This is a genomic window from Micropruina sonneratiae (assembly GCF_025972045.1).
GTDB classification, from domain to species: Bacteria; Actinomycetota; Actinomycetes; order Propionibacteriales; family Propionibacteriaceae; genus Micropruina; species Micropruina sonneratiae.
In genome coordinates, this window is the sequence record NZ_JAPDHX010000008.1 from 1 (window position 1) to 50,400 (window position 50,400).

General features: G+C 71.1%; 57 protein-coding genes and 2 tRNA genes. 21 read left to right on the forward strand and 38 right to left on the reverse strand.

Annotation, left to right across the window (positions count from 1 at the left end; genetic code table 11):
* The 7 genes from OIE40_RS15915 to OIE40_RS15945 form a co-directional block, all read right to left on the reverse strand.
* Positions 1–297: transposase (locus OIE40_RS15915; RefSeq protein ID WP_264703873.1), on the reverse strand; the 297-nt coding region annotated here is incomplete at its 3' end.
* Positions 298–481: 184 nt separating this feature from the next.
* Positions 482–554 (reverse strand) — tRNA-Ala (locus OIE40_RS15920).
* An 86-nt stretch (positions 555–640) separates the two neighbouring features.
* Complete coding sequence (locus OIE40_RS15925) at positions 641–1,222, reverse strand: CNNM metal transporter family protein (RefSeq protein WP_264703874.1); 582 nt, start codon at positions 1,220–1,222, stop codon at positions 641–643.
* Positions 1,219–1,668: a CNNM domain-containing protein gene (locus OIE40_RS15930; RefSeq protein ID WP_264703973.1), complete on the reverse strand. Its 450-nt coding sequence runs from the start codon at positions 1,666–1,668 to the stop codon at positions 1,219–1,221. Before OIE40_RS15930 ends, OIE40_RS15925 begins: the two co-directional genes overlap by 4 nt.
* Positions 1,550–3,043, reverse strand: coding sequence for a hemolysin family protein (locus OIE40_RS15935; protein WP_264703876.1), 1,494 nt, complete (start codon positions 3,041–3,043; stop codon positions 1,550–1,552). The genes OIE40_RS15930 and OIE40_RS15935 overlap by 119 nt, the downstream gene beginning before the upstream one ends.
* 127 nt (positions 3,044–3,170) lie before the next feature.
* Positions 3,171–3,296 carry a helix-turn-helix domain-containing protein gene (locus OIE40_RS15940; protein ID WP_264703878.1) on the reverse strand — a complete coding sequence of 42 codons (126 nt, stop codon included), beginning with the start codon at positions 3,294–3,296 and terminating at the stop codon, positions 3,171–3,173.
* Positions 3,297–3,314: 18 nt separating this feature from the next.
* Positions 3,315–4,328 carry an NAD(P)/FAD-dependent oxidoreductase gene (locus OIE40_RS15945; RefSeq protein ID WP_264703880.1) on the reverse strand — a complete coding sequence of 338 codons (1,014 nt, stop codon included), beginning with the start codon at positions 4,326–4,328 and terminating at the stop codon, positions 3,315–3,317.
* Positions 4,329–4,389: 61 nt separating this feature from the next.
* On the opposite strand from OIE40_RS15945, the gene OIE40_RS15950 reads away from it, so the two are divergent.
* Positions 4,390–4,953 (forward strand): helix-turn-helix domain-containing protein, encoded by a 564-nt coding sequence (locus tag OIE40_RS15950; RefSeq protein WP_264703882.1) that lies wholly within the window; start codon positions 4,390–4,392, stop codon positions 4,951–4,953.
* 16 nt (positions 4,954–4,969) lie between these two features.
* Here the strand turns inward: OIE40_RS15950 and OIE40_RS15955 are convergent, their stop codons facing one another.
* Both OIE40_RS15955 and OIE40_RS15960 read right to left on the reverse strand, forming a co-directional pair.
* On the reverse strand, positions 4,970–5,158 hold the full coding sequence (locus OIE40_RS15955) for a hypothetical protein (protein WP_264703884.1): 189 nt from the start codon (positions 5,156–5,158) through the stop codon (positions 4,970–4,972).
* Between the two features lie 123 nt (positions 5,159–5,281).
* Positions 5,282–6,016 carry a hypothetical protein gene (locus tag OIE40_RS15960; protein ID WP_264703886.1) on the reverse strand — a complete coding sequence of 245 codons (735 nt, stop codon included), beginning with the start codon at positions 6,014–6,016 and terminating at the stop codon, positions 5,282–5,284.
* Between the two features lie 105 nt (positions 6,017–6,121).
* On the opposite strand from OIE40_RS15960, the gene OIE40_RS15965 reads away from it, so the two are divergent.
* Positions 6,122–6,964 (forward strand): alpha/beta fold hydrolase, encoded by an 843-nt coding sequence (locus tag OIE40_RS15965; RefSeq protein ID WP_264703888.1) that lies wholly within the window; start codon positions 6,122–6,124, stop codon positions 6,962–6,964.
* A gap of 67 nt (positions 6,965–7,031) precedes the next feature.
* On the opposite strand, the gene OIE40_RS15970 is transcribed toward OIE40_RS15965, so the two are convergent.
* From OIE40_RS15970 to OIE40_RS15980, 3 genes are all read right to left on the reverse strand, one after another.
* Positions 7,032–7,487: a GNAT family N-acetyltransferase gene (locus OIE40_RS15970; protein WP_264703890.1), complete on the reverse strand. Its 456-nt coding sequence runs from the start codon at positions 7,485–7,487 to the stop codon at positions 7,032–7,034.
* Positions 7,488–7,548: 61 nt separating this feature from the next.
* The gene (locus OIE40_RS15975) at positions 7,549–8,193 is read right to left on the reverse strand and encodes an SDR family oxidoreductase (RefSeq protein ID WP_264703892.1); all 645 of its coding nucleotides are present in this window, start codon (positions 8,191–8,193) and stop codon (positions 7,549–7,551) included.
* A gap of 109 nt (positions 8,194–8,302) precedes the next feature.
* Positions 8,303–10,396: a heavy metal translocating P-type ATPase gene (locus tag OIE40_RS15980; protein WP_264703895.1), complete on the reverse strand. Its 2,094-nt coding sequence runs from the start codon at positions 10,394–10,396 to the stop codon at positions 8,303–8,305.
* Between the two features lie 183 nt (positions 10,397–10,579).
* Between OIE40_RS15980 and OIE40_RS15985 the strand changes: the two genes are divergently transcribed.
* Positions 10,580–11,221, forward strand: a complete 642-nt coding sequence (locus OIE40_RS15985) for an NADPH-dependent F420 reductase (protein ID WP_264703897.1) — start codon at positions 10,580–10,582, stop codon at positions 11,219–11,221.
* Positions 11,222–11,306: 85 nt separating this feature from the next.
* Here OIE40_RS15985 and OIE40_RS15990 read toward each other — a convergent pair whose 3' ends face one another.
* Genes OIE40_RS15990 through OIE40_RS16005 form a run of 4 tightly spaced genes read right to left on the reverse strand, consistent with a single transcriptional unit; the run spans position 11,307 to position 14,042 of the window.
* Positions 11,307–11,981 (reverse strand): HNH endonuclease family protein, encoded by a 675-nt coding sequence (locus tag OIE40_RS15990; RefSeq protein ID WP_264703898.1) that lies wholly within the window; start codon positions 11,979–11,981, stop codon positions 11,307–11,309.
* 38 nt (positions 11,982–12,019) lie between these two features.
* Entirely contained in the window at positions 12,020–12,190 is a 171-nt protein-coding gene (locus tag OIE40_RS15995) for a hypothetical protein (RefSeq protein WP_264703900.1), read from the reverse strand.
* A 24-nt stretch (positions 12,191–12,214) separates the two neighbouring features.
* A complete protein-coding gene (locus tag OIE40_RS16000) occupies positions 12,215–13,051 on the reverse strand; it encodes an alcohol dehydrogenase catalytic domain-containing protein (RefSeq protein WP_264703902.1) in 837 nt (278 codons plus the stop codon).
* A gap of 1 nt (position 13,052) precedes the next feature.
* Positions 13,053–14,042, reverse strand: a complete 990-nt coding sequence (locus tag OIE40_RS16005; RefSeq protein WP_264703904.1) for a CPBP family intramembrane glutamic endopeptidase — start codon at positions 14,040–14,042, stop codon at positions 13,053–13,055.
* Positions 14,043–14,133: 91 nt separating this feature from the next.
* On the opposite strand from OIE40_RS16005, the gene OIE40_RS16010 reads away from it, so the two are divergent.
* From OIE40_RS16010 to OIE40_RS16020, 3 genes are read left to right on the forward strand one after another with little or no spacing between them, the layout of a single operon-like run.
* Positions 14,134–15,849: an FAD-dependent oxidoreductase gene (locus tag OIE40_RS16010; protein ID WP_264703906.1), complete on the forward strand. Its 1,716-nt coding sequence runs from the start codon at positions 14,134–14,136 to the stop codon at positions 15,847–15,849.
* A gap of 53 nt (positions 15,850–15,902) precedes the next feature.
* The gene (locus OIE40_RS16015; RefSeq protein ID WP_264703907.1) at positions 15,903–16,178 is read left to right on the forward strand and encodes a metal-sensitive transcriptional regulator; all 276 of its coding nucleotides are present in this window, start codon (positions 15,903–15,905) and stop codon (positions 16,176–16,178) included.
* Between the two features lie 33 nt (positions 16,179–16,211).
* The gene (locus OIE40_RS16020) at positions 16,212–16,367 is read left to right on the forward strand and encodes a hypothetical protein (protein WP_264703909.1); all 156 of its coding nucleotides are present in this window, start codon (positions 16,212–16,214) and stop codon (positions 16,365–16,367) included.
* A gap of 39 nt (positions 16,368–16,406) precedes the next feature.
* On the opposite strand, the gene OIE40_RS16025 is transcribed toward OIE40_RS16020, so the two are convergent.
* Positions 16,407–17,084, reverse strand: coding sequence for a response regulator (locus tag OIE40_RS16025; protein ID WP_264703911.1), 678 nt, complete (start codon positions 17,082–17,084; stop codon positions 16,407–16,409).
* A 376-nt stretch (positions 17,085–17,460) separates the two neighbouring features.
* On the opposite strand from OIE40_RS16025, the gene OIE40_RS16030 reads away from it, so the two are divergent.
* A complete protein-coding gene (locus tag OIE40_RS16030) occupies positions 17,461–19,107 on the forward strand; it encodes a glycerol-3-phosphate dehydrogenase/oxidase (protein ID WP_264703913.1) in 1,647 nt (548 codons plus the stop codon).
* Positions 19,108–19,111: 4 nt separating this feature from the next.
* Entirely contained in the window at positions 19,112–20,626 is a 1,515-nt protein-coding gene (locus OIE40_RS16035) for an FGGY-family carbohydrate kinase (protein ID WP_264703916.1), read from the forward strand.
* Between the two features lie 47 nt (positions 20,627–20,673).
* On the opposite strand, the gene OIE40_RS16040 is transcribed toward OIE40_RS16035, so the two are convergent.
* From OIE40_RS16040 to OIE40_RS16080, 9 genes are all read right to left on the reverse strand, one after another.
* Positions 20,674–21,075 carry a Fur family transcriptional regulator gene (locus OIE40_RS16040; RefSeq protein ID WP_264703918.1) on the reverse strand — a complete coding sequence of 134 codons (402 nt, stop codon included), beginning with the start codon at positions 21,073–21,075 and terminating at the stop codon, positions 20,674–20,676.
* Entirely contained in the window at positions 21,062–22,048 is a 987-nt protein-coding gene (locus OIE40_RS16045; RefSeq protein WP_264703920.1) for a metal ABC transporter permease, read from the reverse strand. The genes OIE40_RS16040 and OIE40_RS16045 overlap by 14 nt, the downstream gene beginning before the upstream one ends.
* The gene (locus tag OIE40_RS16050) at positions 22,049–22,798 is read right to left on the reverse strand and encodes a metal ABC transporter ATP-binding protein (RefSeq protein WP_264703921.1); all 750 of its coding nucleotides are present in this window, start codon (positions 22,796–22,798) and stop codon (positions 22,049–22,051) included.
* Positions 22,795–23,727, reverse strand: a complete 933-nt coding sequence (locus OIE40_RS16055; protein ID WP_264703923.1) for a metal ABC transporter substrate-binding protein — start codon at positions 23,725–23,727, stop codon at positions 22,795–22,797. Before OIE40_RS16055 ends, OIE40_RS16050 begins: the two co-directional genes overlap by 4 nt.
* Before the next feature lie 108 nt (positions 23,728–23,835).
* On the reverse strand, positions 23,836–24,765 hold the full coding sequence (locus OIE40_RS16060) for an amino acid ABC transporter permease (RefSeq protein WP_264703925.1): 930 nt from the start codon (positions 24,763–24,765) through the stop codon (positions 23,836–23,838).
* On the reverse strand, positions 24,762–25,424 hold the full coding sequence (locus tag OIE40_RS16065; RefSeq protein WP_264703927.1) for an amino acid ABC transporter permease: 663 nt from the start codon (positions 25,422–25,424) through the stop codon (positions 24,762–24,764). Before OIE40_RS16065 ends, OIE40_RS16060 begins: the two co-directional genes overlap by 4 nt.
* 84 nt (positions 25,425–25,508) lie before the next feature.
* Positions 25,509–26,330, reverse strand: a complete 822-nt coding sequence (locus tag OIE40_RS16070) for a glutamate ABC transporter substrate-binding protein (protein ID WP_264703929.1) — start codon at positions 26,328–26,330, stop codon at positions 25,509–25,511.
* Between the two features lie 32 nt (positions 26,331–26,362).
* Positions 26,363–27,103, reverse strand: a complete 741-nt coding sequence (locus OIE40_RS16075) for an amino acid ABC transporter ATP-binding protein (protein WP_413774508.1) — start codon at positions 27,101–27,103, stop codon at positions 26,363–26,365.
* A 136-nt stretch (positions 27,104–27,239) separates the two neighbouring features.
* Complete coding sequence (locus tag OIE40_RS16080; RefSeq protein WP_264703931.1) at positions 27,240–27,425, reverse strand: hypothetical protein; 186 nt, start codon at positions 27,423–27,425, stop codon at positions 27,240–27,242.
* A 62-nt stretch (positions 27,426–27,487) separates the two neighbouring features.
* Here OIE40_RS16080 and OIE40_RS16085 point away from each other — a divergent pair, with 62 nt between their 5' ends.
* The 4 genes from OIE40_RS16085 to OIE40_RS16100 are packed head-to-tail and all read left to right on the forward strand — an operon-like array spanning position 27,488 to position 30,496.
* Positions 27,488–28,390 carry an ATP-grasp domain-containing protein gene (locus tag OIE40_RS16085; RefSeq protein ID WP_264703933.1) on the forward strand — a complete coding sequence of 301 codons (903 nt, stop codon included), beginning with the start codon at positions 27,488–27,490 and terminating at the stop codon, positions 28,388–28,390.
* Positions 28,387–28,914 carry a hypothetical protein gene (locus OIE40_RS16090; protein WP_264703935.1) on the forward strand — a complete coding sequence of 176 codons (528 nt, stop codon included), beginning with the start codon at positions 28,387–28,389 and terminating at the stop codon, positions 28,912–28,914. Before OIE40_RS16085 ends, OIE40_RS16090 begins: the two co-directional genes overlap by 4 nt.
* A gap of 30 nt (positions 28,915–28,944) precedes the next feature.
* Positions 28,945–29,238: a hypothetical protein gene (locus tag OIE40_RS16095; protein WP_264703937.1), complete on the forward strand. Its 294-nt coding sequence runs from the start codon at positions 28,945–28,947 to the stop codon at positions 29,236–29,238.
* A 55-nt stretch (positions 29,239–29,293) separates the two neighbouring features.
* A complete protein-coding gene (locus OIE40_RS16100) occupies positions 29,294–30,496 on the forward strand; it encodes a M20 metallopeptidase family protein (protein WP_264703939.1) in 1,203 nt (400 codons plus the stop codon).
* Between the two features lie 77 nt (positions 30,497–30,573).
* Here OIE40_RS16100 and OIE40_RS16105 read toward each other — a convergent pair whose 3' ends face one another.
* The 4 genes from OIE40_RS16105 to OIE40_RS16120 form a co-directional block, all read right to left on the reverse strand.
* Positions 30,574–31,167: a DNA-3-methyladenine glycosylase I gene (locus OIE40_RS16105; RefSeq protein WP_264703941.1), complete on the reverse strand. Its 594-nt coding sequence runs from the start codon at positions 31,165–31,167 to the stop codon at positions 30,574–30,576.
* A gap of 159 nt (positions 31,168–31,326) precedes the next feature.
* The gene (locus OIE40_RS16110) at positions 31,327–32,190 is read right to left on the reverse strand and encodes a MaoC/PaaZ C-terminal domain-containing protein (RefSeq protein ID WP_264703944.1); all 864 of its coding nucleotides are present in this window, start codon (positions 32,188–32,190) and stop codon (positions 31,327–31,329) included.
* Positions 32,190–33,572 (reverse strand): 3-oxoacyl-ACP reductase, encoded by a 1,383-nt coding sequence (locus tag OIE40_RS16115; protein WP_264703946.1) that lies wholly within the window; start codon positions 33,570–33,572, stop codon positions 32,190–32,192. The genes OIE40_RS16110 and OIE40_RS16115 overlap by 1 nt, the downstream gene beginning before the upstream one ends.
* On the reverse strand, positions 33,572–34,855 hold the full coding sequence (locus OIE40_RS16120; protein ID WP_264703948.1) for an acetyl-CoA C-acetyltransferase: 1,284 nt from the start codon (positions 34,853–34,855) through the stop codon (positions 33,572–33,574). The genes OIE40_RS16115 and OIE40_RS16120 overlap by 1 nt, the downstream gene beginning before the upstream one ends.
* Before the next feature lie 71 nt (positions 34,856–34,926).
* Here OIE40_RS16120 and OIE40_RS16125 point away from each other — a divergent pair, with 71 nt between their 5' ends.
* Both OIE40_RS16125 and OIE40_RS16130 read left to right on the forward strand, forming a co-directional pair.
* Positions 34,927–35,571, forward strand: a complete 645-nt coding sequence (locus OIE40_RS16125; protein ID WP_264703949.1) for a TetR/AcrR family transcriptional regulator — start codon at positions 34,927–34,929, stop codon at positions 35,569–35,571.
* On the forward strand, positions 35,568–37,523 hold the full coding sequence (locus tag OIE40_RS16130) for an acyl-CoA dehydrogenase family protein (RefSeq protein ID WP_264703951.1): 1,956 nt from the start codon (positions 35,568–35,570) through the stop codon (positions 37,521–37,523). Before OIE40_RS16125 ends, OIE40_RS16130 begins: the two co-directional genes overlap by 4 nt.
* Before the next feature lie 60 nt (positions 37,524–37,583).
* Here the strand turns inward: OIE40_RS16130 and OIE40_RS16135 are convergent, their stop codons facing one another.
* The 5 genes from OIE40_RS16135 to OIE40_RS16155 form a co-directional block, all read right to left on the reverse strand.
* The gene (locus OIE40_RS16135) at positions 37,584–37,889 is read right to left on the reverse strand and encodes an AzlD domain-containing protein (RefSeq protein ID WP_264703976.1); all 306 of its coding nucleotides are present in this window, start codon (positions 37,887–37,889) and stop codon (positions 37,584–37,586) included.
* A 2-nt stretch (positions 37,890–37,891) separates the two neighbouring features.
* Positions 37,892–38,572 carry an AzlC family ABC transporter permease gene (locus OIE40_RS16140; RefSeq protein WP_264703953.1) on the reverse strand — a complete coding sequence of 227 codons (681 nt, stop codon included), beginning with the start codon at positions 38,570–38,572 and terminating at the stop codon, positions 37,892–37,894.
* A 119-nt stretch (positions 38,573–38,691) separates the two neighbouring features.
* Positions 38,692–40,137, reverse strand: coding sequence for a uracil-xanthine permease family protein (locus OIE40_RS16145; RefSeq protein ID WP_264703956.1), 1,446 nt, complete (start codon positions 40,135–40,137; stop codon positions 38,692–38,694).
* Positions 40,138–40,257: 120 nt separating this feature from the next.
* Positions 40,258–40,869: a GNAT family N-acetyltransferase gene (locus tag OIE40_RS16150; RefSeq protein WP_264703958.1), complete on the reverse strand. Its 612-nt coding sequence runs from the start codon at positions 40,867–40,869 to the stop codon at positions 40,258–40,260.
* 7 nt (positions 40,870–40,876) lie between these two features.
* The gene (locus OIE40_RS16155; RefSeq protein WP_264703979.1) at positions 40,877–42,421 is read right to left on the reverse strand and encodes a dolichyl-phosphate-mannose--protein mannosyltransferase; all 1,545 of its coding nucleotides are present in this window, start codon (positions 42,419–42,421) and stop codon (positions 40,877–40,879) included.
* Positions 42,422–42,597: 176 nt separating this feature from the next.
* On the opposite strand from OIE40_RS16155, the gene rsmI reads away from it, so the two are divergent.
* Genes rsmI through OIE40_RS16175 form a run of 4 tightly spaced genes read left to right on the forward strand, consistent with a single transcriptional unit; the run spans position 42,598 to position 46,135 of the window.
* The gene (gene rsmI / locus OIE40_RS16160; RefSeq protein ID WP_264703960.1) at positions 42,598–43,458 is read left to right on the forward strand and encodes a 16S rRNA (cytidine(1402)-2'-O)-methyltransferase; all 861 of its coding nucleotides are present in this window, start codon (positions 42,598–42,600) and stop codon (positions 43,456–43,458) included.
* Positions 43,455–44,324: a TatD family hydrolase gene (locus OIE40_RS16165; RefSeq protein WP_264703962.1), complete on the forward strand. Its 870-nt coding sequence runs from the start codon at positions 43,455–43,457 to the stop codon at positions 44,322–44,324. Before rsmI ends, OIE40_RS16165 begins: the two co-directional genes overlap by 4 nt.
* Positions 44,317–45,192: a 16S rRNA (adenine(1518)-N(6)/adenine(1519)-N(6))-dimethyltransferase RsmA gene (gene rsmA / locus OIE40_RS16170; RefSeq protein WP_264703964.1), complete on the forward strand. Its 876-nt coding sequence runs from the start codon at positions 44,317–44,319 to the stop codon at positions 45,190–45,192. The genes OIE40_RS16165 and rsmA overlap by 8 nt, the downstream gene beginning before the upstream one ends.
* A gap of 10 nt (positions 45,193–45,202) precedes the next feature.
* Positions 45,203–46,135, forward strand: coding sequence for a 4-(cytidine 5'-diphospho)-2-C-methyl-D-erythritol kinase (locus OIE40_RS16175; RefSeq protein WP_264703966.1), 933 nt, complete (start codon positions 45,203–45,205; stop codon positions 46,133–46,135).
* Positions 46,136–46,159: 24 nt separating this feature from the next.
* Here the strand turns inward: OIE40_RS16175 and OIE40_RS16180 are convergent, their stop codons facing one another.
* Positions 46,160–47,329 carry an MFS transporter gene (locus OIE40_RS16180; RefSeq protein WP_264703968.1) on the reverse strand — a complete coding sequence of 390 codons (1,170 nt, stop codon included), beginning with the start codon at positions 47,327–47,329 and terminating at the stop codon, positions 46,160–46,162.
* 70 nt (positions 47,330–47,399) lie between these two features.
* Between OIE40_RS16180 and OIE40_RS16185 the strand changes: the two genes are divergently transcribed.
* A complete protein-coding gene (locus tag OIE40_RS16185) occupies positions 47,400–47,861 on the forward strand; it encodes a hypothetical protein (protein ID WP_264703969.1) in 462 nt (153 codons plus the stop codon).
* 29 nt (positions 47,862–47,890) lie between these two features.
* On the opposite strand, the gene OIE40_RS16190 is transcribed toward OIE40_RS16185, so the two are convergent.
* Entirely contained in the window at positions 47,891–48,535 is a 645-nt protein-coding gene (locus tag OIE40_RS16190; RefSeq protein ID WP_264703981.1) for a TetR/AcrR family transcriptional regulator, read from the reverse strand.
* A gap of 132 nt (positions 48,536–48,667) precedes the next feature.
* Here OIE40_RS16190 and OIE40_RS16195 point away from each other — a divergent pair.
* Positions 48,668–48,746: transfer RNA gene (locus OIE40_RS16195), tRNA-Gln, on the forward strand.
* Between the two features lie 387 nt (positions 48,747–49,133).
* Here the strand turns inward: OIE40_RS16195 and OIE40_RS16200 are convergent.
* Entirely contained in the window at positions 49,134–49,796 is a 663-nt protein-coding gene (locus tag OIE40_RS16200; RefSeq protein ID WP_264703970.1) for a hypothetical protein, read from the reverse strand.
* 212 nt (positions 49,797–50,008) lie between these two features.
* Here OIE40_RS16200 and OIE40_RS16205 point away from each other — a divergent pair.
* The coding region (locus OIE40_RS16205) for a transposase (protein WP_264703971.1) at positions 50,009–50,400 on the forward strand (392 nt) is incomplete at its 3' end.

The window sequence follows — 50,400 nt, forward strand, 5'->3', positions numbered from 1 at the left end:
TTGGTCGATCCGCCTCCGCGGCTCAAGCACCGACGGGAAGAACGAGCCCTGGCGGAGCTTGGGGACCGCCAGCTCGACGGTGCCTGCCTTGGTCATCAGCTCCCGCGGTCGGACACCGTTTCGTTCGGTCACCCGGTCCGGCGTGCGTTCGTAGCGGGCGGCGCCGATCACGGCCGTGGCTTCGGCCTCGATCAGCTCTTGGAGCACGAGCCGGACCGACTCGCGCACTAGGTCAACGCCGTCACCGGCACGGAATGCGTCCAACAACTCGGACACGGCAGAATCAGACAGGGCCATCGGTGAGATCTCCTTCGATGCGTGCTTGGCCGTACACACCGAAGAATCACGCCGATGGCCCGCCTCTCAGCTCAGGCCACGCCGATCCCCGAAACTCCACCACTCCCCGGGACTCTCACGCTTCGAACAAGGGGAAGAGCGAGAATCGGCCACAAGTCTCTTGTCAGAGAGCTAGCCGTGTGGGTGGAGCTAAGGGGATTCGAACCCCTGACCTTCTCATTGCGAACGAGACGCGCTACCAACTGCGCCATAGCCCCAGGTGCTCTGTGAGCAGAGTCGACTGTAGCAAAACCGCGCGGAGTCTTCACATCGGCGCCGACTCCGGCGTCCGCCTGCAGGCGTCTCAGCCGGCGGTGGCGTCGTGCACCTCGCCGATCAACTCCTCCACGACGTCCTCGAGGAACAGCACGCCGGTGGTGGCGCCGTCCGGGCCGGTCACCCGCGCGATGTGCGCACCGCCGGTCCTGACCTCGGGCAGGGCGTCCTCGAGCTCGGCGGTCCGGGCGACAGCGGGCAACGCGCGGATGCGGTTGTCGGGCACCGGCTGGTCGAGCTCTGCGGGCTCGGTGAGGTCGAGCACGTCCTTCAGGTGCAGGTAGCCGGTGAGCGCGCCGTCCGCGGCCCGCATCGGGTAGCGGGAGAAGCCGTGCACGGCCACCGACTCCTGCAGCTGCCGCGGGGTGACATCGGCGGACACCGTGATCAGGGCGTCCAGCGGCACCTCCACGTCGGACACGGACTTCTCGGTGAACTCGAACACCGCCGACAGCGTGCCGCTGGCGTCGACGAGGGTGCCCTCACGTTCGGACTGCTCGACGATCGTGGCCACCTGATCGATGGTGTAGGCGCTGGCCGCCTCGTCCTTGGGCTCGACCCGGAACAGGTGCAGGACGCTGTTGGAGATCCAGTTCAGCGTCCGGATCACCGGCCCACCACCCTGGCCACGAACACCAGCGGAGGCACCAACACGAGTGCGGCCCGGTCGGGGATGGAGAAGGCGATGTTCTTCGGCACCATCTCGCCGAACACGACGTGCAGGAAAGTCACCAGGACCAGCGCGACCACGAACGCCGTCCCCGCGACCAGCTCGGGAGTGAGCCCGGTCAACGCCAACGGGTGCTCCAGCAGGTGATGGATGGCCGGCTCGGACACGTTGAGGATGACCAGGGAACACACGGTGATGCCCAGCTGGCTGGTGGCGAGCATCAACGTGGCGTGTTCCATCGCCCACAGCGTCGTCTTCGCGGCCCCGCTACCGGCCGCCGCCTTGGGCTCGATCTGTGAGCGGCGCGCCGAGATGACGGCGAACTCGGCCCCGACGAAGAACGCGTTGACACCCAGCAGGACGACCAGCCAGATCAGGCCAGGCAGGTACTCGTTCATGCGTCCGCCTCCCGCTCGAACTCGTCCATGATCCGCTCCCTGGCGCCCCGAAGGCCGGGTCGGTCTCGGGATCGTCGGGCAGGTAGCGCAACCGGGTGATCCGCGGCCCGGCCAGCCGCTCGACGCGCAGCGTGCCGCGCTCCAGCCGGACCTCCTCGCCGGCCGTGGGGATGTGCTCCAACTCGTCGAGGACGAAGCCCGCCGCCGTGTCGTAGTGCTCCCCCTCGGGGACCCGGACGCCCGACCGTTCCCAGAGCTCGTCGGGACGGATGCCGCCACTGATCAGGATCGAGTCAGCGTGCCTGACGATCTCGTGCCGGCGCAGGTCGTGCTCGTCGTGCACCTCGCCGAGCAGCTCCTCGACCAGATCCTCCAGCGTGACCACCCCGGCGGTGCCGCCGTGCTCGTCGACCACGATCGCGATCTGGTACCCGCGGCCGCGCAGGGTGCCGAGCAGCGAATCGACCCCGGCGCTCTCGGGCACCAGCACCGGAGGCACCATCAACTCGGTCACCGCGACGTCGCCGCGGCGTCCGACCGGGACGCCATAGGCCGCCTTCACGTGCACCACGCCGGCGATGTGGTCGATGTCGTCGCCGAGAATCGGGAAGCGCGAATGGCCGGTGGCCGCCGCGGTGGCGACCACGTCGTCAGCGGACGCCGTCGACGGCAACGTGACCGCCCGCACGCGCGGCGTCATCACCTCGTCGGCGCTGTGGCCGGCGAACAACAGGGTGCGGTGCAGCATGGCGGCGTCGTCACTGTCCAGCGAGCCCTCGGTCGCCGAGCGCCGGACCAGGAAGCTCAGCTCCTCGGCGCTGCGGGCGCCGTACAGTTCCTCCTTCGGCTCGATGCCCATCGCCCGGATCAGCCGGTTGGCGGTGCCGTTGAGCAGCGCCACCGCAGGCTTGAAGACGAACGTGAAGGCCGCCTGGAACGGCACCACCAGCTTCGCGGTGGCCAGCGGTACGGCCAGCGCGAAGTTCTTCGGCACCAGCTCGCCCAGGATCATCGAGAACAGGGTGGCCAGCGCGATGGCGGTGACGGCGCCCACCGTGGGAACCAACGTCTCGGGCAGGCCCATGCCGAGCAGCGGGCCGCGCAGCAGCGAACTGATCGCGGGTTCGAAGGTGTACCCGGCCAGCAGCGTGGTGAGGGTGATGCCCAACTGGGCGCTGGAGAGATGCGTCGACGTGATATTGAGGGCGTTGATGGTGGTGGTCAGGCGCTTCTCACCGCGCGCCCGGCGCTGCTCCAGATCGGCCCGGTCGAGATTGACCAGGGCGAACTCGGAGGCCACGAACAGGCCCGTGCCGATGGTCAGCACGATGCCGGCCAGGATGCCCCACACTTCCGAGCTCATCGCTCACCCTGCACGCCGTCACGAGCCGGCGTCCGCCGCAGGGTGAGCCGCGGACTGTGCCCTGATGAGGATTCCACCACGTCAGCGTAGCCAGCCGTTCATGGGCCTCCAACCACCCGGAGAAGCCTCATCGAGTGAAGGGGACGGTGCGGGCCAGTGCGGTGCCCACCACTTCCAGATCCGGTTGCGTGGCGATCAGCGAGCGCAGCCCCTCACGAATCAGGTAGCTGTCCTCGGCGGCGACGATCCGCATCCCCTGATGCTACCGGCGTCACCCGGACGGCAGGGGAGACGATGCCGCCACCGCCGCGTCGGCGTCCGCCATCACCAGTTCGGCGTTCAGGTGGGCGCCGGCCAGTGCCCCGGTGGCGGCGGACGCCCCCACCTGCGCCGTCGGATCGGTGACATTCCCGGCCACCCGGACGCCGGGAACCGTGGTGGTGCCCGCCAGTTGCGACGGCACGTGCCGGCCCATTCCGGCCGGAAGGTCGGCCACCGGCAGGCCCAGCGCGGCCAGCCCTTCCAGCCGCGGCTCGAGCCTGCTGGCCACCGCCAGCGCCGTGCGCGCCACGTGGCTGCCGTCGACCAGCCGGACGCCGGCGAGGCCACCACCGGCGCCGGTCACGACTTCGGCCACCGGGGTGTCGACCACCTCGATGGCCAGCGCAGCGAAGCGCTTGCGGGTGGCCTCGTCCAGCTCGAGGCCGCCGGCGAAGAAGACCAGGTCATCGGTCAGCTGCCGGAACAGCAACGCCTGGTGCACCGCCATCGGACTCGTCGCCAGGACGCCGATCGGCTGGTCGCGCACCTCCCAGCCGTGGCAGTACGGACAGTGCACCACAGCACCGCCCCAATGCCGGGCCAGCCCGGGGACGTCCGGCAGCAGGTCGGTGACGCCGGTGGCGATCAGCAGCCGCCGGGCGACGACGCTCCGGCCGTCCTCCAGCTCGACCGCGAAGCGCGGGTCGCCACCATCGCCCGGCTCGACCGCCTGCGCCGACCGCACCACGCCGTCCACCAGGCCACCGCCGTAGCTGCGCACCTCGGCGCGGCCCGTTCGATACAGCGCTGCCGGGGCGGTGCCGTCCAGTGCCAGCAGCCCGTGCACGCCGGCGGCGGGGGCGTTGCGCGGCGTCCCGCTGTCGATCACGACCACGCGGCGGCGCGACCGGGCCAGCATCAGCGCCCCGTTCAGGCCGGCGGCGCCCCCTCCGATCACCACCACGTCGGCGGTTTCGGGCAGGACGTCGGTGGTGTCGGCAGACGCCTGTTCGTCGTTGTTCATCGGTGCTCCCTTCCGCGCCGACGCTAGGCGATGGTTGCCTAGAGCGCATACCCTCTTGCGTATGAAGCAAGACGAGGGCGATCTGGAAAGCCTGGTGCGCAAGCGCCTGCGTGGGCTGCGGCTGTCCCGAGGGCTATCGCTGGACCAACTCGCCGACCGGGCGAAGCTGAGCCAGTCGACGCTGTCGCGGATCGAGAACGGCGGACGCCGGCTCGCCCTCGACCAGCTGGTGGCGCTCGCCCGCGCCCTGGACACCACCGTCGACCAGCTGGTCGAAAGCCATGTCGACGACGTGGTCAACATGCCGACCATCGACAGCGCACACGGCCTGCTGCGGTGGACGCTGCGCTCGCAGCCCAACCTGTTCGTGGTGCGGCAGCGACTCACCGCGCCGCCGCCGGCCAACCCCGACCGGATGCACGCCCACCCGGGACGTGAATGGTTGGTGGTGCTGTCCGGTACCGTCACCCTGCTGCTCGGGCAGCGGCGCTACCGACTCGAACCCAACCAGGCCGCTGAGTTTCCGACCATGCTGCCGCACGCGGTCGGCGCCGAGGAGGGTCCGGCCGAACTGCTCGGCATCTTCGACACAGACGCGCGCCGCGATCACCAGCGGGGCGCCTGAGCGACGTCAGGATCGGTCACATCGTCAGCGCGATCTTCTGGCAGGCGGCCAGCAACAGGAACAGCACGAGGGCGGCGGCGAAGAGCAGCGCGAACACCGAGCCGGACGGCCGACCGTCCAGCGCGTCGGCGAACCGGCCGGCGTTCGCCCACAGGATGACGCCGCCCAGCACCGCTCCGAAGACGGCGACGGCCACGGACCTCACGTGGAGAACGTCAGCTCGGGGCGTCCGTCCCGGGCGAACTGGGCGACATAGGGATGCTGGGGGCCCTGATCGAGGGTCGACATGGGGGCGAGACTAACGAAGGCAGGGTGCGCCGCCGCGACGTCACCACCCCAGGCCGGCCAGCCAGTCGTCGACCTCGGACGCCTGGGCGTGGGTCAGCCCGCGCAACTCGTCCACCCGGACGGTCAGGGACGGGATCTTCCGCCCCGCGAATCGCAGGTCGAGGGCGTCCGCACCCGTGAGGTGCCACGGCTGGTCGTCGATGACCGCGATCGGACGCCGCCGGTAGTGCTCCTTCAACCCTCGGACCTTCCACTCGATCGTCTGGTCGGACGCCCGGTCGTCGGTGCCCTCCTGGCCCCACTCCAACCGCGGGATGCCGAGCGCCGGTGAGAGCCAGGTGTTGGCGGCCTCGGCCCACGTGGTGGACCACACCACCTGGACGCCGCGGGCCAGCAGCCCGTTCACCCAGTCGCCGATCCACGGCAGCAGCAACACCTCGAAGTCCGCCGTGTCGGGGACGCCGTCGGGCCCGCCGAACACCATCGGCCAGGACGCGTGGAACGGGTTCGCCGGCCACTGGGCCCGGTTCACCGTCAGCGTCACCGAGGTCGCGGCGTCCAGCTCGGCGAGGGCGTCGGCGCCGTGCAGCCGGGTGAAATCGGCACGCCACCCGTCCCGGTCGAACCAGCGGGCAACCCGCGAACCCGGGCCGATGTGGGCGGGCATCGGCGGCGCCTCGTGCAGCGGCGGATCGCCGACCAGCCAGCGCGGCACCGCCGGGCGGCACACGCCGTCGATGTCGAGACCGACCACTGGCCGAGCCGTCCGAGCCATGCCCAGCAGGCTAAACCACCCCCACGACGGCAGCGACGACGCGCGTCGATGCCTAGAGTCGGAGGGAGCGAGAACGAGGGTTCTCGGCGAAGGAGTACGCACACGATGAGCACCATCACCGTCGGCACCGAGAACAGCGTCTCGGTGGAACTCGCCTACACCGACCACGGCGCCGGCCAGCCGGTCGTGCTGATCCACGGCTACCCGCTCAACGGTGCCAGTTGGGAGCGGCAGGAGCGCGTCCTGATCGAGGCCGGGTACCGGGTCATCACCTACGACCGCCGCGGCTTCGGCGACTCGACCAAGGTGCACAGCGGCTACGACTACGACACGTTCGCCGACGACCTGGACGCCGTGCTGACCGCCCTCGACCTGTCCGACGTGATCCTGGTCGGCTTCTCGATGGGAACCGGTGAGCTGGCCCGCTACGTCAGCCGGCACGGCCACGACCGGGTCGCCAAGCTGGCCTTCCTGGCCTCGCTCGAGCCCTACCTGGTGCAGGCCGACGACAACCCGACCGGAGTGCCGCAGCAGGTGTTCGACGACATCGCCGCCACGGCCAGGCAGGACCGGTTCGCCTGGTTCACGCAGTTCTACACGAACTTCTACAACCTCGACGAGAACCTCGGCAGCCGGATCAGCCAGGAGGTGGTGACCGCCAACTGGAACACCGCGGTGACCTCGGCGCCGGTCGCGGCCTACGCGGTCGTCCCGACCTGGATCGAGGACTTCCGTGACGACGTCGCCGCGGTTCGCGCGTCCGGCAAGCCGGCGCTGATCCTGCACGGCACGGCCGACAACATCCTGCCGATCGATTCGACGGGGCGTCCGTTCCACGAGGCCCTGCCCGAAGCGACGTACGTGGAGGTCGACGGCGCCCCGCACGGCCTGCTGTGGACCCACGCCGACGAGGTCAACGAGGCACTGCTGGCGTTCGTGAAGGGCTGACCCGCAGGGCTGTGGTCGACGTCGGAGGAGTGTGGGGGCCGTGTCCGGTCCACATCCTGCCGGTGGTTCAACGGCCGTAGCGGTAGGGGCTGTGCCAGGGCCAGTCGGCACGCAGCCAGGCGGCGACGGCGTCCGCAAGGGGGGTGTCGAGGCCGGCGTGGCTGGCCCGAACCCACGACTGCACCTCGACGTCGTGGTCGGGCTGCCTGGTCGGGTAGATGTACACGCAGCCGATCACGTCGCCGTCGGAGGGGTCGAGCACGGTGAACGTGAAGCCCCGCCGGGCGGTGAAGTCGGCGGCGTGCCGGATCAGGTCGGCCAGGTTCCGCTCGGGTGTCATGCCCTCGGGGGGCGGCCAGCTACCGTCCGGGTAGCCCTTGGTGGCGCGGATGTGGTCGATGCTGGACGACCACGCAGCCAGGTCTGCGTCGTTGTGGTGCGGTCCGAGCGGCTCCAGCCGGAAGTCAGTGGTGACCAGCGCCGTGGGTGGCTCGAACCCGTCCGGAACGAAGGGGGCGGCCATCACCGCACACCCTAGCAACCTCTGATCGCCCCCCGGCGCCGGCTCAGTGGGTTCAGTGGGTTCAGTGGTGGATGGCCTCGGCGATCGGCACCTGGCCGTTGCCGAACCTGATGGTGCGGGCGATGGTCGAGTCGTCGGCCAGGACGGCCGCGATGACGGCCGCCACGTCACCGCGGGACACCCGCCCCTCGCCGGGGTCGGCGACCTCGATCAGGCCGGTCGGCTCGTCCAGGGTGAGCGGACCAGGCCCCAGGATCGTCCATTCCAGGGCGCGGCCCCGCAACTCCTGGTCGGCCTCGGCTTTTGCCTCGGCGTAGGCGAAGAACGAGTTGTCCGGCGGGACGCCGTGGCCGGGACCGGCGCCCAGATATGACACCATCACGTAGCGGGGGACACCGGCCTCCTCGGCCGCCAGCATCGAACGGATGGCGGCGTCGCGGTCGACGGCGAAGGTGCGCGCCGGGTTGCCGCCGCCGGCACCCGCCGACCACACCACGGCGTCCTGGCCGCGCAGCACCTCGGTGAGCGCCGCGAGGTCGAGGTGCTCGACGTCGGCGACCACCGGCTGGGCCCCGGCGGCCCGCACCTCGTCGATGTGCGCGGGGTTGCGGATGACGCTGGTGACTTCGTCACCGCGCCCGGCGAGTAGCGGGGCGAGCCGCAGCGCGACCTTGCCGTGGCCCCCGATGATCACAACGCGTGCCATGGGTACCTCTCCTGTCGGTTGGTTCCGACCCTAGCCCGAGACGGCCGGTGGAGGTTGATCCACATCGGGCACCGACTTCGGTGCCCGATGTGGATCAACCCTCGGGCGGTCAAACCAGACGGTCCGGGTTCAGGTCGAGCCGGCGAAGCAGCTGCGCATTCAGGGCCACCACCACGGTCGAGGCGGACATCAGCAGCGCGCCCACGCTCATCGGCAGGACGAACCCGATCGGCGCCAGCACGCCGGCGGCCAGGGGCACCGACAGCAGGTTGTAGCCCGCCGCCCACCACAGGTTCTGGGTCATCTTCCGGTAGGTCGCCTTCGAGAGCTCGATCACCGACAGCACCGAGCGGGGATCGTCGGAGGCAAGGATCACCCCGGCAGACCCGATCGCCACGTCGGTGCCCGCACCGATCGCGATGCCGACATCGGCCTGCGCCAACGCCGGGGCGTCGTTGACGCCGTCACCGACCATGGCGACCCGGCGCCCCTCGTGCTGCAACTCGGCGACCTTCGCCGCCTTGTCCTGGGGCCTCACGCCTGCGAACACCCGGTCGATGCCGAGCTCGCCGGCGACCGTGTCGGCGACCGCCCGGGCGTCGCCGGTGATCATCACGACGGCGACGCCGGCGCGATGCAGCGCCTCGACCGTCGCCTTCGACTCGGGTCGGACGTCGTCGGTGAGCCGCAGCGCCCCGATCACGGCGCCGTCGGCCACCACGTGCAGGATGATCGCGCCCTCGTCGCGCCACTGCTGTGCGACCGGCAACTCGGCCAGGTCGTACTGCTCGAGCAGGTTGGGCCCGCCGACCTCGACGGTGGCGTCCCCGACCCGGGCGCGCACCCCGACCGCCGGCGACGACGAGAAGTCGGACGCCGCCGGCACGTCGAGCTTCCGCCCGGTGGCAGCCGCGACGATCGCCCTTGCCAGCGGGTGCTCGCTGTCCGATTCGGCGGCCGCCGCCAGCGCCAGCAGCCGCTCGGCGTCGGCGCCCTGGGCGGGTTCGACGGCCGTCACGGTGGGCTCACCCCGGGTCAGCGTGCCGGTCTTGTCGAACAGCACCGCGTCGACGGTGCGCATCGACTCCAGCGCCAACCGGTCCTTGATCAGGACGCCGGCGCGGGCCGCGCGTTCGCCGGCGATGGCCACCACCAGCGGGATCGCCAGCCCCAGGGCGTGCGGGCAGGCGATGACGAGCACGGTGATGGCCCGCACCACGGCGTTGTCCGGCGAGCCCAGCAGGGTCCACACCACCGCGGTGATCACGGCGGACCCGAGCGCGAACCAGAACAGCCAGCCGGCCGCAGTGTCGGCCAGCCGCTGGGCCCGTGACGTCGAGTTCTGCGCGTCGGCGACCAGCTTGCGGATGCCGGCCAGGGTGGTGTCGTCACCGATGGCGGTCACCTCGACCCGCAACCCCGAATCGGTGGCGATGGTCCCGGCCACCACCTCCTCGCCCTTCTCGCGGCGCACGGTGCGGGATTCGCCGGTGACCATCGACTCGTCCATCGCCGCGCCACCGTCGACGATCCTGCCGTCGGCGGGCACCGACGACCCGGGGCGCACCACCACGACGTCGCCCACGGCCAGGTCGGTGGGCGAGACGGTCACCACCTCATCGCCCTGCACCTTCTCGGCCTCGTCGGGCAGCAGGGCCGCCAGCGAATCGAGCGCCGAGGTGGTCCGGGCCAGCGAGCGCATCTCGATCCAGTGACCCAGCAGCATGATGACCACCAGCAGCGCCAGCTCCCACCAGAAACTGAGCTGTTGATCCAGCAGCCCGAGCGTGGAACCCCACGAGGCGAGGAACGCGACGGTGATCGCCAGCGCGATCAGCAGCATCATGCCGGGCTTGCGGGACGCCACCTCGTCGCGCGCGCCGGTCAGGAACGGCCGGCCTCCCCAGAAGTAGACGATCGTGCCCAGCACGGGGGAGACCCAGCGCACCCACCCGGCCCCGGGCAGGTGGTAACCCAACAGGTGGGCGAACATGGCGTCGAAGATCACCACCGGGACGGCGAGCGCCAGCATGATCCAGAACAACCGGCGGAACTGGGTGACGTGGTCGCCGTGACCGCCGTGGCCCATGTGGCCGTGGTCCGTGGCGCCCATGTCGCCGTGGCCCATGTGCCCCGCGTCACCGTGATCCAAGTGGCCAATGGCGCTGTGGTCCATGTTGCCGCCGTGGTCCAGCTGACTCATGGCACCGTGCTCGTGGGCCTCGGCGCTCTCGTGGCCGCCATGGTGGGACTGGGGGCGATTCGTGCCGGGTTTTAGGTTCTGCACCCCTCCGACTATACCCCTGGGGGGTATATGCACAAGTGCGGGGTGGGCGCCGATCGCCGGGGAGGGGAATAGCGGGGCGGCTGCGCTGTTGGTGACGGCATGACAACAATTGGCATCATCGGTGCGGGCAACATCGGCTCGCAGGTCGCCCGGGCCGCGGCGGGCCTCGGCTACGACGTCGTCATCGCGAACTCGCGAACTCCGGAGACCCTGGCCGAGCTGATCGCGGAGCTGGGCCCGAACGCGCGGGCCGCCACGGCGTCCGAGGCTGGCCAGGCGGCCGACATCGCGGTGGTCACGGTGCCGCTGAAGGCGTACCGGGAGATTCCGGTCGAGCCGCTGGCGGGCAAGATCGTGCTCGACACCAACAACTACTACTGGGAGCGCGACGGCCACATCGAGGCCCTCGACAACGGCGAGACCACCACCAGCGAATTGCTGCAGGAGCACCTGCCGACCTCGAAGGTGGTGAAGGCGTTCAACCACATCATGGCCAAGGACATCACCACCGACGGGTTCCCGGCCGGTGATCCGCAACGGCGGGCGCTGGCCACCGCCAGCGACCACCCGGAGGCGACCGAGTTCGTGGCCCGGCTGTACGACCAGCTCGGCTTCGACACCGTCGACATCGGTCCGCTCAGCGAGTCGTGGCGGGTCGAACGCGACCGTCCCGCCTATGTGGTGCGGCAGAACGCCCAGGAACTGCGCGAGAACCTGGCGAAGGCGCCCCGCACCATCTGATCGGCCGGGGCCCGTCGAAGACGGTGTGAGTCTGAGCATTGAACTCCATGTCCAGACTCGCACCGTCTTTGGATGCTCGGCCGGTTCAGCCCGGGCACCCGGCCTGGACTGCGTCGACGACCGCCCACTCGGCGCGGGTGATCGTGAGCCGGTAGCTGCGGGCGACGTCCAGGAACCGAGTGGTCAGCAGGCAGCGGCCCGCCTCGGCCTCGGGCAGCCAGGACGCCGGGGTCCGGCCACCCTTGGACTGGTTGGCCGGCGCTGTGGTGACGACCAGGTTGTCCGGGTCGTTGGCGAAGTCGCGCCGCTCGTCGAGGGTCCAGGTCGACGCGCCGCGCTGCCAGGCGACCGCGAGCGGGAACACGTGGTCGATCTGCACCAGGCGGGCCTGCGACTTCTCGAAGTGGATGCGTTGCCCGGTGTAGGGGTCGAGGAAGTCGCCCGACAACACCACGCAGCCCCGGGTGTTCGCCCGGTGGGTGCGGTTGGTGAGGGTCTCGTTGAGCAGGTCGTTACGGGTGTCGCAGCCGTTGTGGCCGAGCCGCACGGTGACGTCGTCGCTCCATGCCGGGCCGAACACGCACCCCTGGCCGGGGCTGCAGCCGCGCTCGTAGCCGGGCACGAACGCCGGTTCGGTGTCGACCACGATCACCTCGGCCGGCGGGGTGGCCACCCGCGGCCACACCGTCAGCGCGACGACCAGGGCGAGGGCGACGGCGAGCACCGATAGCAGCCGCTTCACCCGCGTCCGCGTCGCCATGGGCCCACGCTAGGGCCCGGGAGCGACGGTTTCGGCACTCAACCGGCGACCGTGGCCACCGTGAGGCCCGGGTGGGCGGGTGGCCCGTCCATCGCCATCAGGGCGGCGCCGGCGTCGGCGAGGTCGATCACCTCACCGACGAGCTGCTGTGGTGCCAGGCGTCCCTCGGCGATCAGCCGCACCATCGCCGGGTACTCACGGGCGGGCATGCCGTGCGACCCGATCACCCGCAGCTAGGGGCCGACCACCAGCCCCCAGGGCAGGGCCGCGTCGGCCGCCGCGCCGACCATCAGCCCGACCTGCAGGTGCCGGCCCCGTCGCCGCAGGCTACGCACCGAGGCGGACGCCGTGGCGGCCGAGCCGAGCGCGTCGACCCCGACGTGGGCGCCGCCCCCGGTCGCCTCGACGACCGCCGTCGGATCGGACGTCGCCAGCGTCACCTCGGCACCCAGGGACGCGGCCCGCGACAGCGCCGCCGGGGCGGTGTCGACGGCCAGCACCCGTGCGCCCAGCGCCACCGCGATCTGCACGGTCGAGAGCCCAAGGCCGCCGCAGCCGAAGACCGCCACCCATTCACCGGCCCGCAGCGCGGCCTGGGCGGTCAGCGCGTGGAAGGCGGTGGCGTAGCGGCAGCCGAGCGAGGCGGCGGTGACGAAGTCGACGGCGTCCGGCAGCCGCACCAGGTTGAAGTCGGCGCGCGGGACGGCCACCTGCTCGGCGAACGAGCCGGGGTCGGTGAAGCCGGGCTGCCGCTGGTCGGGGCACACCTGCGCCCGGCCGGAGGTGCACCAGTCGCAGGCTCCGCAGCCCAGCACGAACGGCACCGTCACCCGATCGCCGACCGCGAACCCGCGCACCCGCGGACCCACCGCGGCGATCACCCCGGCGAACTCGTGCCCGGGAATCTGCGGCAGCGGCACCGGGTCGTGACCGCGCCACGCGTGCCAGTCCGACCGGCACACGCCGGTGGCCCGGACCGCGATCACCACGCCGTCGTCGGGACAGGCCGGCGCCGCCACCTCCACCAGTCGGACCGGGGCGCCGACCGCCTCGTAACGCTGCGCCCGCACCCTAGACCTCCGCGTAGGCGGGTTCGTCGTCGCCCGCGGCCGGTGACACCGGCAGTACACCCCCGGACGCCGGCCGCGGCCACACCGACCACACCACCGCCGCCAGCACGGCCAGGGCCACCCCGGCCAGCACTCCGACCGGCAGCCCGACCAGCACGTTCGCGCCGATGATCAGGTAGCTGAACAGGCCGATCGCGCCGTTGTAGGCGCCGTGCGCCATGGCCGGCGCGAGCACCGTCCCGGCCCGACGCCGGCTCCAGTCGAGCAGGAACGCCAGCGGCGTCGTCCACAGCACCATGACGAGGATGCCCCCGGCCCAGGCGGTGCCGTAGTTGTGCCCCAGCATGATGATCGGCGCGTGCCACAAGCCCCACAGCACACCGATCAGCAGGGTCGCCCGCACCCGCCCGAGCGGGGCGAGCAGGTCGGTGAGCACCCCTCGCCAGCCGTACTCCTCGCCGAAGGCGAACAGCCCGTTGATGGTCACGCCGGCGAGGATGCCCTGCACGACCCCGGCGCCTGCCAGGACGGCGATCGACGGCAGTGGGGTGCCGGCCAGGGCCGGTGCCAGTTCGATCATCCGGGCGTGCAGTTCGGCGTCCTCGCGCACCAGCCGGCCGGCCCCCGGCAGTGCCACCAGGCCTGCCAGCCAGCCGACGATCAATCCCACCAGCAGCACCGCCAGGGTGAGCAGCGTGGTCACCGCGGCACTTCGCAGGTAGGCCCGCCAGAACCGTCCCTTCAACGCACGCCATTCGACGCCGATCAGGTACCGCCGGCCCGCGACCCGCTCGGTGATCAGGCCCGCCACCAGCGGCAGCGGCATGTAGGCCAGCGCGGTCAGGGCCGCGGTGAGGGCGGGGGAGGCGTCGCCCGCCACCCGGCCGAGGGCCCAGATCAGGGCGGCGACCACAACGGCACCCCCGAAGGCGATCGCGTAGAACAGCCCCACCAGCCGCCAGTGGACGCCCGTGCTGCGGTTGTCGCTCATTGTTCTCCATCCGTCGGTTGCGAGCCTGCCGCACCGTTCGGGACGGAGCAAACGAGTTGCCGTCAGATACCCCCGGGGGTATAGTGCAGTCATGACTTCTTCACGGCAGGGCTCACGCAGGATCGTCATCGTCGGAGGGGTGGCGGGTGGCATGAGCTGCGCCGCCCGGGCCCGCCGGCTCGACGAGACCGCCGACATCGTCGTGCTCGAGCGGGGCGAGCACGTGTCGTTCGCGAACTGCGGCCTGCCCTATCACGTCGGTGGTGAGATCGCCGACGCCGGGCGACTGCTGGTGCAGACCCCCGAGTCGCTGCGCGCCGCCCTCGACCTCGACGTCCGGCCCGGGCACGAGGTGGTCGGCCTGGACGCCGCCGCGCGCACCGTCACGGTCGCCGTCCGCGGTGGGGACACCGAGGTGATCGGCTACGACGCGCTGGTCCTCTCCCCTGGGGCACGTGCCGTCCGGCCGCCGATCGCCGGCCTGGATTCACCGCGGGTGCGCACCCTGCGCACCGTTGGCGACGCCGTCAGCCTGCGCGCCCGGGTGGACGCCGGCGCCACGCGGGCGGTCGTCCTGGGGGCGGGCTTCATCGGGCTCGAGGCCGCCGAGGCGCTGGCGATGCGCGGGCTGCAGGTCACGCTGATCGAACTCGCCCCGCACGTGCTGCCGCCGTTGGAGCCGGAGCTCGCCCGACTGGTGAGTGCGGAGCTGACCAGGCTCGGCATCGTCGTGCGCACCGGGGTCGCGGCCAGTCAGGTCGTGCACGGCGAGGATTCAGACCTGGTCCGGCTGGCCGACGGCGGCGCGGTCGAGGCGGACCTGGTCGTGCTGTCGGCCGGCGTCCGGCCGGACACCGAGGTCTTCGAGGCCGCCGGCGTCGCCTGCCGCGACGGCGCCATCCTGGTCGATCCGCACGGCCGGACGTCGCTGCCGGCGGTGTGGGCGGTCGGCGACGCGGTCGCCACCGGCGATGCCGTGACCGGCGCGGTGCGTCCGGTCGCCCTGGCCGGACCGGCGAACCGGGCCGGCCGGCAGGTCGCGGACGACATCGTGCGACCGGGCTCGGCCAGGTCGATCCCGGCGCCGGTCGGCACCGCCATCGTCCGGGCCGGAGGGCTGACCGCGGCCCTCACCGGGGCCAACCGTGCCGGGCTGGAGGCGGCCGCGATCACGCACCACACCCTGCACCTGCACCCCAACCAGCACGCCGGCTACTTCCCCGGGGCGACCCAGGTGCACCTGGTCGTGCACGTCGGTGACGACGGACGCCTGCTCGGCGCCCAGGCGGTCGGCACCGACGGCGTCGACAAGCGGATCGATGTGCTCGCCACCGCGATCAGGGCCGGCCTGTCGGTGGCCGACCTGATCGACCTCGACCTCGCCTACGCGCCGCCGTACGGACAGGCCAAGGATGCGGTCAACCTGGCCGGCATGGTGGGTGAGAACGTGCTCAATGGCACGCTGCGGCTCTGGTACGGCGAGCAACTGGACGCCGTGCGCGCCGACGCGCTGGTGCTGGACGTCCGCAGCGTCGCAGAGTACGACTCGGGGCACCTGCCCGACTCCTTGAACGTGCCGCACACCGAACTGCGGCAGCGGCTCGCCGAGGTTCGCGATGCCGCGGCCGGCCGGCCCGTCCGGGTGCTGTGCGCCTCCGGGGTCCGCTCGGCGATCGCCCACCGGGTGCTGGCCCAGTCCGGCTTCGACTCGGCCTCGCTGTCGGGCGGCATGCTGACCCTGCGCGCCGTCCTCGGCGATCGGTGCGACGACCTGCTCGTCCGCACCGGGGAGTTCGTCCATGCGTGATCACGCTCGCACCGGCTCGGATTCGCCGGCCGGCACCCACTGAAGGAGGAACCATGCCCGAGCACAAGGTCGATGCCCAGCGGCGCATCCTGAACCGGTTGCGTCGAGCCCGCGGCCAGCTCGACGCGGTGATCGCCGCCGTCGAGGGCGGTGGTCGGTGCCGTGACGTCGTCACCCAACTGGCCGCCGTGTCCAGCGCCCTGGACCGGGCCGGCTTCACCATCATCGCCACGGCGATGAAGGACTGCATCGCCGACCCGGACGCCGCCGAACGCACCGACGACATCACCACCGAAGAGCTGGAGAAGCTCTTCCTCACCCTCGCCTGACCACCGGAACCACCAACGACAAGGAGCTTCATCATGTGTTACGCGGTCACCTGCAAACAGTGCGGCAAGACCACCTGGGCCGGCTGCGGCCAGCACGTCGACAGCGTCAAGCGCAGCGTCCCGGCCGCGCAGTGGTGCGGGCACGAGGCCTCGCGCGGGTCGCTGCTGGGCCGCCTGCTCGGCCGCTGACCCCCTGTCGGCGCGGGGCTGTCCGTCCACCGGTAACCGTCAGGGCTGCAGCCGGTAGCCGAGGCCGGGTTCGTTGATCAGGTGCCGGGGAGCCGCCGGGTCGGGTTCGATCGTGCGCCGGATCTGGTTGGCGAACACCCGCAGGTAGTGGTGCTCGCGGCTGTAGCCGGGCCCCCACACGGCCCGGAGCAGGTCCTCGTGCGACACCACCCGGCCCTCGTGCGCGGCCAGCTCGGCCAGCAGCCGCCACTCGGTGGGGGTCAGGTGGACGCCGACGCCGTCGCGTTCGGCACGGTGCGCGGCGAAGTCGAGCACCAGGCCGCCGCTGCGCAGGGTCGCCGGCGCCTCGGCCTCGGTGCTCGCCCGGCGCAACGCCGCCCGCACCCGGGCCATCAGCTCGTCCACGTTGAACGGCTTGCTGACGTAGTCGTCGGCCCCCTCGTCCAAGGCCTCCACCTTGTCGTCGGCCTGCTGCCGGGCCGACAGCACGATCACCGGCACGGTGGATCGTTGCCTGAGCCGGCGCAGCACCTCGACCCCGTCCAGATCGGGCAGGCCGAGGTCGGGGACGACCAGTTCCGGGTCGTCGGCCAGGAACGCGGCCAACGCCTGGGGTCCGGACTCGGCCAGCAGCACCTCGTGGCCACGGGCCCGCAGGTTGATCCGCAGCGTGCGCAGCAGCACGGCGTCGTCGTCCACGACCAGGATGCGGCTCATCGCGCGAACTCCTCGCCCTCGGCGGTGACCTCCTGGCCGGCTGCGGTCGGCAGGGCGATCACCACGGTCAGGCCGCCGCCAGGGGTGGGTTCGGCGAACACCCGTCCACCCATCGCCTGGGTCAACCCGCGGGCGATGTGGACGCCCTGGTCCGCTGCCTCTACCAGGTGGTCTGACCCCTTTCCGCTCGGCTGACCGTGTGCCGCTCGCTCAGCTGGGCGAGCGGCACCTGGTCAGGCGAGCGCCAGGGTTTGGTGCCGGGGCGTCGCGCGAGCTGAACGAGGGGCTGCGCCGACTCGTCTCTACTTGTTAGGCTCTGTATAGAGAAGTTGCCCCTGGCTGGGGCCTGCGATTCAACGATGAGTGGAGCCTTCCGATGACCCAGCGATCCTCGACCAGTCTGTCCGACGGACGCCGCCGCGCCCTCGAGGCCACCAGGGCCGGCTTCGACGCCGTGATCGTGGGCGCCGGCGTCAACGGACTCGGCATGGCCTGGGACGCCGCCCTGCGCGGACTGCGGGTGCTGGTCGTCGAGAAGGGCGACATCGGGTCGGGTACGTCGTCGTGGTCGTCGAAGATGATCCACGGCGGCCTGAAGTACCTCGAACAGTACGACGTGCCGTTGGTCCGCGAGTCGCTGCACGAGCGCGAATGGCTGCTGCGCGCCGCGCCGCATCTGGTGCGCGAACTGCGGTTCATCATTCCGTTCTACGGCCGCAACACGCACTCGAAGAATATGCTGCGGGTCGGCATGCTCGCCTACGACGTGCTCAGCTTCGACAAGTCGCTGCAGCACTTCCAGCTGCACGGCCGGGACGCCGCACTGCGCCGGGCGCCCGGGCTCGACCCGGCGGGCCTCGAGGGCGCCGCGGTGTTCTCCGACGGCCAGGCTGTGTACCCCGAACGCATCTCGGTCGAGATCGCGCTGGCCGCCGAGGCCGCCGGCGCCGTCATCCTCACCCACGCGCGCGCGACCGAGCTGGGCATGACCGGTGACCGGGTCACTTCGATCACGATCCACGACGAGCTCGACGGCGGCGACCACACGGTGCCGACGTCGGTGGTGATCAACGCCGCCGGCCCCTGGATCGACCAGGTGTTCGACAACGTCGACCTGCCGCGGATGAACGGCGGCACGAAGGGCACGCACCTGGTCGTCGACCCGTTCCCCGGCGCGCCCGCGGAGGCGTTCTACTACGAGGCGGTCACCGACAGCCGCCCGCTGCTGGTGATCCCGTGGAAGGGCCGCTACCTGCTAGGCAGCACCGACATCCGTTTCGAGGGCGACCTCGACACCGTCAGCGCCGGCCAGGACGAGTACGACTACATCATCGACGAGACCAACAAGGTGTTGCCGGGCGCCGGCCTCACCATGGCCGACGTCAAGTACGCCTACACCGGCGTCCGTCCGCTGCCCTACAAGGCCGATGGCGCGACCGGCGACATCACCCGGCGGCACGAGCTCCGCAGCCACGCCGCCGAGGGCCGCGACGGACTGTTCACCCTGATCGGCGGCAAGCTCACCACCTTCCGGCAGGTCGGCGAAGAGGTCGGCGACCTGCTCAGCAAGCGGTTCGGACGCCGCCGCAAGTCGGTGACCCGCAAGCTGCCGCTGCCCGGTGGCGGCCAGCCCGACCTGGCCGCTCTGCGCGCCGAGGTGGTGCACGTCGGCATCGACGAACGGCTGGCCCGGCGGCTCGTCGACCAGTACGGCACCCGCGCGGTGCCCCTGGCCGCACTGATCACCTCCTCGCAGGCCAACTCGCAGGTGCTCGACGAGGCGTTCGGGCTGACCCGCGGCGAGGTGGTCTGGGCGGTCACCAACGAGAACGCGCACCGGCTCTCCGACGTGGTCGCCCGGCGCGTGATGACCGGCGTCGAGGACGACCTCGGCCTGGGCAGCCTGGACGCCGTCGCCGCGGTGTGCGCCGAGCTGCTCGGCTGGGACGAGGCGCGCACGGCGTCCGAGATCGAACGGCACCATTCCTACATCACCCGTTTCCAGCCCCCCGGAAGGAACTGATCCCATGAGCGACAACGACGTCGTCGTCGGCATCGATGTCGGACTCACCGGCCTGAAGGCGGTCGCCTTCGACCTGTCCGGCGATCAGGTGGCGATCGCCACCGCCCCCACCCCGCAGCAGCTGCCCAAACCCCGTTGGGTCGAGCGCGACGGCCACCAGTTCTGGGACGCGATCGGCAGCATGTGCCGCGAACTCACCACCAAGCTGGCCGAGTCCGGCCACACGGTGATCGCGGTCGGTGCCAGCGCGCACGGTGACGGCGGCTGGCTGCTGGACGAGGACCTCGACCCGGTCCGGCCCGGCATCCTGTCCCTGGACTCGCGGGCGATCGGCACCTCCGAGCAGCTCAACCGCGAGGTCGGCGACGACCTGCTGCGGGTCACCGGCCAGGGCGTGTTCCCGGCGTCGTCGGGCGCGGTGCTGCGCTGGCTGGTCGACCACGAGCCCGAGACGGTCGCCCGGGCGCGGTGGTTCTGCTTCGCCAAGGACTTCCTGCGGGCCCGGTTCACCGACACCATCGGCACCGACCTCACCGAGGCCAGCACCGCGTTCACCAATGTGCACACCCAGGCCTACGACCCCGAGGCGCTGGAGCTGTACGGGCTGGGCGGGTACGCGCACCTGCTGCCCGAGATCCAGGAACCCGCCGACGTGGCCGGGCCGATCACCTACCTGGCCCACCAGCACAGCGGCTTCCCCGAGGGCGTCCCGTTCGTTGTCGGCATGCACGACGTGGACGCCGGGGCGATCGGTTCGGGCGGCGTCCGGCCCGGGCAGCTGGTGGTGCTGGCCGGCACATGGAGCATCAACGAGGTGATCAGCGACATCGTCAACGTGAGCACCGAGTGGCTGGCCCGCTCGTTCGTCTCACGGGGCCGGTGGTTGAACATGTCGGTGTCGCCGGCCAGCTCGTCCAACCTGGAATGGTTCGTCAACACGCTGTGCCGGGCCGAGGTGGACGCCGCCCGCCGAGCCGGCGACGACCCCTATGCGTTCATCGACCGCGAGGTCGGGCAGGTGAAGGACGACGGGGGAGCGGTGACGTTCTTCCCCTACCTGTACGGCAATCCGCTCGGTCAGGACGCCTCGGCCGGCTTCGCCGGCATCCGGGCCTGGCACGAGCGCGGCGACCTGCTGCGCGGCATCTACGACGGCATCGCCTTCAACCACCGCCAGCACGTCGACGGGCTGCTGGCCGGGTTCGACGTTGACCAGGTGCTGGTGGTGGGCGGGGTGACGCGCTCGTCGATCTGGCCGCAACTGTTCGCGGACACGATCAACCGCGAGATCACCATCGCCGACGTCAGCGAGGGCGGGGCGCTGGGCACCGCGATGGTCGCGGCCGTGGGTGCCGGTGCCTACCCCGACCTGGCCGCGGCGGCCGAGGCGATGGGCAGTGCGACCCGCACGGTGGCCCCGCAGGCCGACGGTGTCGCCAAGCAGGAGGAGCGCTACCAGGCGTACCGGTCGCTGCAGGAGCAGCAGCTCGGCTGGTGGAAGGCGCAGGCGATCGGCTGACCCCGTCGTCGGGGGCTGGGGGAGGACGACCTGGCGGCGGTGCCGGATCAGCCCGCGGTGCAGTCGGCGCAGGTGCCGAAGAACTCGACCTCGTGGTCGATCTCGGCGAAGCCGTACTCACGGGCGATCGCCCTGGTCTGGCTCTCCAGGCCGGGCAGGTCGATCTCGACGGTCTTGCCGCACCCGCGGCAGACCAGGTGGTGGTGATGCCCCGGCGTGCAGGTGCGGTAGGCGACCTGACCGTCCGGGGTCCGGATGGTGTCCACCTCGCCGCCGGCGGCCATCGCCTGCAGAGCCCGGTACACGGTCGCCAGGCCGACCGTCGAGCCCGAGTGCCGCAGCCTGTCGTGGATCTCCTGGCTGGTGGCGAACGCCTGGCTGGCTTCGACCGCGTCCCTGATCTCGGCGCGCTGCCTGGTGCGGCGCTGGACGGGTTCAGTGCTCGTCATAGTGTCCTCCGTGAACGGCGTGCCGGTGGCCGTCGTGAATGTAGTCGACGTGACCACCGTGGGTGACGGCCAGGTGTCCGCACCCCTCGGCATGGACGTGCGGATGGTCCTCGGTGACCTCGTGCTGCAGCGGTGGCTGGTCGTCGACCAGCTCGATCGCGGGCGCCGCCCGACGGGCCAGCAGCAGCGAGACAGGCCAGCTCAGCGCGAACAGCCCGATGGCGATCACCACGATCAGCGCGCCGGGCGCTGTGTCGAACTCGTAGGAGCCGATCGTCCCGCTGACTGCGGCCACCACGCCCAGCGCCATCGCGGTCAGCATCGAGCGCCGGAAGCCGATGACGAGGTGGTTCGCGGTCGCCACCGGCACCACCATCAGGGCGCTGACCAGCAGCAATCCCACCGTGCGCATCGACACCGTCACCGTGACGGCCGCCAGGGCCACCACCAGGACGTTGTAGACCCGCACCGGCAGGCCGATGGTGCGGGCGAACGGCTCGTCGGCGCTGACCGCGAACAGTTGCGGCAGCAGGCCAAGGCACACCAGCAGCACCACCGCTGCCAGGCCGGCGATGATCCACAGCTCGGTGGCGTTGATGGTGAGCAGCGAACCGAACAGGTACGCCGACAGCGTACCGGTGCCCTGGCCCGCGAGGCTGGCCAGCAGCAGGCCGCCCGACAGGCCGCCGTAGAACAGGATCGCCAGGCCCACGTCGCCGCTGGTCCGGCCCACCTCGCGGAGCAGCTCGATGCCCACCGCGCCGAGCACGCAGACCAGCACCGCCAGCGGCAGCGGTGCCGTCCCGGTCAGGAAGGCGAGCCCGACCCCGGCGACGGCCAGGTGGCCGAGCCCGTCACCGAGCAGGCTGAGCCGACGCTGCACGAGGTAGGTGCCGATCGCGGGTGCGGTCAGCCCGGTGATCAGCGCCGCGAGCAGCGCCCGCTGCATGAACTCCAGCCCGAGCCACTCCATTCAGACCACCTCCAGCCCGGTCCCGTGCGCGCGGGCGTGCGGCCACTCGTGCACCTCGTGCCCTCCGGCGGACGCCACGAACGGCCCGTCCGCGACCACCCGGCCGTCGGCCAGCGTGATCGCCCGATCGATCAACGGTTCGAACGGACCGGGCTCGTGCAGCACCATCACCACGGTGCGGCCGGCGTCGCGCAGCCGCGACAGCACTCCGGCCAGGACGCCCTGGGTGGCCTGGTCGACGCCGGCCAGAGGCTCGTCCCACACCATCAGGTCGGCCGCCCCGGCCAGCGCCCGAGCGATCAGCACCCGTTGCTGCTGGCCCCCGGAGAGTCGCACGAACGGCGAGCCCGCCCGGTGGGCCAGGCCGACCTCGGCCAGCGCGTCGCCCACGGCCCGGCGGTCGGCCGTGCTCGCCGGCCAGAACGGACGCCGCAGCCCGAGTCGTCCGGACGCCACCACCTCGCGAGCGGTGGCCTGCTGCACCAGGATCGAACTGCGCTGCGGCACGTAGCCGATCCGCCGCCAGTCGTGGAACCGCTCGACGTCGGTGCCGAACAGCCTGATCGTGCCCCGGTGCGGGACCAGCCCGAGCAGGGCGCGCATCAGCGTCGTCTTGCCCGAGCCGTTGTTCCCGGTCACCGCCACCGCCTGCCCGGCGTCCACCTCGAAGGTCGCACGACGCACGATGGGCACGCCGGACAGCACCACGTCGACGTTCTCGGCGGTGATGGCGGCGGTGGAGTCGGTCATGCGCAGCCGTTGGCCGTCTTCAGCGCGGTCAGGTTGGAACGCATGACCTCAAGGTAGTCGCTCCCCTTGGAGGAGTCGGTCAAACCCTCCAGCGGATCGAGCACGTCGGTCTTCAGGCCCAGGTCGCCCGCGATCGACTCCGAGACCGCGGGGGAGACCAGGGTCTCGAAGAAGATGGTGGTGACCCCCTCCGCCTTGGCCAGCTGCTGGACCTCGGCGATCCGGGCGCCGGTGGGCTCGGTGTCGGGTTCGATGCCCCGGATGCCGACCTGCTCGAGTCCGTAGCGCTGGGCCAGGTAGCCGAACGCCTCGTGCGAGGTGATGAACACCGTGCGCTCACACGACTTCAGGCCGCTGCTGTACTCGCCGTCCAGCGCCTTCAGATCATCGATCAGGGTCGCGGCGTTGGCGGTGAAGGTGGCGCTGGCCGCGGACCGTACCTCGATGAGGGCGTCCCGGACGTGCTCGGTGATCGTCACCATGTTGGTCGGGTCGAGCCAGGTGTGCGGGTCGAGTGCGCCGTGGTCGTGGTCGTCGCCGTCCTCGTCGGCGTGCTCCTCCTCGCTCGTCTCCAGGGTGAGGAAGGACGCGGTGTCGACGGCCCGCTTCGGCGAAACGGTCTCGACGGCGGAATCGACGGCCGGCTGGAACCCCTTCTGGTAGATCAGCAGGTCGGATGCGCCGAGCGAGGCGACCTGCTTGGGGGTGAGCTCGAGGTCGTGCGGTTCCGCGCCCGGCTGCGTCAGGTTGGTGACGCTGACCTGGTCGCCGCCGACGCGCTCGGCGATGAACTCGAACGGGTAGAACGACGCGGTGACGGTCAGCTGCCCGGTCGCCGGCGCCGAGGTCGTCGTGCTGGCCGAGCAGCCCGCGACGAGCACCAGCCCGAGTGACGCCGTCGCGGCCAGCAGGGATCTCCAAATCTTCATGACAATCATTCTCATCGCGTCCGTAGGTGAAGTCAAAACGGACGGGCCGCCGACCAGCATGTGATCGGCGGCCCGTCCGGCTCGAGTCGTCGCGGCCAGCGGCCGGTGTCAGTCCTTCGGGGCCGGCGACTTGTGCGGCTCGATCAGGTTGTCGATCGGGCCGCCGGGCTCGGCGTCCCCCTGCACGATGTTCGGCATCGTGTTGGTGAGCGGACCGGCGGTGATCGGACGCTTGCGCAGCCGTGCCTCGACAATGCTGGCCAGCTTCGTCATGGCGTAGTTCAGCACGATGAACAGCACGGCGGCGACGATGTAGGCGGGCACCGTGTTCGCGAATGCCGAGCCGAGCGTCTTGGACTGGTTCAGCAACTCCATGTAGGTGATGCCGTAGCCCAGCGCGGTGTCCTTGATCACCACGACCAGCTGCCCCATCAGCGCCGGCAGCATCGCCACCAGGGCCTGCGGCAACTGGATCGAGATGAGCGTCTGCTGCGGGGTCAGGCCGATCGACAACCCGGCCTCGGACTGCCCCTTCGGCAGCGCGTGGACGCCGGAGCGCACCAGTTCGGCGATCACCGAGCCGTTGTACAGCGTCAGTGCCGTCACCACCGCCATCAGCGGGTTGATGCTGGCCAGGAAGACACCGTTGCGGCTGTAGATGTTGAAGACGAAGTACATCATCAGCAACACCGGCACGGCCCGGAAGAACTCCACCACGATGCCGCAGACGATACGGATCCAGCGCGCCTGCGCGAGGCGTCCGAGACCGAAGACGAGCCCGAAGATGCCGGCCAGCACCACCGAGATCAGGGCGGCCGTCAGGGTGCCGATCAACCCGGGAATGATGTAGTAGAGCCAGGGGGACGCGGTCAGGAACACCGACCATTTGGCCGGCTCCAACTGGCCCGCCTGACCCAGCTTGGCGATCACCATCCACAGGATGCCGACCAGCAGCAGGGCGCCCACCACGGTCAGGATGTTGTGCCGCAGCCGGGCCTTGGGCCCGGGGGCGTCGAACAGGACGTTCTGGGCGCTCATCGCTTCACCGCCAGCCTGCGCGACAGGCTGGTGAACAGGATGCCGACCGGCAGGGTGAGGATGACGAAGCCGACGGCGAACAGGAAGAACACCAGCACGCTGCCGGTCTCGTTCTCGATGATGACCGCCATCAGGCCGGCCGCCTCGGCGGCGCCGATGACGGCGGCCACCGTGGAGTTCTTGATCAGCGCGATCAGCGTCGAGCCGAGCGGTGCGATCGCTCCGCGGAAGGCCTGCGGCAGCAGCACCTCGGTCAGCGACTGGCTGAACGTGAGCCCGATCGAGCGGGCCGCTTCGGCCTGTCCGGCCGGAATGGTATTGACGCCGCTGCGCAGCGCCTCGCAGACGAAGGCCGCGTGGTAGACGCTGAGCACGATGATCGCCCAGTAGAAGATGTTGGTCGTGACGTTGTCCGAGATCTCCAGGCCGAGCACATAGCTCGCACCCAGGATGCTGAACACCATCAGCAGCGTCAGCGGCGTGTTCCGGAAGGTGTTCACGTACGCGGTGCCGAGCAGCCGCAGTACCGGCACCGGTGAGACGCGGAGGATCGCGACCACGGTGCCGATCACCAGCGCGCCCAGCGCGGACCAGAACGACAACTGGATGGTCAGCCAGAAGGCGCCGAGGAAGTCGTAGCGGGCCAGGATGTCAGCCATCGCTCACCTCTTTCGTATGGGTCGAATGTCTCCGGACGAGCGGAGGGTGCCGCCCGGTGTGGACGGCACCCTCCGTCGGGTGGATCAGGAGCAGGCGGCCGGGGTGGGCGGGTTGCCGGCCGGCGCCTTGTAGTTGGCAGCGCCGAGGTTGGCGTCCACCGCCTTCTGCCACGAGCCGTCCGAGATCATCGACTTGATCGCGTCGGTGACCTTGTTGCACAGGTCGGTGTTGCCCTTCTTCAGCCCGACACCGTAGTTCTCGGTGCTGAACGGGGCCCCGACGACCTTGAGTTTGCCGGCGTACTGGGCTTGCGCGGCGTAGCCGGCAAGGATCGTGTCGTCGGTGGTCAGCGCGTCGATGGTGCCGGCGACCAGCGCGGTGACGCACTCGGAGTAGGTGCCGAACTCCTGCAGGTTCACGCCGGGCACCTTCTTCTGCACGTTCTGTGCCGAGGTGGAGCCGGTGACCGAGCACAGCTTCTTGCCGTCCAGCGACTCCGGGCCGGTGATCGAGGTGTCGTCGGAACGGACGAGCAGGTCCTGGCCGGCGATGAAGTACGGTCCCGCAAAGTCCACCTTCTTCTTGCGCTCGTCATTGATTGAATAGGTGGCGACCACCAGGTCGACCTGACCGGTCTCGATCAGCGTCTCGCGCTGGGCCGACGGCGCCTGGATCCACTGGATCTTGTCGGCGGTGGTGCCCAGCTTGCCGGCGATGTAGGTGGCGACGTCCACGTCAAGACCCGAGTAGGTGTCACCGGTCTTCAGCCCAAGGCCGGGCTGGTCGAACTTGATGCCGATCTTGAGGTTGGCCAGGTCGGTGGAGCCGGCGCCGCCGCCACAGGCGGACAGTGACAACGCGAGTGCTCCGGCGGCGACGATGGCGCCGATCTTCTTCCAGGACATGGAACTCCTTGTGTGGTGGTTTCTTATCTCGGTCAGTGGGTCAGGATCTTGGACAGGAAGTCCTTGGCACGCGCGGAGGTGGGGTTGGAGAAGAACTCGCTGGGGGTGTTGGTCTCGACGATCTCGCCGTCGGCCAGGAAGACGACGTTGTCCGCGGCCTTGCGGGCGAACCCCATCTCGTGGGTGACGACGATCATCGTCATACCGTCCTTGGCCAGCCCGACCATGACGTCCAGCACCTCCTGCACCATCTCGGGGTCGAGGGCGGACGTCGGCTCGTCGAACAGCATCACTTTCGGGTTCATCGCAAGCGAGCGGGCGATCGCGACGCGCTGCTGCTGGCCGCCGGAGAGTTGGGCGGGGTACTTCTCGGCCTGGTGCGCGACGCCAACCCGGCCGAGCAATTCCATCGCCTTCTTCTCGGCCTCGGCCTTGGGCGTCTTGCGCACCTTGATCGGGCCCAGCGTGACGTTCTCGAGAATGGTCTTGTGGGCGAACAGGTTGAACGACTGGAACACCATGCCGACGTCGGCGCGGAGGTTGGCGAGCTCCTTGCCCTCGTCGGGCAGCGTCTTGCCGTCGATCGTGATCGATCCCGATTCGAAGGTCTCCAGACGGTTGATCGTGCGGCACAGAGTCGACTTCCCCGAGCCCGACGGGCCGATCAGGATGACGACCTCGCCCTTGTCGATGGAGAGGTTGATGTCCTTCAGCACGTGCAAGTCACCGAAGTGCTTGTTGACGCCCTCGATCACGACCAGCGGCTCTGACATGGCCGTGACCGTAGCGTAGGAGTCTGGGGCCAACAAGCAATTACGGTGCTGCGGGGGTCGATCGTCACCGTTTCGCAATCGACTTGTGACGAATGCCGTCGAGCCGCCCGGGCTCCGCCCGAAGGGGTGAGGAGCGCTACCCGACGAGATGCGCGCGCAGGTCGGCGGCGGTCGAGGTGATCCGCTGCATCTCCTGACCGCCGTCGCAGGTGCAGAGGGCGACCACCAGCGGCCGGCCGGCGTCGACCACCTCGACCTCGCCACCGGAGGCCTGCCACCGCAGCACGGCGAGCAGGTCGGCGCTGGGCGGGGACTGATCCATCAGGTCATTGTCCTCGCCGTGGACGAGTCGCGCGAGCAGGTGCGGTCGGGTTGGATGGGGGCATGGCCGCCGTTGCTCTCGTCACCTCGCACTGGGCGCTGACCAGCACCATCGACGCCGATGTCGACCTGTGGCCGCTACGGGACGCCTTCGCCGCCGCCGGCGTGGCCTGCGAACTCATCGACTGGCGACGTTCGGGCAGTGATCTGGGCCGGTTCGACCTGGTGGTGATCAAGTCGCCGTGGGACTACTCCGACGACGTGGACGAGTTCCTCGGCTGGCTGGACGCCGTGGCGTCCGGGGTGCGGGTGCTGAACGACCCCGGGGTGATCCGGTGGAGCCTGGACAAGACCTACCTGGCCGACCTCGCCGACCGCGGCGTCGCGGTCTGCCCGACCACCTTCTGCTCCGAGTTCGAGCAGGTGAGAGCCGCCCTCGCGGCGGCGTCCGGACGGGTGGTGATCAAGCCCACCGTCTCTGCGGCGTCGGCGAACACCGGGCTGTTCGAGGCCGACGACCCCGGCGCGGAGGCGCTGGGCCGGCGGATCCTGGGACTGGGCAAGACGGTGATGGTGCAGCCGGCGCTGGCCTCGGTCTCGGCGGTCGGCGAGAACGCGCTCATCCACCTCGACGGTTCCTTCGTGCATGCCGTCACCAAGGGTCCGCTGCTGGCGCTGGGCGGCGGACTGCTGGGCGGTGAGTACCAGGAGACGCTCAGCCCGGTCGTGCCGGCGCAGGACGAACGCGAGCTCGCGTCCTCGGCGTTGAGCACAGCCGCCGAGGTGCTGGCCGGGCGCGGCGTGACCCAACCCCTGCTGCACGCCAGGGTCGACATCGCCCGCGACGACAGCGGCGCACCGGTGATCCTGGAGCTGGAACTGTTCGAGCCGCTGCTGTCGCTCGCTGCCTCACCGGGTGCGGTTGAGCTGTACGCGGCCCGGGTGCTGGCACGCTTGGCGCCATGAGTGCGCAACGTGATCTCGGCCAGTCGATGCTGCAGGTGATCTTCAGCATCTTCCTCGGACTGGTGGTGGTGGCCTTCATCGGCATCGGAGTCGACACCTTCTATCCCGAACCCGAGTACTCGACGGGCGGCGAGAGTCCCTGGGCGGCGTACCGGCTCACCCTGTCGATCATCCTGCTGGTCTGCGCGACCCTGGTGATGCTGCTGTCCCTCGTCATCGCGGACTCTGTCGGAACGGTACTGGCCAACGGCGCCCTGCTGGGCGGCCTGTTCACGATGATCTACGCGGTGGGCACCTCACTGTCGTCGGGTGAGCAACTCGCCCGGTTCCTGGTGCTGACCGTCGCCCTGGTGGTCACCGTTGGGGTCGGCTGGTGGAAGTTCTCCCGCGGTCGCAGTGCGGCGCAGGTCCCCGTCGGCGGGGCGGGCGGTGCCCCAGGCCCAGGGCTGGGCGGGGAGGCCGAGCAGCGACTGGCCGCGGTCGAAGCGAAGCTGGACGCCTTGGGTCGTGCCCTGCGCGACTGAGGCGCCCCGGGTCGGGGACTGGTCGGACTCGTGCTCGGCGGCGGCTGGGTGCTGGTGATGGTGCTGCCCGGAGACCTCCTGCCCGCGCTGCTCGGGGCGGCGGCGGCGCTGGCCTCGGTGGCGCTGCAGCTGAGCGGCGCCGACTATTGGAAGTTCTCGGTCGCGGTCACCGTGTCGGTCATCCTGCTCACCTTCGAGCGGCAGGACGCGCTGGCCGGCGATCTGCAACGCATCCTGATCACCCTGGCCGGAGCTGTCGTGGTCGCGGCGACGGTGTGGGTGGCGTCGATCCTCAGCCCCGCCGAGCCGGCCCAGGCCGGATGAGGCCGAGGGCCGCCGATCGCGAACCGCCGGCGGCGTCCTCTGGCAAGCTTCGAGGATGACCTCCACCACCGACCTCGCCGCCCGGCTGTACCCCGAACTGCGCGCGCTGCGCCGCGCGATCCACGCCGATCCCGAACTCGGCAACGACAACCCCCGTACCCAGGGCCGCATCCTGGGTGCACTGGCCGGGCTGGATCTCGAGATCACCACCGGCCGGGCGGTGACCAGCGTCGTCGCGGTGCTGCGCGGCACCGCGCCCTCGGAGGGGCCGCGTCCGGCGGTGCTGCTGCGTGGCGACATGGACGGGCTGCCCGTGGTCGAGGCGACCGGCCAGGAGTTCGCATCGACGACCGGCACCATGCACGCCTGCGGTCACGACCTGCACGTCGCCGGGCTGGTCGGGGCGGCGAAGATCCTGCACGAACTCCGCGACCAGTTGCCCGGGGACGTGGTGTTCATGTTCCAGCCCGGCGAAGAGGGACCGGGTGGTGCCGGGCCGATGATCGACGACGGGGTGCTCGAGGCCGCGGGCCGCCGCGTGGACGCCGCCTACGGCCTGCACGTGTCGTCGCACGAGCATGCGCTCGGCGTGTGGTCGGGACGCCCCGGGCCGCTGATGGCGGCCGCGGACCAGTGCTACATCACGGTGCACGGACGCGGCGGGCACGGCTCGCAGCCGCACCTGGCCGCCGACCCGGTGCCGGTCGCCTGCGAGATCGGGCTGGCGCTGCACGCGATGGTGACCAGGCAGGTCGACGTCTTCGACCCGGTGGTGGTGACGATCGGCCGCATCCAGGCGGGCACCAAGGACAACATCATCCCCGACGACGCTCGGCTGGACGCCACCGTGCGCACGTTCTCGCCGGCCAATCGCGAAGCGATGCCGCAGCGGATGACCCGGCTCGCCCACGGCATCGCCGAGGCCCACGGGATGAGCGCCGACGTCGACTACGTGCGCGGCTACCCGGTCACCGTCAACGACACCGGCGAGTATGCGCACCTGGTGGACACCGTGATCGACCTCTTCGGGGCTGATCGCTACGTGGAGCAGCCGTTCCCGCTCGCCGGGGCCGAGGACTTCAGCCTGGTCGCCGAGCAGGTGCCGACGGCCTACATCTTCGTGTCGGCCTACCCCGGTGACGATCCGGCTACTGCTCCGGCCAACCACTCCGCGCACGCGCTGTTCGACGACGAGGTGCTTGCCGACAACGCGGCACTGCTGGCCGAGGTGGCGCTGCGCCGGCTGCAACGCGGCTGACCCAGTGAAGACCGGGCTGGTGGGATGACGGGGCTGGTGGTTCCGTCATCCCGGGCTTGCCCCGGGATCTGGTGTCGCTAATCGCCCCACACCCCCGAGCTGCCGCGCCGGTGCGAGCCGACCAGATGGGTGTCGATGATGCCGATCGCCTCCATCAGGGCGTGCATCGTGGTCGGGCCGACGAAGCGGAAGCCACGTTTCTTCAGCGCCCTGCTGAGCGCCGCCGACTCGGGCGTCGTGCTGACCAGGTCGGCGTAGCTTGTCGGGGTCGGGGTGGCGTGCGGCCGGAAACCCCAGACGAAGTCGGCCAGGCCGCCGTCGGGCCGCAGCGCGACCGTGGCCCGCGCGTTGGCGATCGTGGCGTCGATCTTGGCCCGGTTGCGGACGATGCCGGCGTCGCCCAGCAACCGCTGCAGGTCGGCCTCGTCGAAGGCGGCCACGGCGTCCGGGTCGAAGGCGGCGAAGGCGGTGCGGAAGGCGGGCCGCTTGCGCAGGATCGTCGCCCAGGACAGCCCGGACTGGAACGCCTCGAGGCTGAGCCGTTCGAACACCCCGCGCTCGTCGGTCACCGGCATGCCCCACTCGGTGTCGTAGTAGTCGCGCAGCAGCGCATCCGACGCCGCCCAGGCGGGCCGGGCCAGGCCGTCCGGGCCGATGATCAGGTCGCTCATGCCCGCACTGTAGAACCCGCCCCCGACCTGCCCAGAGATTTCACCCGACGCCGATATACCGATTTTCGACCTCGATCACGAATGAATCGAATCAACGCCACGAATCCGCGATCGACGTCGAAAATCGGTATATCAAGCAGCGCTGAAATACCGCGGCGGTCAGCGCACGGTGAGCCCCAGTCGCAGGTGGACCTTCTCGCCCGATCGGTCGGTCAGCCGGGCGGCGAACCCCGAGCCGGTCGCTGCGACCGCGTACCGCAGGGTCGAGGGCAGCAGCACCGGCTTGGTGAACTGCGCCGCCACCTCGTAGGCCTCCGGAAGCCGCGGCTGCAGCGCCGCCAGCACCCGCGCGTGACTCCACATGCCGTGCACGATGGTGCGCGGGAAGCCGAAAGCCTTCGCCGCCAGCGGGTTCAGGTGGATCGGGTTCACGTCGCCCGAGACGGCCGCGTAACGCCGGCCCAGGTCGGCCGGAAGCCGCCACAGTCCGGCGGTCCTCAGCTCGGCGTCCGCGTCCGGTTCGGACGCCTCGGCCTCCGCTTCGCCGGGCAGCGTGGCGGCCCGGCTCAGGTACGTCGAACGACCCTCCCAGACCGGCTCGCCGCCCAACCTGGCCTCGCCCACCAGGTCGACCAGGACGCCGCGACGGTGCGGCCGCAGCCGCTCGGCCCGCACCGACAGCTCGGGCGCCTCGGTGATCAGGGTCGGCCGGTGCTGCACCATCGTGTTGCTCACGTGCACCATGCCGGTCGGTGCGAGCGGGAAGTCCGGCGCTGTCATCAGCGTCAGCTGCAGCGGGAACGTCAGCACGTGCAGCCAGCTGGCCGGCAGCGCGTCGGTCAGCCCGAACCCGCACACCGCGTCGTAGCGGGCGAGTTCGGCCGCGGTGCTGCGGTAGTGCAGCAGGGTCACGGTGCGCTCGGGCAAGCCCGCCGCCACCGCCGGACGCGAACGGGGCACCAGCGCCCGGGCGTACAACACGGCCGACGACGGCATCGCGTCGAAGACCACCACGTCGGCCATCAACGTCCCACGATCAGCTGGCCGCACACCCGCAGCACCTGGCCGTTCAGCGGGGTGCCCGGGTCGGCCAGGAAGACGATCGTCTCGGCGACGTCCGCCGGCCGGCCGCCCTGCAGCAGGCTGGAGGAGCGGCGGAAGATCTCCCGGTCGATCACCGGGATGGACGCCGTCATGTCAGTCTCGATGAAGCCCGGCGCGACACCGTTGACCACGATGCCGCGGTCGGCCAGCTGCGCGGACAGGGCGCGCACCATGCCCATCACGCCGGCCTTGGACGCCGCGTAGTTGGTCTGGCCCTTGTTGCCGGCCCAGCCCGAGGTCGAGGCGACCCCGATGATGCGGGACCCGTCGGCCAGGCCGCCGGGCCGGCCGGGCCGCAGCAGCACGTCGTTGATCCGCAACTGGGCCGCCAGGTTGACCTGCAGCACCGCACCCCAGCGCTTTTCGTCGAGGTTGGCCAGCATCTTGTCGCGCAGGATGCCCGCGCAGTGCACGATCGCGCCGATCCGGGCGTCCGGTCCGTAACGCTCGACGACGTGCTGGGCGATGCGATCACCGGCATCCGGCACGGTGATGTCCAGTTGCAGCGCGGTGCCCCGGATCTCGTTGGCGACGCCGGCCAGGGCCTCGCCCGCGATCGGGACGTCGAGCGCCACGACCGTCGCGCCGTCGGCGGCGAACCGTCGCGCGATGGCCGCGCCGATACCCCGGGCGGCACCGGTGACCACCACGATGCGGGGTTCCGGGCGTGGCCCGGTCGCCCCGTCGGCGAGCACCAGCGGCTGGCCGTCGACGTAGGCCGACCGGCCGGACAGCAGGAAGCGCAGCACCTGCGCCAGTTCGTCGGCGGTGCTGCCGTCGGCGACCTGCACCAGGTTGCTGGTGGCCCCGCCGCGCAGCTCCTTGCCGACGCTGCGCATGATCCCGTCCAGCGCCTGCCGGACCGCCGCCCCCTCCACGTCGGACGCCGTCGCCGGGTCGCCGGCCACGATGATCACCCGGCCGGAGGGCTCCACGGCCCGCACGGCGGGACGGAGCACCGCGCGCACCTGCTCGAGGTCGTCCACCCGGGCCGCCGCGGTGGCATCCACCACGATGGCGCCGATCCGGCCCGGGTAGGCGGGCGGCCGCTCGCGGCCGTTCTCATCGGTGCTGCGGGCTTCGGGGACGTCGACCACGGCCGCTTCGGCGTCCAGGTCGAGGGTGCGCAGGGCGTCCGCCACCAGGGTGGACGCGCCGCCCACCGCACTGACCACGAGCGGGTTGGCGGGCATCGCCTCGCCCCGCCGCAGCGGGGTCGCCTCGGGGAAGCCCAGTGCGGCGGCCACCGCCTTGCCCGGTCCCGAGTTCAACACGCCGGAGATGATGCCGTCGAGGTTCATCAGATCGCCTCCACGATCGCCACGACGCCCTGTCCGCCCGCGGCGCACACCGAGATCAGGCCGCGGCTGCCGCGCCCCTTGTCGGCCAGCATCTTGCCCAGTGAACCGAGGATCCGGGCCCCGGTGGCCGCGAACGGGTGGCCGGCGGCCAGCGAGGAGCCGTTGACGTTCAGCTTGGCCCGGTCGATCGAGCCGAGCGCGCCGTCCAGGCCGAGGGTGTCGCGGCAGTACTCGTCGGATTCCCACGCGGCGAGCGTGCACAGCACCGTCGAGGCGAACGCCTCGTGGATCTCGTAGAAGTCGAAGTCCTGCAGGCTCAGGCCGGTGCGGCCGAGCAGCCGGGCGGTGGCGTGCGCTGGGGCCATCAGCAGCCCCTCGGTGCCGGTCAGGTAGTCGACCGCGGCGGTCTCGGCGTCGACGATCCGGGCCAGCACGGGCAGGTTGCGGGCGCGCGCCCAGCCCTCCTCGGCGAGCAGCACGGCGGCGGCGCCGTCCGACAGCGGGGTGGAGTTGCCGGCGGTCATGGTGGCGTCGGGTCCGTCGCCGAACACCGGCCTCAGCTTCGCCAGCCTCTCGACCGAGGTGTCGGCGCGCAGCGCCTGGTCCCTGGTCAGGCCGAGATAGGGAGTGACCAGGTCGTCGAAGAAGCCCGCGTCCCACGCCTTGGCGAGATTGTGGTGGCTGGCCGCGGCCAGCTCGTCCTGCGCCTGCCGGGTGATGCCCCAATGCGCGGTGGTGATCGCCTGGTGCTGGCCCATGTTCAGCCCGGTGCGGGGCTCGGCGGCGCGCGGCACCTCGGGGGCCAGGTCGGCCGGCCGGACCGTGGCCAGCGTCTTGAGCTTGTCCAGCGGGGTCTTGGCGGCGTTCAACCGCAGCAGCTTGCGGCGCAGCCCGTCGTTGACCGCGATCGGCGAGTCGGACGCCGAGTCGACGCCGCCCGCGATGGCCACGTCGAGTTGCCCGACCCGGATGCGGTTGCTGAGCTGGACGGCGGCGGTGAGGCTGGTCGCGCACGCCTGCTGGACGTCGTAGGCGGGCGTGGCGGCGCTCAACGCCGACGAGAGCACCGCCTCGCGGGTGAGGTTGAAGTCGCGGCTGTGCTTGAGGACGGCGCCCGCGGCGACCTCGCCGACGCGTTCGCCGGCCAGGCCGAACCGGGCCACGAGGCCGTCGAGGGCCGCAGTCAGCAGATCGAGGTTGGTGGCCGCGGCGTAGGCTCCGCCGACCTTTCCGAACGGCACGCGGTTGCTGCCCACCAGGACTGCGTTGCGCAGGTCTGCCATCGAAGCTCCTTCTCAATAATGTACGACACTCACAGTAGCAGGTACGTAAAGTACCGGGTACTATCGGTTTCGTGAAGACGCACGTGGACGGGCGTGACGCCCGCTGGATCGAGCACCGCCGGCAACGCCGCCGGGAGCTCGTCGAATCCACGCTGCGCGCGATCCGCCGGCACGGTGCCACCGTCGGCATGGACGAGATCGCCGCCGAGGCCGGCACCTCCAAGCCGGTCATCTACCGGCATTTCGGCGACCGCCCCGGCCTCTACCGGGCCGTGGTCGAGAAGGTCGCCCAGTTCATCCTCGACGACCTGCACGCCTCGGTCAGCTGGGACGCCGCCGACGACTTCAGCGCCCTGGTCCGCGACCTCGCCCTCGCCTACCTGCGGCTGGTGCAGCGTGACCCCGAGATCTACCGCTTCGTGATGTCCCGGCCGCTGGTCGACGGCGACCCGGGCGACGACCCGGTCACCGGCCTGACCATGCGGATCGGGCAGCGCATCGCCGAACTGCTTCGCGCCAACGGCTTCGACTCCGACCGGGCCGACACCTGGGGGCACGGGCTGGTCGGCTGCGTCCGGGCCGCCACCGATCAGTGGATCCGTTCGGGGATGATCCGCCCCACCGAAGACGTCGCCGACGACCTGTCCGACCTGCTCGGCCCCGCCTACCACGCCCACCGTCCAGTCACCACCACGAGTTACGAGGAACACCGATGACCACGATCACCGAGCCGTCCGTCACCGCCGACGAGACCGTTGCGACCGACGTCGCCGACCTGGGGCCGGCGCTGCTCGCCGCTTTCGAAGGCTCGCACCACGACCGCCGGGCCGCGGGCCGCGCCCTATGGCCCGCCCAGGGTGCGCTGCGCGACCCGGCGATGAGTCACCTCGACGCCCGGGAATGGACGCTGAACCGGCTCCGAGAGCTCGGCGGCGCCGGCTTCGGGCACTCGATCGTGCCGCCCGACGCGACCACCGAGGACACCCAGATCCAGTCGTTGGTGGATTTCGAGACGATTTCCTACGGCGACCTGTCGGTGGCGATCAAGTCCGGTGTCCAGCACGGCCTGTTCGGTGGAGCGATCGCCGGCCTGGGCAACGCCGACCAGCACGAGCGCTTCCTGACCGGGGCGCTCGACCTCAGCATCCTCGGCTGCTTCGCGATGACCGAGCGCGGCCACGGCAGTGACGTCGCCTCGCTGGAAACGACGATCAACTACGACGCCGAGGCGGGGGAGTTCGTCGTGGACTCGCCCCGGGCGTCCGCGACCAAGACCTACATCGGCAACGCCGCGGCCCACGGCCACATGGCCGCGGTGTTCGGCCAGCTGGTGGTCGCCGGCGAGAACCACGGCGTGCACTGCATCCTGGTGCCGATCCGTGACGCCGACGGGGCCCCGGCGGCCGGCGTGACGATCGGCGACAACGGCCACAAGGGCGGCCTGCTGGGCGTCGACAACGGGACGCTGAGCTTCGACCACGTGCGGGTCGGGCGCGACATGCTGCTGGACCGGTTCGGCTCGGTGGACGCCGAGGGCCACTACGTCTCCGCGATCGACAATCCGAACCGGCGCTTCTTCAGCATGCTGGGCGCGCTGGTGAGGGGCCGCATCTGCATCGGCGCCGGCGCGGCGATCGCCGCCCGGCGGGCGCTGTCCATCGCGACCCGGTACGCCGATTCCCGCAGGCAGTTCCGGCACGCCGCCGGCGAGCCCGAGTCGCCGCTGCTGGATTACCTCGCCCACCAGCGCAAGCTGCTGCCGGCGATCGCCCGGGCCTATGCGCTCGGCTTCGCGCAGAACGACCTGATCAGCGCCTACGGCACGGTCAGCTCCAACCCCAACCACGATCCCCGCGACCAGCGCGCGCTGGAGACCATGGCGGCGGGGATGAAGGCGATGAACACCGAGTTCGCCAACGGCACGATCCAGACCTGCCGTGAGGCGTGCGGCGGCGTCGGCTACATGAGTGAGAACCAGCTCACCCAGTTGCGCTCCGACGTCGACGTGTTCGCCACCTTCGAGGGCGACAACACCGTGCTGCTGCAGCTCGTCGCCAAGGGGGTGCTGACCAACTACCGCGAGGTGTGGGGCGGCCTGGACAGGCTGGGGCTGGTGCAGGCGTCCGCCCGGATGGTGGGCAGCTCGGTGATCGAGCGCACCGGCGCCGGGCTGCTCGCCGAGCGCCTGGTCGCGGCCGCCCGCCGCAAGGGCGACGCCGCCGCGTTCTACGATCGCGGCTGGCACGCGTGGATGTTCGAGGAGCGTGAGCGGCACAGCATCGATTCGCTGGCTCGACGGATGCGTGCCGCCGACCGCGATTCCTTCGACGCGGTCAACGCCATGCAGGACCACGTGCTGTTCGTGGCGCGGGCGCACATGGAGCGGGTCGTGCTCGACTCGTTCATCGCCGGCATCGCCGCCTGCCCCTCGGGGGCGGCCAAGCAGACCCTCGAGGAGCTCTGCACCCTGTTCGCGCTGAGCTCGCTCGAGGCGGACGCCGGCTGGTTCCTGTCCCACAACCGCATGTCGGACGCCCGGGCCAAGGCCCTGCGCAAGCAGATCAACCAGGTCTGCCGCGACCTGCGGCCCCGGGCGATCGCCCTGGTCGAGGGCCTCGGCGTCCCGGCCGAATGGCTGGGCGCCGCGATGCTGACCGCGGACGCCTGAGGCCCGGCGCCTGACCCGGGTTTCCGGGCCGGGTTGGCGGCGGGGGAGTAGCCGCGCCGGTCAGGGCAGGCCGGCCCAGCGTCCGGCGGCCGTGGCCAGTGCGCCGACGAGCACCACCACGATGTACGGCAGCTCGAACTTCAGCGCCGCCGCGGCGGCGCCGACGCCGAGCAGGCGCGAGTCGAGCACCAACGCCTGGCCGGAGGCCACCGTATTGGTCACCACCAGCGACGACAGCAGACCCACCGTCAACGCGGCCGCCAGCGACGGCACGAACGGACGATCCAGTACCGACTTCGGCAACAGGTAGCCCGACACCTTCAACGCGTACGCCGCCAGGCACGAGGCCAGCACCCAGCCCCACATCGTCACGTCGGCACCCCCCGTCGCTGCAGGACGGCCCACGCGCCCGCCGCCACCACGGCAGCGATGATGATCGGCAGCCCGGGAGGTGCGAGGGGGATGAACAGCACCGTCGCCACTGCGCAGACGACGGCGATGGCGATCGGGTCCCGACCCTTGAGTCGTGGCCACAGCAGACCCAGGAAGGCGGCGCACGCGGCGCCGTCCAGGCCCCACCGCGCCGGGTCACCCATCGCGTTGCCCGCCAGCGCCCCGATCAGGGTGAACAGGTTCCAGGTCAGGTAGATGCCGAGCCCCGCCGTCCAGAAGCCGCGGCGCTGCTCATCGGGGTCGGTCTGGGCGGACGCGTTCGCCATCGACTCGTCGATGGTGAACTGGGCGTGCAGCGCCTTGCGGCCGGCGGCGGGACGCAGCATCGCCTCCAGCTGCATCGCGTAGACCCCGTTGCGCAGGCCCAGCAGGGTCGCCGCGGCGAAGGCGCTCAGCCCCGTCCCGCCGCCCCCGATCACGCCGACGAAGGCGAACTGCGAGCCGCCCGTGAACATCAGCAGGCTCAGAGCGCAGGTCTGGGCCACGGTCAGCCCGGCCTCGACACCCAGCGCCCCGAACGCGGCCCCGTACAGCCCGACGGCGATCGCGATCGACACCCCGGATCGGACTGCCGGGGTCAGGCGGGGGTGAGGCACGCGTGCAGCCTAAGCCCGCCCCGGCACGGGTGTTCGATCGCATTGTGCACGTGGACACCGGTGGAGTGGCCGGCGCTGGGACGGCTGGTCTGCAGCCCCGACGGGCTCGACCGGCGGGCTCAGCGGCCCGGTTCGTCAGTGTCGTCGTCGGTCCAGATGCCCGGCTCGTCGACGATCAGGACGGCGCCGCCGGCGGCGTCGCGCAGTTCCTTGGGTGCCAGGGTGGCGGCCAGGTGGTAGACCGCAACGGTCACGATGGTGCCCAGCGCGATACCGCCGAGCACGAACTCGGGGCTGAACTGCAGCGACACGTTGCCGATGCCGATGATGATGCCCGCCGAGACCGGGACGAGGTTGACCGGGTTGCCGAAGTCGACCCCGTTCTCCTTCCAGATCTTGGCGCCGAGCAGGCCGATCATGCCGTACAGCACCACGGTGATGCCGCCCAGCACGCCGCCGGGGGTGGCCGACACGATGGCCCCGAACTTGGGCGAGAAGCCGAACAGGATCGCCACCAGCGCGGCCACCACGTAGGCGGCGGTCGAGTAGACCCGGGTGGCGGCCATCACGCCGATGTTCTCGGCGTAGGTGGTGGTGGGGCCGGCGCCGACCGCCGTGGCCACGACCGAGCCGATGCCGTCGGCGGCGATGGCCCGCCCCATGTCCCTGTCGAGGTTCTCACCGGTCATCTCGGCGACCGCCTTGACGTGGCCGGTGTTCTCGGCGATCAGCGCGATCACCACCGGCAGCGCGATCAGGGCGAACGCCACGTTGAAGCTCGGCGCGTGGATGCCCACCACGTTCGTGGCGGCGTGGAACTGCCAGGTGGTGAGATCGGTCAGCGGAGGGAAGCCGACCCAGGCGGCGGCGTCCACACCGCTCCAGTCGACCCGCAGGTGGGTGGTGACCTCGCCCGCGGCGGCGCTGTAGGACGTGATCGGGCCGGTGAGCACGTCGGCCAGCCAGCTGACGACGTAGCCGATGACCAGTGACAGGAAGATCGCGATGCGGCCCAGGAAGCCCTTCACGCCGACGCTGAGCACCACCACGACGAGCATCACGAACAGGGCGACCCACTGGTCCTGCGGCCAGTACGTGCCGGCCACGACGGGCGCGAGGTTGAACCCGATCAGCATGACCACGGCACCGGTGACGACCGGGGGAAGCGCCTTGTGGATCACCCGTGAGCCGGCGAAGTGGATGATGACGCCGACGATGAACAGCAGCACGCCGACCCACAGCATCGCGCCGGTGAGGTCGGCGGGGTTTCCCCCGGCGCCGTAGATTGCGGTCGCGACGCCCACGAAGGACGCCGACGAGCCCAGGTAGCTCGGCACCCGGCCCTGCACCACCAGCAGAAAGATCAGCGTCGCGACGCCGGACATCATCACCGCGAGCTGCGGGTTCAACCCCATCAGTAGCGGGAAGACGAAGGTGGCGCCGAACATGGCCACCACGTGCTGGGCGCCGAGTCCGACCGTCTTGCCCCAGGACAGCCGCTCGCCCGGGGCGACCACCTCTCCGGGCTTGAGTTGTCCGTCTCCGTGCAGCGTCCACAGGGCCATGGCGATCCTCTCCGGCAGGGGTCGGCAGCACCCTATGCCGAGCCTGTGACGGCGCTCCGGACGCCGGGGCCGGTGAGACGTGATCGTCACGCTGCCCCGGCTGGGCCACAGTGGTGGGGACTATTCGCTGCGGTCGGCCCGCGGCGGCACGCCCCGCCATTCGGACGCCAGCAGCGCGTACGACAGGCCGTCCAGCCACTGCCCGCTGCGGTGCAGCGACTCGGCCACGTAGTGGCCCTCCCGGCGCATGCCCAGCCGCTCCATCAGTCGCCACGACGGCTCGTTGGCGGCGAAGCAGTTGGCCTCGATCCGCCGGATGCCCAGCGGGCCCACGCACAACTCGATCGCCGCGGCGACCGCCTCGGTGGCGAACCCCCTGCCCTGGACGACGGGGAGCAGCGACCAGCCCAGCTCGGCCTGGGTGCCGTGGGCGGCGTCCGCCACCTCGGCCTGCGCCCAGGCGTCGGTCACCCGGATCATCAGGTCGCCGACGCCCCGCCCCTCGTGCTCGACCAGCAGGGTGACCGCGAGCCGATCCGGCTCGGCCCAGCGCCGCACGAACTCGTCATGGCTCCACGCGGCGGTCAGCCAGTGCGTCACCTCGGGCAGGCTGCGCCACGCCCAGGCCGTCTCGGCGTCGGCCGCGGTGGCCGGACGCAGGGTCAGCCGCGGCGTCCGCACCGGCCAGTCGACGCGGTCGAACGCGCCGTAGTTGGGTGCCTGGGCGGTCATCGGCGGGCTAGATCCACGACCGCAGCCACATGCGCGACAGCCACTGCGAGTACGGCAGCAGTTCGTCGGTCAGCACCGGGTAGATCCAGGCGAAGTTGAGTGCCACCAGCGCCACCGCGACGCCGACGATCATCGCGCCGCGTCGGCGGCCGGGACTGTGCGCCGGGCCGAGGATCAGCCCCATCACCAACGCCAGGCCGATGACGGTGAACGGCACCATCGTGATCGCGTAGAAGAAGAACTGCGGCCGGTCGGTGTAGTTGAACCAGGGCAGCCAGGTCGCCAGCGTCGCCAGCACCGGGACGCCGAAGCGCCAGTCGCGGCCACCGATCCACCACACCAGGCAGACCACCAGCGCGATCGCAGCCATCCACCACAGCACCGGGGTGCCCATCGCCGAGATGACCCGGATGCACTTCTCGGTGCCGGTGCATCCGTCGGTCCCGATCGCGATGTCATTGACCGCGTCGAACCCGGTCGGCCGCACCATCAGCAGCCAGCCGGCCGGATGCGCGTCGTAGGGGTGGGTGGCGTTGTTGATGTAGTCGCCGGTGTGGAACTCGTAGATCTCCTTGTGGAACCACAGCAACGAGGCGAAGCCCTCACCGAACGCCTCGACCCATGGATGGTCGGGGTTGTCGGCGCCCCACGAACGGTCGTAGCCGCCGGTACCCATCAACCACGGGATCCACGTCGCCAGGTACACCGCGGCGCCCACCACGACCAAGCGCACGAAGGCGGGGATGCCGTCGATCAGGACGGCCAGCCACGAGCGCCAGTCGGCCCCGGCTAGCCGTCGGGCCCCGACGTCCCACAGCACGCTGACCACGCCGAACACGGCCAGCACGAACACCGAGTTCCACTTGCAGGCGAGCGCGGCGCCGAACATCACCCCGGCCGCGAAGCGCCACGGACGCCACCAGATCACCGGTCCGAACTCGCCGGCGAAATCGGGCCGGCCCAGCCGGTCCAGCGCGTCGGCCAGCCGGTGCCGATACCAGTCCCGGTCGGCGACGCAGCAGGCGACGGCGGCCACCAGGAAGACGGCCTGGAAGATGTCGAGCAGGGCGGTGCGGCTCATCACGAACGCCAACCCGTCGAGGGTGAGTAGCAGGCCGGCGAGGCCACCGATCAGCGTCGAGCGCGACAGCCGCCGGGCCAGCCTGATGGTGGCGAAGATCAGCAGGGCGCCGAACACGCACGGCATGAACCGCCAGCCGAACGAGTTCATCCCGAACATCCATTCGCCCAGCGCGATGAGCCACTTGCCCAGCGGCGGATGGACGACGAACTCGGCGGTGTCCTGCCACACGTTGGTGTTGCCGGCCACGATCTGGTCGTTGGCGGTGTCGGGCCAGTTGCGTTCGTAGCCGAAGTGCAGCAGCGACCAGGCGTCCTTGGCGTAGTAGGTCTCGTCGAAGATCAGCTTGTTCGGGTAGGCGAGGTTCTGCAGCCGGATCAGGAACCCGAGCAGCGTGATCGAGAGGGTGACGAACCAGCCGGCCGCCACGTCGGTCAGCCGGCCGTCCCGCAACCGCTGCACGGTGGTCAGGTCGTCGCGCGCCACCGGCGGCTGCCACTGGCCGCTGCGGCGGGCCTGCGGCGGCGTCCAGGTCGGGGCGAGGTCGCCAGAGGTGGACGCCCCGACGTCTGGCTCGGCGACGGTGGACGCCCCGTTGGCTTCGATCACCGAGCCATCCTAAACGGCAATGTGTCAGGGTTAGAGCCATGGATGAGCGGGGGCTGCTGGTGCTGGCCGGGACGCCGATCGGCGACACCGCGGACGCCGCACCCGCCCTGCTGCGCGCCCTGGAGGGCGCCGACGTGGTCGCCGCCGAGGACACCAGGCGGTTCCGCGACCTGTGCCACCGGCTCGGCATCACTCCCGCGGCGACGGTGGTGTCCTTCTTCGACGGCAACGAGGGCGCCCGCGTCGGCGGTCTCGTCGAGCGGCTGCTGGCCGGTTCGCGGGTCGTGGTGGTCTCGGACGCCGGCATGCCCGCCGTCTCCGACCCCGGCTACCGGCTGGTCGCCGCCGCGGCGGACGCCGGGGTGCGGGTGACTGCCGTGCCCGGCCCGTCGGCGGTGCTCACCGCGCTGGCGGTGTCGGGGCTGCCCACCGACCGGTTCTGCTTCGAGGGCTTCCTGCCCCGCAAGACCGGCGAGCGCCGCTCCCGGCTGGCCGCTTTGGCCGCCGAACGGCGCACGATGGTGTTCTTCGAGGCGCCGCACCGGCTGCCGGCCTTCCTGGCCGACGCGGTGACGGGTTTCGGCGGTGAGCGCCGGGCCGTGGTGTGCCGGGAGTTGACCAAGACCCACGAACAGGTGCTGCGCGGCACCCTGGCCGAACTGGCGCAGTGGGCGCAGGGCGAGGTGCGCGGCGAGATCACCGTGGTCGTCGAGGGGGCGGCCACCTCCGGCGGCAACTTGGCCGACGCCCTGGCCGCGGTCCGCACGGCGATCGCGGGCGGCGTCCGGCGTTCCGAGGCGGTCGCCGAGGCGGCAGCCGCGCACGGGGTGTCGCGCCGCGAGCTGTACGACGCCGCGCTGAAGGACCGGGCGGACGCCCCGGAAGGCGCCGGATCATGAGCACACCGTTGCCCGAGGCGCCCGAGCCGCTGCCGGCGTCCACCACCGACGCGCACACCCACCTGCTCAGCACCGCGGAGTTCTCCGGGCTGCCGCCGGCACAGGCCATCGCCCGCGCAGCCGCGGTGGGGGTCACCCGACTGGTCGAGGTCGGCTGCGACGTGCCCAGTTCACGAGGCGCCGTCGAACTGGCCGAACTGCACCCGGGGGTGATCGCCTGCGTCGCGCTGCACCCCAACGACGCCGCCCGCGCCGGTGACCGGCTCGGCGCGCTGCTGGCCGAGCTCGAGCCGCTGGTGGCGGCCGGCCCAGTCGTCCGGGGCGTGGGGGAGACCGGACTCGACTACTACCGCACTCGGGACGACGAGGGCCGGCGCCGGCAGAAGGACTCGTTCGCGGCGCATCTGGCCTGGGCCCGCGAGCACGACAAGGCGATCGTCATCCACGACCGCGACGCGCACGCCGACGTCCTCGACGTGCTGGACGCCGAGGGCGTGCCGGAGCGGTTCATGATGCACTGCTTCTCCGGCGATGCCGCCTTCGCCCGGCAGTGCCTCGACCGGGGAGCCTGGCTGTCGTTCCCGGGCACGGCGACGTTCAAGCCGAACGAGCCGCTGCGGGAGGCCTTCGACCTGACCCCCGACGACCGGCTGCTGGTCGAGACCGACGCGCCCTACCTGACTCCGGTGCCGCTGCGCGGCAAGCCGAACGCGTCCTACCTGATGCCGCACACGGTGCGCTTCCTGGCGCAGCGCCGGGGGGCCGAGCTGGCGGAGTTCTGCGCGCTGCTGGCGGCCAACGCCACGGCGCTGTTCGGCCAGTGGCCGCAGACGCCTGGCGGGCGGGACGAGGTGCGCGATGGCTGAGGGACTGCTCGATCCGCGGCGGATCCGTGAACTCGCCGCCGAACTCGACCTGCGGCCCACCAAGCAGCGGGGGCAGAACTTCGTCCACGACGCCAACACGGTGCGCCGGATCGTCGTCGCCGCCGCGCTCACCGCCGACGACGTGGTGCTCGAGATCGGGCCCGGGCTCGGTTCGCTCACCCTGGGCCTGCTCGAGGTGGTGCGACACGTGCACGCCATCGAGATCGACGACCGACTGGCCGGGCTGCTGCCCCGCACCGTCGCCGAGCGGATGCCCGGCCGGGAGTCCCGGCTCACCGTGATCGAGGCGGACGCCCTCGCCGTCGACGAGCTGCCCGACCCGCAACCGACCGCGGTGGTCGCCAACCTGCCCTACAACGTGAGCGTCCCCGTGCTGCTGCATGTGCTGGCCAGATTCGACACGGTCCGGCACGGACTGGTGATGGTGCAGGCCGAGGTGGCCGACCGGCTGGTGGCGCCGCCCGGCTCGAAGACCTACGGCATCCCGTCGGTCAAGCTGGCCTGGGACTGCTCGGCCCGCAGGGTCGGGTCGGTGCCGCCGGCCGTGTTCTGGCCGGTCCCCAACGTCGACTCCGGGCTGGTCCGGCTCGAGCGCCGGGACCCGCCGGCGACCTCGGCGACCCGCGGCGAGGTGTTCGCCCTGGTCGACGCCGCCTTCGCGCAGCGGCGCAAGATGCTCCGGTCGGCTCTGGCCGGACGGTTCGGGTCGTCGGCGGCGGCGTCCGCGGCGCTGGAACGGGCCGGAATCGATCCGCAGGCCAGGGGAGAGGTGCTGGCGGTCGAGGACTTCGCCCGTTTGGCTGCGCTGACCGGCCCTGCTGGTGCCAACGGGCTGAGCATCGGCTAGCTTTGCGGACGTGGCGACGCCCCTAGCCCCCGAGGCCGACTGGGTTCGGGTCCGGGTCTCCGGCAAGATCAACCTGGCCCTCCGGGTGGGTGCGGTGCGCCCCAACGGGTATCACCCGCTGTCCACGGTGTTCCAGTCGGTGTCGCTGTTCGACGAGGTCGGCGTCCGCTGGGACGAGCCGGGCCGGTTCAGCGTCACCGTGACGGGGGACCAGGCCGACCAGGTGCCCGCCGACGACCGCAATCTGGCGGTGAAGGCGGCCCGGCTGCTGGCCCGCAGCTACGGTCCGTCGCGCCTGGGCGCGGAACTGTCGATTCGCAAGACGATCCCGGTGGCGGGCGGCATGGCGGGCGGCTCGGCGAACGCCGCGGGCGCCCTGCTCGCCTGTTCGGTGCTGTGGGATCTGGACATCACCCCCGACGAACTGCGTGCCTACGGCGCCCAGCTCGGCGCCGACGTCCCCTTCCAGTTGATGGGCGGGACGGCGCTGGGTACCGGACGGGGCGACGAGCTGGTGCCCGTGCTGAGTCGGGGCAGCTACCACTGGGTGCTGGCGCTGAGCGAGGACGAACTCTCCACGCCGGCGGTGTTCCGGCGCTTCGACGAGCTCAATCCGGACGCCCCGGTCGACCTGCCGATGCCCACCGACGTCATGAACGCCCTGGTCAGCGGAGACGCCGCCGCCCTGGGCAGGGTGCTCGCCAACGATCTGGAGCCCGCCGCGGCGGCCATGCGGCCCGGGCTGCTGCAGGTACTGGCGGCGGGCCGCGAACTCGGCGCCCTGGGGGCCATCGTCTCCGGCGCCGGACCGACCTGCGCCTTCCTGGCCGCCAACGAGGCCGCCGCCGTCGACCTGTCGGTGCAGCTCTCCAGCCAGGGACTGTGCCGGGCGATCCGCCGGGTCACCGGCCCCGTGCCCGGGGCCCGGCTGATCACCACCTGAGCGGAGGACCGCCCGGACACACCGTTACCCGGACGCCGTGGCCGGCCCGCGCTCGTCCGGCATCACCGACGCCAGGAACGGCAGTGCGGCCAGCAGGGCGGCCGGCACGAACATGGTGTGCTGCAGGCCGAGGTGGCTGGCCAGGAAGCCGATCAGCGCCGGCCCGCACAGGAACGTGGCGTAGCCGAAGGTGACCACCACCGCCAGCCCGCGACCGCCGGCGGCGTGCCCGGCCACCGCGTACACCTGCGGGGCGATCATGCCGATCCCGAAGCCGACCATCGCCCAGCCGATCAGCAGCACCGGCAGCGGGGTCGCGATCGCGGTGATCAGGTAGCCGATGGCCGCGCAGGTGCCCCCGAAGCGGACGACGGCGCGGCGTCCGAAACGGGCGACGAGCGCGTCGCCGAGCAGCCGGATGGCGACCATGAAACCGGCGACCACCGTCACCGCCACGGACGCCTGAGCCGGCGGGATGTTCGCCACTTCGGCGGTGTGCAGACCCGACCAGTCCATGGCGGTGCCCTCGCCCAAGCCGAACGCGATGGCCATCAGGCCGAGCAGGTAGGCCCAGCGCGGAATCGGGCTCTTCGCCCCGGACTCGTCGGCATGGCTCACCACGGCGGTCTCGGGGGTGATCCGCAGGGCGATCACCAGGCTGCCCACCCCGACCACGGTCGCCAGCACGACGGCGGCCTGTACGGGGGCGGACGCCCACGCCAGCGACGCGAGCAGCACCAGGGCGGCGCCGGTGAAGTTGCCCACCGACCACATGCCGTGGAAGAAGCTCATGATCGGCTTGGGCCGGCCGGCCTCGACCTGCACGCCGATCGCGTTCATCGACACGTCGATGCCGCCGTTGCCCAGGCCCAGCAGGACGCCCGCCGCGATCAGCATCGGAAAGTCCACGGCGAAACCGGCGAGCACCAGCCCGACGATCAGCAGGGGGACGCAGGCCATGGCGACCCGGCGGGCGCCGATGCTGTCGGTCAGCCGGCCCCCCACCTGCATGGCGGCGATGGCGGCCACGCCGGTGATCACCAGCAGGATCGCGACGCCCCCCGCGTCGAGGCCGAGCCGGTCCTTGAGCGCCGCCAGCGACGCCGCCCACACGCCGATGACCAGACCGTTGTAGGCGAACAGGTTGACCACGGCCGAGGCGGACGTGCGGGCGGACAGGGAAGGCGCGGGCATGGGTGCGACCCTATCGAGGCGGCGACGGCCCGAACGACTTTGTGTCGGTCGCCGCGTCTAGCATGCCGCCATGGAGCCCGACATCCATCCCCTGGGCGTGCACGACGTCGACCTGGCCGACTGGCGCTGGCTGCTCGGCGCGCTCCGCGCCGACTTCGCGGCGCCGTCGCTGGCGACTGCCGGAGCCCTCGTGGCCGCCGTCACCACCGAGGTGGACGAGCAACTGACCAGCGCCGAGATCTCCGTGGCCGGTGGCCGGGTGCTGGTCACGTTGCGACATGGCGACCCGCCCGTGGTGACCCACGCCGAGGTGCGGCTGGCGCAACGCATCAGCGCGCTGGCGGCAGAGCACGGGCTGACGCCCGAACCGGGCCACATCCAGGCCCTCGAGCTGGGCCTCGACACACCCCTGGACGCCGGGGTGAGGGCCGGTGGCACGGTGGTCGACCGCGGCGAAGAGCCGGCGTTCACTGTGCTCGCCGACGCCGACGGCAACAAGGTCTGCGTGTGCACCGCACTGGGACGCGACTGACGGCGTCCCCTGCGCCGATCGCGGTCGGCTCAGCCGACCCCGTCCGGCTCGGCCACCCCGGCGTCCGGCGCGGGACGCTGCAGCTTGGGTGCCGTCTCGAGGTGTCTCATGCCGTTCCAGGCGAGGTTCACCACGTGGGCCGCCACCAGGTCCTTGGCCAGTCCGCTGTCGCGGTTGTCCAGCCACCACTGGCCGGTGAGCGCCACCAGGCCGACCAGCATCTGCGCGTACATCGGTGCGAGCGCCGGGTCGAATGCCGTCTTGCTGAACTGGCCCGCCAGGAGATCCTCGGCCTGACTGGCCACGTCGGACAGGATCGTCGCGAACGACCCCTCGGGTGACGTCGCGGACGACCCCCGCGAGATGATCAGGAAGCCGTCGGGGCAGGCGTCGATGTAGTCGAGCAGGGCCAGGGTGCCGAGTTCGATCAGCCGCCGGGCGCCGGCGTGGGGCGTTGTCAGCGCGCTGCGGATCGCGGTGTGCAGGGCCCGCACCTCTCGGTCGACGACGACCGCGTAGAGGCCCTCCTTCCCGCCGAAGTGCTCGTACACTACCGGCTTGCTGACCTCGGCGTGGGCCGCGATCTCCTCCACCGACGTGCCCTCCAGGCCCCGCTCGGCGAACAGCCCCCGCGCCACCTCGATCAGCTGCTCGCGGCGCTCGGCCCGCGTCATCCGGACCCGGACGCGGCGCGCGCGGCCCGCGGCGGAGGTGGAAGTCACCCGCCCAGTCTGGCTGTCGAGGGCGCGGCATGCCAATCGTCCCGGGATGCGACAAGCGGGAGTGGGCCGTACAGTTGTGCCCGATCCCCGGTTGGTCTTCCGGCAGGGCCCGCCTGACTTTGAATCAGGATTAGCGCAGTAGGTTCGACTCCTACCCGGGGAGCTGTGACAAGGGCAAAGGCCGGGCTCCACTTCGGAACCCGGCCTTTGCTGCTCACAAATCCGCTCACAACTCGGTGGAAATCGCCTCAGACGACTGCGAACAGCACCGCTCGGGCAGCCATCGGGATGGTGAGGCCGGAGCCCTCGCGCAGCGCGCGGGCACGGCCACTTGCGATGAGGTCGTGAAGCTCGACGGCTAGGTCAAGCTCGGTCCCACCGCGCTACCGCTCAAAGCGCCCGGCTGGATATCCCCGGGCGCGCTGCTCGGCATTGAGTGTGTGTCCACCTTGTTGCTAGCCGCGGTGCTCGCGCACCACACCGGCAGGCCGGTCTCCCGCTCCACCGCCAACCGCGCAGCGCCCGCCTACCGGCAGCGGGCGGTCAACGGCTAGGGATGCCGCCAGCCCTGCGCGACCTCACCGCGCGCCTGGACCATCCATGCGAAGCCGACGGCCAGCAGTGCCAGCCCGCTTCCCAACAGCAGCCAGCCACCGAGGTTGAGCGCCGCACCGTCGCCGCCAATGGTTAGCCACTCGCTCGGCCAGCCGCCCACCAGAGCGCCGCCAGCCGCGAGCGGCAGGCCCTTGCCATTGAGCTTGCGTCGGGTCTGGGTGTCCTGCCTTACCTGCTGCTCCAGCGCCTCCACTCGCTCGGTGAGGGCGTGAAGCCGTTCCACCAGGGCCACCCGCACGGTCTCGTGCGCCTCCCGTAGGCCGTCAAGCTCAGCGTAGATGCTGGCAATCGCCTCTCGGACTTGGGCAAGCTGCGCAGTCGCCCGTCCCTCATCGTTCGGAAGGACTCGGGCAATCACCTGCGCCCCGTGGGCCTCTAGCCGGAGGTCGTAAAGACGCATCCTATGGCGCACCTTGACCTGTCCCCGCAGGAATGGCAGCCGTTCGGCCAGCCAGCCCCGCGCTTTGTGGGCTGCCCGAGCGCCGCCCGAGACCATCTGAGCCACCAAAGCGCCCAAGTCTGACGGTGCGACGATGACGAGGCCCAGCATCGTGACGGCCATGCCCAGCCACTGCACCAATGGCACCAACTCGCTCACCCCGCAGGAGTAGCACCGGCCTGGCGGTAGTCACCGGAGGCTCGCGGGCAAGAGTCCCCCGCTCACAAATCGGGCAGGACCACACTGGACGAGAGTGAGAGTCCCGGCGAGTGGTGGGGTTTGGGGGATCGGCGTGGCTTGACTGTGAGGCGGGCCATCGGCGTGATTCTTCGGTGTGTACGGCCAAGCACGCATCGAAGGAGATCTCACCGATGGCCCTGTCTGATTCTGCCGTGTCGGAGTTGTTGGACGCATTCCGTGCCGGTGACGGCGTTGATCTGGTTCGCGAGTCGGTCCGGCTCGTGCTCCAGGAACTGATCGAGGTTGAGGCCGCCCAAGTGATCGGCGCCGACCGCTACGAACGGACCCCGGAGCGGGTCACCGAGCGCAACGGCACGCGGCCGAGGGAGTTGATGACGAAGGCCGGCACGGTGGAGTTGGCGATCCCGAAACTGCGCGTCGGGTCGTTCTTCCCCTCGGTGCTGGAGGCCCGCCGTCGGATCGACCAGGCCCTGTACGCGGTGATCATGGAAGCGTGGGTGAACGGGGTCTCGACCCGTAACGTCGACGACCTGGTCGTCGCCCTGGGCGGGACGGGGATCTC

Excerpts from the sequence above, each read along its gene's own strand:
- OIE40_RS16010 (WP_264703906.1), top strand. The coding sequence starts at position 14,134 with ATGACTTCTTCACGGCAGGGCTCACGCAGGATCGTCATCGTCGGAGGG.
- OIE40_RS16145 (WP_264703956.1), bottom strand. The coding sequence starts at position 40,137 with ATGGCCCTGTGGACGCTGCACGGAGACGGACAACTCAAGCCCGGAGAG.
- OIE40_RS16115 (WP_264703946.1), bottom strand. The coding sequence starts at position 33,572 with ATGAACCTCGACGGCATCATCTCCGGCGTGTTGAACTCGGGACCGGGC.
- OIE40_RS15935 (WP_264703876.1), bottom strand. The coding sequence starts at position 3,043 with ATGAGCTCGGAAGTGTGGGGCATCCTGGCCGGCATCGTGCTGACCATC.
- OIE40_RS16050 (WP_264703921.1), bottom strand. The coding sequence starts at position 22,798 with ATGACCGACTCCACCGCCGCCATCACCGCCGAGAACGTCGACGTGGTG.
- OIE40_RS16130 (WP_264703951.1), top strand. The coding sequence starts at position 35,568 with ATGACCACGATCACCGAGCCGTCCGTCACCGCCGACGAGACCGTTGCG.
- OIE40_RS16105 (WP_264703941.1), bottom strand. The coding sequence starts at position 31,167 with ATGAGCGACCTGATCATCGGCCCGGACGGCCTGGCCCGGCCCGCCTGG.
- OIE40_RS15940 (WP_264703878.1), bottom strand. The coding sequence starts at position 3,296 with ATGCGGATCGTCGCCGCCGAGGACAGCTACCTGATTCGTGAGGGGCTG.
- OIE40_RS15995 (WP_264703900.1), bottom strand. The coding sequence starts at position 12,190 with ATGCCCGCCCGTGAGTACCCGGCGATGGTGCGGCTGATCGCCGAGGGA.
- OIE40_RS16165 (WP_264703962.1), top strand. The coding sequence starts at position 43,455 with ATGAGCACACCGTTGCCCGAGGCGCCCGAGCCGCTGCCGGCGTCCACC.
- OIE40_RS16080 (WP_264703931.1), bottom strand. The coding sequence starts at position 27,425 with ATGGATCAGTCCCCGCCCAGCGCCGACCTGCTCGCCGTGCTGCGGTGG.
- OIE40_RS16120 (WP_264703948.1), bottom strand. The coding sequence starts at position 34,855 with ATGGCAGACCTGCGCAACGCAGTCCTGGTGGGCAGCAACCGCGTGCCG.
- OIE40_RS15970 (WP_264703890.1), bottom strand. The coding sequence starts at position 7,487 with ATGGCCGCCCCCTTCGTTCCGGACGGGTTCGAGCCACCCACGGCGCTG.
- OIE40_RS16060 (WP_264703925.1), bottom strand. The coding sequence starts at position 24,765 with ATGAGCGCCCAGAACGTCCTGTTCGACGCCCCCGGGCCCAAGGCCCGG.
- OIE40_RS15950 (WP_264703882.1), top strand. The coding sequence starts at position 4,390 with ATGAAGCAAGACGAGGGCGATCTGGAAAGCCTGGTGCGCAAGCGCCTG.
- OIE40_RS16150 (WP_264703958.1), bottom strand. The coding sequence starts at position 40,869 with ATGACCGCCCAGGCACCCAACTACGGCGCGTTCGACCGCGTCGACTGG.
- OIE40_RS16085 (WP_264703933.1), top strand. The coding sequence starts at position 27,488 with ATGGCCGCCGTTGCTCTCGTCACCTCGCACTGGGCGCTGACCAGCACC.
- OIE40_RS16100 (WP_264703939.1), top strand. The coding sequence starts at position 29,294 with ATGACCTCCACCACCGACCTCGCCGCCCGGCTGTACCCCGAACTGCGC.
- OIE40_RS16075 (WP_413774508.1), bottom strand. The coding sequence starts at position 27,103 with ATGTCAGAGCCGCTGGTCGTGATCGAGGGCGTCAACAAGCACTTCGGT.
- OIE40_RS15945 (WP_264703880.1), bottom strand. The coding sequence starts at position 4,328 with ATGAACAACGACGAACAGGCGTCTGCCGACACCACCGACGTCCTGCCC.
- OIE40_RS15985 (WP_264703897.1), top strand. The coding sequence starts at position 10,580 with ATGACAACAATTGGCATCATCGGTGCGGGCAACATCGGCTCGCAGGTC.
- OIE40_RS15980 (WP_264703895.1), bottom strand. The coding sequence starts at position 10,396 with ATGAGTCAGCTGGACCACGGCGGCAACATGGACCACAGCGCCATTGGC.
- rsmI (WP_264703960.1), top strand. The coding sequence starts at position 42,598 with ATGGATGAGCGGGGGCTGCTGGTGCTGGCCGGGACGCCGATCGGCGAC.
- OIE40_RS15975 (WP_264703892.1), bottom strand. The coding sequence starts at position 8,193 with ATGGCACGCGTTGTGATCATCGGGGGCCACGGCAAGGTCGCGCTGCGG.
- OIE40_RS16090 (WP_264703935.1), top strand. The coding sequence starts at position 28,387 with ATGAGTGCGCAACGTGATCTCGGCCAGTCGATGCTGCAGGTGATCTTC.
- OIE40_RS16185 (WP_264703969.1), top strand. The coding sequence starts at position 47,400 with ATGGAGCCCGACATCCATCCCCTGGGCGTGCACGACGTCGACCTGGCC.
- OIE40_RS16020 (WP_264703909.1), top strand. The coding sequence starts at position 16,212 with ATGTGTTACGCGGTCACCTGCAAACAGTGCGGCAAGACCACCTGGGCC.
- OIE40_RS16030 (WP_264703913.1), top strand. The coding sequence starts at position 17,461 with ATGACCCAGCGATCCTCGACCAGTCTGTCCGACGGACGCCGCCGCGCC.
- OIE40_RS16070 (WP_264703929.1), bottom strand. The coding sequence starts at position 26,330 with ATGTCCTGGAAGAAGATCGGCGCCATCGTCGCCGCCGGAGCACTCGCG.
- OIE40_RS16005 (WP_264703904.1), bottom strand. The coding sequence starts at position 14,042 with ATGAGCGACAACCGCAGCACGGGCGTCCACTGGCGGCTGGTGGGGCTG.
- OIE40_RS16045 (WP_264703920.1), bottom strand. The coding sequence starts at position 22,048 with ATGGAGTGGCTCGGGCTGGAGTTCATGCAGCGGGCGCTGCTCGCGGCG.
- OIE40_RS16190 (WP_264703981.1), bottom strand. The coding sequence starts at position 48,535 with ATGACGCGGGCCGAGCGCCGCGAGCAGCTGATCGAGGTGGCGCGGGGG.
- OIE40_RS15965 (WP_264703888.1), top strand. The coding sequence starts at position 6,122 with ATGAGCACCATCACCGTCGGCACCGAGAACAGCGTCTCGGTGGAACTC.
- OIE40_RS16015 (WP_264703907.1), top strand. The coding sequence starts at position 15,903 with ATGCCCGAGCACAAGGTCGATGCCCAGCGGCGCATCCTGAACCGGTTG.
- OIE40_RS16180 (WP_264703968.1), bottom strand. The coding sequence starts at position 47,329 with ATGCCCGCGCCTTCCCTGTCCGCCCGCACGTCCGCCTCGGCCGTGGTC.
- OIE40_RS16065 (WP_264703927.1), bottom strand. The coding sequence starts at position 25,424 with ATGGCTGACATCCTGGCCCGCTACGACTTCCTCGGCGCCTTCTGGCTG.
- OIE40_RS16040 (WP_264703918.1), bottom strand. The coding sequence starts at position 21,075 with ATGACGAGCACTGAACCCGTCCAGCGCCGCACCAGGCAGCGCGCCGAG.
- OIE40_RS16025 (WP_264703911.1), bottom strand. The coding sequence starts at position 17,084 with ATGAGCCGCATCCTGGTCGTGGACGACGACGCCGTGCTGCTGCGCACG.
- OIE40_RS16110 (WP_264703944.1), bottom strand. The coding sequence starts at position 32,190 with ATGGCCGACGTGGTGGTCTTCGACGCGATGCCGTCGTCGGCCGTGTTG.
- OIE40_RS16135 (WP_264703976.1), bottom strand. The coding sequence starts at position 37,889 with ATGTGGGGCTGGGTGCTGGCCTCGTGCCTGGCGGCGTACGCGTTGAAG.
- OIE40_RS15960 (WP_264703886.1), bottom strand. The coding sequence starts at position 6,016 with ATGGCTCGGACGGCTCGGCCAGTGGTCGGTCTCGACATCGACGGCGTG.
- OIE40_RS16035 (WP_264703916.1), top strand. The coding sequence starts at position 19,112 with ATGAGCGACAACGACGTCGTCGTCGGCATCGATGTCGGACTCACCGGC.
- rsmA (WP_264703964.1), top strand. The coding sequence starts at position 44,317 with ATGGCTGAGGGACTGCTCGATCCGCGGCGGATCCGTGAACTCGCCGCC.
- OIE40_RS16055 (WP_264703923.1), bottom strand. The coding sequence starts at position 23,727 with ATGAAGATTTGGAGATCCCTGCTGGCCGCGACGGCGTCACTCGGGCTG.
- OIE40_RS15990 (WP_264703898.1), bottom strand. The coding sequence starts at position 11,981 with ATGGCGACGCGGACGCGGGTGAAGCGGCTGCTATCGGTGCTCGCCGTC.